Origin of the sequence: Nocardia vulneris, assembly GCF_001613425.1 — a bacterium.
Taxonomy (GTDB): domain Bacteria; phylum Actinomycetota; class Actinomycetes; order Mycobacteriales; family Mycobacteriaceae; genus Nocardia; species Nocardia vulneris.
Genome location: NZ_BDCI01000001.1, coordinates 57,672 through 115,342, shown reverse-complemented (window position 1 = coordinate 115,342; position 57,671 = coordinate 57,672). Strand labels below are relative to the sequence as shown.

Annotated in this window: 51 protein-coding genes (2 of these 51 cut by a window edge); 24 read left to right on the top strand and 27 right to left on the bottom strand. The window is 69.4% G+C overall.

Annotated elements, in window-relative coordinates; translation table 11 throughout:
- Positions 1–585, bottom strand: the 5' portion of a protein-coding gene (locus NVU01S_RS00465; protein ID WP_043681353.1) for an alpha/beta fold hydrolase. Its footprint begins 468 nt before the window's first position; 585 of the gene's 1,053 nt are visible here — the first part of the coding sequence; its start codon is at positions 583–585; its stop codon lies off the left edge, out of view.
- 128 nt (positions 586–713) lie between these two features.
- Positions 714–3,425 carry an AAA family ATPase gene (locus NVU01S_RS00460; protein WP_043681351.1) on the bottom strand — a complete coding sequence of 904 codons (2,712 nt, stop codon included), beginning with the start codon at positions 3,423–3,425 and terminating at the stop codon, positions 714–716.
- 131 nt (positions 3,426–3,556) lie between these two features.
- Here NVU01S_RS00460 and NVU01S_RS45195 point away from each other — a divergent pair, with 131 nt between their 5' ends.
- The 16 genes from NVU01S_RS45195 (at position 3,557) to NVU01S_RS00385 (ending at position 21,392) form a co-directional block, all read left to right on the top strand.
- On the top strand, positions 3,557–3,679 hold the full coding sequence (locus NVU01S_RS45195; RefSeq protein ID WP_280140890.1) for a hypothetical protein: 123 nt from the start codon (positions 3,557–3,559) through the stop codon (positions 3,677–3,679).
- A 55-nt stretch (positions 3,680–3,734) separates the two neighbouring features.
- Positions 3,735–4,931 (top strand): PucR family transcriptional regulator, encoded by a 1,197-nt coding sequence (locus NVU01S_RS00455; RefSeq protein WP_043681348.1) that lies wholly within the window; start codon positions 3,735–3,737, stop codon positions 4,929–4,931.
- Between the two features lie 155 nt (positions 4,932–5,086).
- Positions 5,087–6,535, top strand: coding sequence for a dihydrolipoyl dehydrogenase (gene lpdA / locus NVU01S_RS00450; protein ID WP_063048027.1), 1,449 nt, complete (start codon positions 5,087–5,089; stop codon positions 6,533–6,535).
- 9 nt (positions 6,536–6,544) lie between these two features.
- The gene (gene pdhA, locus NVU01S_RS00445) at positions 6,545–7,636 is read left to right on the top strand and encodes a pyruvate dehydrogenase (acetyl-transferring) E1 component subunit alpha (RefSeq protein WP_043675214.1); all 1,092 of its coding nucleotides are present in this window, start codon (positions 6,545–6,547) and stop codon (positions 7,634–7,636) included.
- Positions 7,637–7,705: 69 nt separating this feature from the next.
- Entirely contained in the window at positions 7,706–8,689 is a 984-nt protein-coding gene (locus tag NVU01S_RS00440; protein ID WP_043675217.1) for an alpha-ketoacid dehydrogenase subunit beta, read from the top strand.
- A gap of 2 nt (positions 8,690–8,691) precedes the next feature.
- On the top strand, positions 8,692–10,065 hold the full coding sequence (locus NVU01S_RS00435; protein WP_175068854.1) for a dihydrolipoamide acetyltransferase family protein: 1,374 nt from the start codon (positions 8,692–8,694) through the stop codon (positions 10,063–10,065).
- A gap of 163 nt (positions 10,066–10,228) precedes the next feature.
- Complete coding sequence (locus tag NVU01S_RS00430; RefSeq protein ID WP_052280899.1) at positions 10,229–10,852, top strand: TetR/AcrR family transcriptional regulator; 624 nt, start codon at positions 10,229–10,231, stop codon at positions 10,850–10,852.
- On the top strand, positions 10,815–11,564 hold the full coding sequence (locus tag NVU01S_RS00425; protein ID WP_052280900.1) for an ABC transporter ATP-binding protein: 750 nt from the start codon (positions 10,815–10,817) through the stop codon (positions 11,562–11,564). Before NVU01S_RS00430 ends, NVU01S_RS00425 begins: the two co-directional genes overlap by 38 nt.
- Before the next feature lie 5 nt (positions 11,565–11,569).
- The gene (locus tag NVU01S_RS00420) at positions 11,570–13,927 is read left to right on the top strand and encodes an FtsX-like permease family protein (RefSeq protein WP_043675219.1); all 2,358 of its coding nucleotides are present in this window, start codon (positions 11,570–11,572) and stop codon (positions 13,925–13,927) included.
- Between the two features lie 283 nt (positions 13,928–14,210).
- A complete protein-coding gene (locus tag NVU01S_RS00415) occupies positions 14,211–15,551 on the top strand; it encodes a DegT/DnrJ/EryC1/StrS family aminotransferase (protein WP_043675222.1) in 1,341 nt (446 codons plus the stop codon).
- Positions 15,548–16,708 carry an MFS transporter gene (locus tag NVU01S_RS00410; RefSeq protein ID WP_043675225.1) on the top strand — a complete coding sequence of 387 codons (1,161 nt, stop codon included), beginning with the start codon at positions 15,548–15,550 and terminating at the stop codon, positions 16,706–16,708. Before NVU01S_RS00415 ends, NVU01S_RS00410 begins: the two co-directional genes overlap by 4 nt.
- Complete coding sequence (locus NVU01S_RS00405; RefSeq protein WP_043675229.1) at positions 16,705–17,640, top strand: sulfotransferase; 936 nt, start codon at positions 16,705–16,707, stop codon at positions 17,638–17,640. The genes NVU01S_RS00410 and NVU01S_RS00405 overlap by 4 nt, the downstream gene beginning before the upstream one ends.
- Before the next feature lie 2 nt (positions 17,641–17,642).
- A complete protein-coding gene (locus NVU01S_RS00400) occupies positions 17,643–18,449 on the top strand; it encodes an SDR family NAD(P)-dependent oxidoreductase (protein WP_043675232.1) in 807 nt (268 codons plus the stop codon).
- A 37-nt stretch (positions 18,450–18,486) separates the two neighbouring features.
- Entirely contained in the window at positions 18,487–19,362 is an 876-nt protein-coding gene (locus tag NVU01S_RS00395) for a family 3 encapsulin nanocompartment shell protein (RefSeq protein WP_043675235.1), read from the top strand.
- 9 nt (positions 19,363–19,371) lie between these two features.
- The gene (locus NVU01S_RS00390) at positions 19,372–20,670 is read left to right on the top strand and encodes an NAD(P)/FAD-dependent oxidoreductase (protein WP_043675238.1); all 1,299 of its coding nucleotides are present in this window, start codon (positions 19,372–19,374) and stop codon (positions 20,668–20,670) included.
- Positions 20,667–21,392, top strand: coding sequence for an aspartate/glutamate racemase family protein (locus NVU01S_RS00385; protein WP_043675241.1), 726 nt, complete (start codon positions 20,667–20,669; stop codon positions 21,390–21,392). Before NVU01S_RS00390 ends, NVU01S_RS00385 begins: the two co-directional genes overlap by 4 nt.
- Positions 21,393–21,420: 28 nt before the next feature.
- Here NVU01S_RS00385 and NVU01S_RS00380 read toward each other — a convergent pair whose 3' ends face one another.
- Positions 21,421–22,416, bottom strand: a complete 996-nt coding sequence (locus NVU01S_RS00380) for an alpha/beta hydrolase (protein ID WP_043675244.1) — start codon at positions 22,414–22,416, stop codon at positions 21,421–21,423.
- A gap of 186 nt (positions 22,417–22,602) precedes the next feature.
- Entirely contained in the window at positions 22,603–24,033 is a 1,431-nt protein-coding gene (locus NVU01S_RS00375; protein WP_043675247.1) for a CYTH and CHAD domain-containing protein, read from the bottom strand.
- A gap of 131 nt (positions 24,034–24,164) precedes the next feature.
- On the opposite strand from NVU01S_RS00375, the gene NVU01S_RS00370 reads away from it, so the two are divergent.
- Both NVU01S_RS00370 and NVU01S_RS00365 read left to right on the top strand, forming a co-directional pair.
- Positions 24,165–25,175, top strand: coding sequence for a DNA topoisomerase IB (locus tag NVU01S_RS00370; RefSeq protein WP_043675250.1), 1,011 nt, complete (start codon positions 24,165–24,167; stop codon positions 25,173–25,175).
- A gap of 9 nt (positions 25,176–25,184) precedes the next feature.
- The gene (locus tag NVU01S_RS00365) at positions 25,185–26,291 is read left to right on the top strand and encodes a glutamate--cysteine ligase 2 (protein ID WP_043675253.1); all 1,107 of its coding nucleotides are present in this window, start codon (positions 25,185–25,187) and stop codon (positions 26,289–26,291) included.
- Positions 26,292–26,319: 28 nt separating this feature from the next.
- On the opposite strand, the gene NVU01S_RS00360 is transcribed toward NVU01S_RS00365, so the two are convergent.
- From NVU01S_RS00360 to NVU01S_RS00320, 9 genes are all read right to left on the bottom strand, one after another.
- On the bottom strand, positions 26,320–26,964 hold the full coding sequence (locus NVU01S_RS00360) for an HhH-GDP family DNA glycosylase (RefSeq protein ID WP_043675255.1): 645 nt from the start codon (positions 26,962–26,964) through the stop codon (positions 26,320–26,322).
- Positions 26,965–26,975: 11 nt separating this feature from the next.
- On the bottom strand, positions 26,976–28,319 hold the full coding sequence (locus NVU01S_RS00355) for an NAD(P)/FAD-dependent oxidoreductase (protein ID WP_175068853.1): 1,344 nt from the start codon (positions 28,317–28,319) through the stop codon (positions 26,976–26,978).
- A gap of 40 nt (positions 28,320–28,359) precedes the next feature.
- Positions 28,360–28,821 carry an SRPBCC family protein gene (locus NVU01S_RS00350; RefSeq protein ID WP_029894903.1) on the bottom strand — a complete coding sequence of 154 codons (462 nt, stop codon included), beginning with the start codon at positions 28,819–28,821 and terminating at the stop codon, positions 28,360–28,362.
- 78 nt (positions 28,822–28,899) lie between these two features.
- Entirely contained in the window at positions 28,900–29,538 is a 639-nt protein-coding gene (locus NVU01S_RS00345) for a UdgX family uracil-DNA binding protein (RefSeq protein ID WP_043675258.1), read from the bottom strand.
- A 12-nt stretch (positions 29,539–29,550) separates the two neighbouring features.
- Positions 29,551–31,008 (bottom strand): aminotransferase class I/II-fold pyridoxal phosphate-dependent enzyme, encoded by a 1,458-nt coding sequence (locus NVU01S_RS00340; RefSeq protein WP_043675261.1) that lies wholly within the window; start codon positions 31,006–31,008, stop codon positions 29,551–29,553.
- A gap of 76 nt (positions 31,009–31,084) precedes the next feature.
- Entirely contained in the window at positions 31,085–31,516 is a 432-nt protein-coding gene (locus NVU01S_RS00335; RefSeq protein WP_156161724.1) for an STAS domain-containing protein, read from the bottom strand.
- A gap of 429 nt (positions 31,517–31,945) precedes the next feature.
- Positions 31,946–33,538 carry an FMN-binding glutamate synthase family protein gene (locus tag NVU01S_RS00330; protein ID WP_043675267.1) on the bottom strand — a complete coding sequence of 531 codons (1,593 nt, stop codon included), beginning with the start codon at positions 33,536–33,538 and terminating at the stop codon, positions 31,946–31,948.
- A gap of 25 nt (positions 33,539–33,563) precedes the next feature.
- Positions 33,564–34,754, bottom strand: coding sequence for an alcohol dehydrogenase catalytic domain-containing protein (locus tag NVU01S_RS00325; RefSeq protein WP_043675270.1), 1,191 nt, complete (start codon positions 34,752–34,754; stop codon positions 33,564–33,566).
- Between the two features lie 98 nt (positions 34,755–34,852).
- Entirely contained in the window at positions 34,853–35,464 is a 612-nt protein-coding gene (locus tag NVU01S_RS00320; protein WP_043675272.1) for a flavodoxin family protein, read from the bottom strand.
- A 189-nt stretch (positions 35,465–35,653) separates the two neighbouring features.
- Between NVU01S_RS00320 and NVU01S_RS00315 the strand changes: the two genes are divergently transcribed.
- The gene (locus tag NVU01S_RS00315) at positions 35,654–36,118 is read left to right on the top strand and encodes a CinA family protein (RefSeq protein WP_043675404.1); all 465 of its coding nucleotides are present in this window, start codon (positions 35,654–35,656) and stop codon (positions 36,116–36,118) included.
- Positions 36,119–36,123: 5 nt separating this feature from the next.
- Here the strand turns inward: NVU01S_RS00315 and NVU01S_RS00310 are convergent, their stop codons facing one another.
- The 3 genes from NVU01S_RS00310 to car form a co-directional block, all read right to left on the bottom strand.
- Entirely contained in the window at positions 36,124–37,056 is a 933-nt protein-coding gene (locus NVU01S_RS00310) for a cytochrome c oxidase assembly protein (RefSeq protein ID WP_043675274.1), read from the bottom strand.
- Between the two features lie 177 nt (positions 37,057–37,233).
- On the bottom strand, positions 37,234–37,581 hold the full coding sequence (locus tag NVU01S_RS43060) for a hypothetical protein (RefSeq protein WP_156522217.1): 348 nt from the start codon (positions 37,579–37,581) through the stop codon (positions 37,234–37,236).
- 199 nt (positions 37,582–37,780) lie between these two features.
- Positions 37,781–41,275 (bottom strand): carboxylic acid reductase, encoded by a 3,495-nt coding sequence (car, locus tag NVU01S_RS00300; protein ID WP_043675280.1) that lies wholly within the window; start codon positions 41,273–41,275, stop codon positions 37,781–37,783.
- A 235-nt stretch (positions 41,276–41,510) separates the two neighbouring features.
- On the opposite strand from car, the gene NVU01S_RS00295 reads away from it, so the two are divergent.
- The gene (locus NVU01S_RS00295) at positions 41,511–42,332 is read left to right on the top strand and encodes an LLM class F420-dependent oxidoreductase (protein ID WP_043675283.1); all 822 of its coding nucleotides are present in this window, start codon (positions 41,511–41,513) and stop codon (positions 42,330–42,332) included.
- An 8-nt stretch (positions 42,333–42,340) separates the two neighbouring features.
- Here the strand turns inward: NVU01S_RS00295 and NVU01S_RS00290 are convergent, their stop codons facing one another.
- Both NVU01S_RS00290 and NVU01S_RS00285 read right to left on the bottom strand, forming a co-directional pair.
- A complete protein-coding gene (locus NVU01S_RS00290) occupies positions 42,341–43,138 on the bottom strand; it encodes an SAM-dependent methyltransferase (RefSeq protein ID WP_014984626.1) in 798 nt (265 codons plus the stop codon).
- A 214-nt stretch (positions 43,139–43,352) separates the two neighbouring features.
- Positions 43,353–44,216, bottom strand: a complete 864-nt coding sequence (locus NVU01S_RS00285) for an alpha/beta fold hydrolase (RefSeq protein WP_052280901.1) — start codon at positions 44,214–44,216, stop codon at positions 43,353–43,355.
- Between the two features lie 101 nt (positions 44,217–44,317).
- Here NVU01S_RS00285 and NVU01S_RS00280 point away from each other — a divergent pair, with 101 nt between their 5' ends.
- On the top strand, positions 44,318–44,812 hold the full coding sequence (locus tag NVU01S_RS00280; protein WP_156161725.1) for a hypothetical protein: 495 nt from the start codon (positions 44,318–44,320) through the stop codon (positions 44,810–44,812).
- Between the two features lie 4 nt (positions 44,813–44,816).
- Here the strand turns inward: NVU01S_RS00280 and NVU01S_RS00275 are convergent, their stop codons facing one another.
- Positions 44,817–45,605 (bottom strand): IclR family transcriptional regulator, encoded by a 789-nt coding sequence (locus NVU01S_RS00275; RefSeq protein WP_043675408.1) that lies wholly within the window; start codon positions 45,603–45,605, stop codon positions 44,817–44,819.
- A 127-nt stretch (positions 45,606–45,732) separates the two neighbouring features.
- Between NVU01S_RS00275 and NVU01S_RS00270 the strand changes: the two genes are divergently transcribed.
- The 3 genes from NVU01S_RS00270 to NVU01S_RS00260 are packed head-to-tail and all read left to right on the top strand — an operon-like array spanning position 45,733 to position 49,500.
- Complete coding sequence (locus NVU01S_RS00270) at positions 45,733–47,295, top strand: bifunctional 3-(3-hydroxy-phenyl)propionate/3-hydroxycinnamic acid hydroxylase (protein WP_043675289.1); 1,563 nt, start codon at positions 45,733–45,735, stop codon at positions 47,293–47,295.
- A complete protein-coding gene (locus NVU01S_RS00265; protein WP_244467369.1) occupies positions 47,292–48,242 on the top strand; it encodes a VOC family protein in 951 nt (316 codons plus the stop codon). Before NVU01S_RS00270 ends, NVU01S_RS00265 begins: the two co-directional genes overlap by 4 nt.
- A 4-nt stretch (positions 48,243–48,246) precedes the next feature.
- Positions 48,247–49,500 (top strand): MFS transporter, encoded by a 1,254-nt coding sequence (locus NVU01S_RS00260; protein WP_156161726.1) that lies wholly within the window; start codon positions 48,247–48,249, stop codon positions 49,498–49,500.
- 262 nt (positions 49,501–49,762) lie between these two features.
- Here the strand turns inward: NVU01S_RS00260 and NVU01S_RS00255 are convergent, their stop codons facing one another.
- From NVU01S_RS00255 to NVU01S_RS00220, 8 genes are all read right to left on the bottom strand, one after another.
- Complete coding sequence (locus NVU01S_RS00255) at positions 49,763–51,478, bottom strand: fatty acyl-AMP ligase (RefSeq protein ID WP_043675292.1); 1,716 nt, start codon at positions 51,476–51,478, stop codon at positions 49,763–49,765.
- Positions 51,475–52,233, bottom strand: a complete 759-nt coding sequence (locus NVU01S_RS00250) for a 4'-phosphopantetheinyl transferase family protein (RefSeq protein WP_167829412.1) — start codon at positions 52,231–52,233, stop codon at positions 51,475–51,477. The genes NVU01S_RS00255 and NVU01S_RS00250 overlap by 4 nt, the downstream gene beginning before the upstream one ends.
- Positions 52,212–52,970 (bottom strand): thioesterase II family protein, encoded by a 759-nt coding sequence (locus NVU01S_RS00245; protein WP_052280903.1) that lies wholly within the window; start codon positions 52,968–52,970, stop codon positions 52,212–52,214. The genes NVU01S_RS00250 and NVU01S_RS00245 overlap by 22 nt, the downstream gene beginning before the upstream one ends.
- Before the next feature lie 64 nt (positions 52,971–53,034).
- The gene (locus NVU01S_RS00240) at positions 53,035–54,102 is read right to left on the bottom strand and encodes an HAD-IIIC family phosphatase (protein WP_043675298.1); all 1,068 of its coding nucleotides are present in this window, start codon (positions 54,100–54,102) and stop codon (positions 53,035–53,037) included.
- Positions 54,103–54,138: 36 nt separating this feature from the next.
- Complete coding sequence (locus NVU01S_RS00235; RefSeq protein ID WP_043675300.1) at positions 54,139–55,263, bottom strand: acyl-CoA dehydrogenase family protein; 1,125 nt, start codon at positions 55,261–55,263, stop codon at positions 54,139–54,141.
- Positions 55,263–55,526 (bottom strand): acyl carrier protein, encoded by a 264-nt coding sequence (locus NVU01S_RS00230; RefSeq protein WP_014984614.1) that lies wholly within the window; start codon positions 55,524–55,526, stop codon positions 55,263–55,265. Before NVU01S_RS00230 ends, NVU01S_RS00235 begins: the two co-directional genes overlap by 1 nt.
- A gap of 46 nt (positions 55,527–55,572) precedes the next feature.
- On the bottom strand, positions 55,573–56,415 hold the full coding sequence (locus NVU01S_RS00225) for a 3-hydroxyacyl-CoA dehydrogenase family protein (RefSeq protein ID WP_043675303.1): 843 nt from the start codon (positions 56,413–56,415) through the stop codon (positions 55,573–55,575).
- Positions 56,412–57,671: the final stretch of a type I polyketide synthase gene (locus tag NVU01S_RS00220; RefSeq protein WP_063048026.1), read on the bottom strand. 3,594 nt of this gene lie beyond the right edge of the window; the window shows 1,260 of its 4,854 coding nt (coding positions 3,595–4,854); its start codon lies off the right edge, out of view; its stop codon occupies positions 56,412–56,414. The genes NVU01S_RS00225 and NVU01S_RS00220 overlap by 4 nt, the downstream gene beginning before the upstream one ends.

The window sequence follows — 57,671 nt, the reverse complement described above, 5'->3', positions numbered from 1 at the left end:
CGGCTGCTGCTGAGCCGCCTGCTGGGTGATGAGGTAACCGCTCACCGCGACGATCGCCTTGCACCGCTGCGGCCACAGCGCGGCGATGATGTCGACCGTCCTTGCGCCCCAATCGAATCCGCCCAGCACCGCCTGGTCGATCCGCAACGCGTCCAGGAAGTCGACGATGTCGCGCGCGATCGCCGACTGCTGCCCGTTGCGCACCGCCTCCGGTGACCGGAATGTCGTCGGGCCGTAGCCCCGCAGGAACGGGACCAGCACCCGATATCCGGACGCGGCCAGCAGCGGTCCGACATCGGCGAAGCTGTACGGGTCGTAGGGCCACCCGTGCAGCAGGACGACGGGTCGACCGGTGCTCGGCCCGAACTCGGCGTAGGCGATGTTCAGGGCGCCTGCTTCGATCTGCTTGATCGGGCCGAGCGTGGTGTGGGCGCCCGAGCCCGCCCGCAGATCCGCGCCGGGCGACGGCGGCGCGGGGGCCGGGTTCGTGGCCGGGTCGGTGGCGCAGGCGCTCAACGTGGCCACGGCCAGGCTCGTCGCGCCCGCGGCCAGCGCCCCACCGAAGAATCGTCTGCTGATATCCATCTGAGCTCCTCGTCCCTGGTCCGGTACGCGGTCGGGACCAGGGCCTACACCCGGGCGCCGTCCGCATCGCCGACGTTAGGCAGGGCGTCGGTGCGGCGGCGAGCGCCAGATGACGTAATCGATGTCGGTCACCGCAGGCGGGGCGTCGTGTCGTTCAGGGCCGGGAGCAGTGCGGCGAGATCACCGCGTGCGCTGATGCCGAGCTTCGGGAAGATGCGATGCAGATGCGTGCTGACCGTGCGATGCGAGAGGAACAGCCGCTGCCCGATCTCCCGGTTGGTCAGCCCCTGCGCCGCCAATTGGGCGATGCTCAGCTCGTGTGGCGTCAGCCGTTCCCGGGCCGCCGGACTGCGGTCCGGACTCGCTTCACCGGCGCCGCGCAGTTCCACCCGCGCCCGTTCGCTCCACGCGGCGAAGCCCAGCGCGTCGAAAATGTCACGGGCCGTCCGCAACTGGGTGCGCGACTCGACGATCCGGCGCTGCCGCCGCAGCCATTCGCCGAACGCCAGATGCACCCGGCCCCGCTCGGCCGGCCAGCCGGTGAGATCCGCCGACAGCGCCGCCGCGAACCGCTCCTCGACCGCCGCGGTGGCGAATACCGCTTGCGCGTAACGCATTCCGATCGCCAACGCAGGCGAGGGCGTCATCGCCGCAACCGGTGCCAGCTCGCGGGTCAGTGCGTGCACCACCTCGGCTTGCCCCGCCCGCACCGCCGCCTCGGCCAGCTCGGTCAGGAAGTACGCGCGCAGGAACGGCGCGTGCGCCGGGTCGCGCGGGTCGTGCAGCCGGAGCAGGTCGGCGCACGCGTCGTCGAATCGGCCCGTGCCGAAAGCGATGAGCCCGCGGGTGAGCTGCACGGTGGCCAGCACGGGACGCGCGCCCGCGGCGAGCCCGATCCGCTCCGCGTCCGCCACCAGTGCCGCCGCCTGCGGATAATCCCCACGCAGGGCGGCGATCTCGGCCTGCACCGCGGTGGCCAGGCCGTGCATGAACGGCTGGCCGGTTTCCCGCGCCAGCTCCACGGCCTCCGCGGCGACCGGGGCCGCCGCCGCGAGATCACCCAGCCGGGTCAGGCTCCAGGACTGCACGGTCAGCGCGCGCGGGAGCAGACCCAACTGCCCCGCGTCCCGCAGGCCGGGTGCGGCGGCCGCCGCGAACCGGGCGGCCAGGTCGAACGCGCCCACCTGCAGCGCGGCACTACCGAGAAACCGGTCCACCTCCGGATCCCGGCCCGCCTGCGCGGCCAGCCGCCGCAGCCGCTCGATGACCGCTGCGCCGCGATCGAACGGCGCCACGTACGCGTTGATCGCGACCATGCGCGGATCCTCGTCCGGAATCGGCAGCGCATCCGCGACCGCGAGCAAGGCGCGGCGGGTCTCGGGGCCCGGCTCGACCCAGAAGCACCGCATCGCCGCGCCCCACAGAATCCGCAAGGCGGCATCGGTGTACCCGTCAGCGGCGACAGCAGCGGCGAGTGCCGCCAATTCGCCGATACGCGCGGGACTTTCGCGTACCCCGTCGTCGAAGCCGCTGAGCAGCCAGGTGGCCGTGACCTGATGGCGCGGCGTCAGCGGCAGCGTGCGGGCCGCCGCGACCAGTCGTTCGGCGGTATCGCGGCGACCGGCATCGACCGCCGCTTCGGCGGCCCGCAACAGCCGGTCCGCCCGCCCTTCGGGGGTATCGCTCAGTGCCGCGGCACGTTCCAGCGCGGCGACCGCGCCGGCGCGGTGCCGGGCCTGCTCGGCGGCGGTCTCCAGCTCGACGGCGAGGCGCTCGTCGGGGCCGAGCGTGCCCGCCGCTCGATGCCATATCCGCCGGTCCGGCGCGGCGTCGAGCACCTCGGCCAGGGCCAGGTGGGCACGGCGGCGTTCCTGCGCCGATGCCCCGGCGGCAACCGCCGACCGTTGCAGCGGATGCCGGAACGTCACCGTGCCGGAATCCATGTCGATGAGTCCGGCGGTCTGCGCGGGCGCGAGGATATCGGGGTCGGCCGGGGCCCCCGCCAGAATGCTTACCGCGGCCAGTATTTCGGCGATCGAGTCGCTGTCGTTGAGCGCCGCGACGAGCAACGCGGACCTGCTCTCGGGCGGCAGCACGGCACTTCGTGCCGAGAACGCCCGCCCGAGGCGTTCCGTCACGGGCATAGGTCCCGTGAGATCCACTGTCGCCGTGGCCAGTTCGCTCAGCGCGAGCGGATTACCCTGTGCCGCGGCCAGGACTCGGCGGCGGACCGGCGCGGCCAGGTCCGGTGCGGCGGTGTCCAGCAGTGCCGCGGCGTCGTCGTCGGCCAAACCACCGAGCCGCAGCGCAGTCAGCCCCGCGTCGGCGAGCGGGGTGCGGCCCTCGCGCGAGGTCACGACGAGGGCGAGCGGCTCGGCCTCGATCCGGCGCGCGAGGAACGCGAGCACCTCGGCGCTGGCCGGATCGAGCCAGTGCACGTCCTCGGCGATGATCAGCAGCGGACGATCGGCGGCCGCATCCGCCAGCAGCGTCAACGCGGCCAGCCCGACCAGATAGCCGTTCGGCGCATCCGCGGCATCCGACATCCCGAGCGCGCTCGCCAGCGCCGCGGACTGCGGTGCCGGTAGTTCACCGAAGCCGCTGCGCAGGGGGTACAGCAGACGTTGCAGCCCGGCGTACGCCGAGTTCACCTCGGCTTCGGCTCCTGCGGTGCGCAGCACCCGCAGCCCCGCCACGGCCGCGGCGGCGACCGCCGCCTCGACCAGGGCCGACTTCCCGATGCCGGGCTCCCCCTCGACCAGGACGCCGGACTGTTCACCGGGCCCGTCCACGAGTGCGCGCAGCGCCTTCAGCTCGGTGTCCCGGCCGAACATCGGCATGCCGCGGTACCCCTTTCGCCAGGTCCGCGTCGATCTACGGCCCGCCCGCGACCTTACCGAACCGGAATTACGTCACCGGCAGCGTCACCCGGCCGATTCGGCGCCACCGCCGCGACAGCCACCGTCGAAGCATGGCTATCGTCCGTTTCCACCGCCTGCCCATCCTCGCGACCGTTTTCACGGGACCGGTCGCCGCGTGGCTCTGGGCCGAGACCGCCCTCTACCACGGCGTGCCGCACCACAGCACCTGGTGACTCGCTGCCGTGCGCCCGGAAAGTACCCATAACCGGCGGCGTAGCGTCTACGCCTATGGCAGCACCCAAGCACACCGGTCCGACGCCGGGCATCCGGCGACTGGCGGCGGTGTGCCGGACCGAGGTTCCGGTGCTGACCCGGCGGCTGATGGCGGCGATCTTCACCGATATCCCCGAATGGACGGATTACTCGCCCGTCAGCCGCGAGGATCTGCGTAATGGCTGCCGCAGCTATCTCACCCGGGTGCTGGACCTGCTCGCCGGCGACGTCACCGTGCCGGACCGCGACGACGTCGCCGCCGCCATCGGCCGCAACCGCGCGGCGCAAGGCGTGCCGCTCGAGGTGATGCTGCGGACGTTCCGGCTCGGCGGCCAGATCGTCTGGGAGGCGCTGCTCGACCGCGCCGGCGACCTGGCGCCGGGCGAGTTCCGCGAGATCGGCGCGGCGACCTGGTCGGTGATCGACGGCATGTCCTCGGCGCTGGTCACCTCCTACCGCAATACCGAACTCGAGCAGGTACGCCGGGACGAGCGCCGCAGGCACGGGCTGATCGAGGATCTGCTGGCCGGGCGCGCGCACGACGCGACCTTCGCCGCGCGCGCCGCCCGCGAACTGAACCTGCCCGCGCACGGCGCGTTTCTTGTGGTGGCGGTGCGCGGCACCCGCCCGGCCGTCCGGCTCGGCACCGAGACTGCGTTGGCGGCGTTGGGTATTCGCTCGGTGTGGCACGATCGAGTGGACGCCACGGTCGGCCTGGTTTCACTCGAACGGCACGACAGTTCCGCTGTGCTGCAACAGATCCGGCCGCGGGTCCGCGGCGGGGCCGCGGCCTCGCCACCGGTGCCGGGGTTAGCCCAGATCGATACCGCGCACGCGCTGGCAATGCTCGCGTTGGAGACATTGCCTACGGACGCAGAAGGTTTGGTACTGCTCGAGGAGCGCTATCCCGAGGCGCTGCTGCTGCGTTCCCCGGACCTCACCGAACTGCTGGTCACGCGCACCCTCGGGCCGGTGCTCGCCCTCCCCGAGCGCGAACGCGCGGTCCTGCTGGAGACCCTGACCACCTGGCTGGCCGAGAACTGTTCCGCCGCCAATGCCGCGCCGCTGCTGCACTGCCACCGCAACACCGTCATCAACCGGCTGCACCGCATCGCCACGCTGCTGGGCCGCCCGCTCGAGGGCCGGCGCGCCTACCTGGAGCTGTCGCTCGCGCTGGCCGCCGTCGAGCTGGGTGCGGCCGGAGCGGACTGAGCGCCCGCGCCGATTGTGCGCAGCGCCCATTTTCACGGCCTGATTTCTGGGCTTGCGGCAAATTGCTTGGGCAATCGCGGCCCACAAGACTCGACAGAACGACCCACGCCACAACCCGGCCGGGTCGCTAATCGTCGAGATGAGGAGCACCACGAGTGCCGGAATTCGATCTACTGGTGATCGGCGGCGGACCGGGCGGCTACGTGGCCGCCATCCGGGGCGCGCAGCGCGGACTCCGGGTCGGCTTGGTGGAGAAGGAACGCCCGGGCGGCGTCTGCCTGAACTGGGGTTGCATCCCGACCAAGGCGATGCTGCGCTCCGCCGAGGTCTTCCACACCCTTACCGCCGCAGCGGAATTCGGCGTCTACGCCGACAATGTGCGCTTCGACTTCGCCGCCGTGCGGCAGCGCAAGGACGGGGTCGTCAAGGAACTCACCGACGGCGTCGCCGGCCTGCTGAAGGCCAACGGCGTCACGGTGATCGAGGGTCACGCCCGGTTCGTCGGGCCGACCACGGTCGAGGTGCACGAGACCGGCGCGTCGCCCATCTTCGAGGGCGGCCCCCGCTACGCCGCCGCGCCGGGTGCGCCGGTACGGCAGGTCAGCGCGCAGGACGTGATCGTCGCGACCGGTTCGGTGCCCGCGCTGCTACCGATTCCCGGCGCCGACCTGCCCGGTGTCGTCACCTCCGACGGCGCGTTCGGGCTCACCGAGGTGCCGCGGCGCCTGGTGGTGATCGGCGGCAGTGCGGTCGGCGCGGAATGGGCCAGCCTGTTCGCCACGTTCGGCAGCCAGGTCACCGTGGTGGAACTGCAGGATCGCCTGGTTCCGTTGGAGGACAAGGAGATCGGCGACGCGCTCGGCCGCTCCTTCCGCAAACGCGGCATCACCGTGCTGACCGGGGCCACCGTCACCGCCATCGCCCAGGACGACGGCCTGCTGGTCTCGGTCGCCGGACCCAAGCCCCAGGACATCCCCGCCGACGTCGTGCTGGTCGGGGTCGGCCGCCGGCCCAACACCGCGGAGCTGGGGCTGGACGTGGCCGGAATCGGCACGGACGCCCGGGGTTTCATCGAGGTCGACGATCAGCTGCGGACCGGGGTCGAGCACGTCTACGCCATCGGCGATGTCACCGGCCGGGCACTGCTCGCCCATGTCGCCTCGCATCAGGGCCTCACCGCGGCCGACGTGATCGCCGGACACGACGCGCACATCGACTACACGGTGATCCCGGCCGCGACCTTCACCCATCCGGAGATCGCGAGCGTCGGGCTGACCGAGGCGGCCGCGCGGGCGGCCGGTCACGAGGTGATCACCGCCAAGTTCCCGTTCGCGGCGCTGGGCCGGGCGAAGACCTTCGGCGAGACCGAGGGCATCATGAAGATCGTTGCCGGGCAACAACATCGGGAAGTGCTCGGCGTGCACATCATCGGCCCGTCGGCCAGCGACCTGATCACCGAGGGCGCGCTGGCCATCTACCTGGAGGCGACGCTCGACGAGCTGGCCGACACCATTCACGCCCACCCCACCCTCGGCGAGATCGGCATGGAGACGGCGCTGGCCGGGCTCGGACTGCCGGTGCACATCGCGCCGCGTAAGCGTTAGGAGCCGCAGATGACCACCACGAGCGCTCCGCGCAAGACCACCCGGCGGGCCACCAAGCCCGCACCGGTCACCGCCGAATCCCCTTTCGCCACCGAGGATCCCGCGGTTCTGCGCGGCCTGTTCCGCGACATGCTGTTCGTGCGGCGCTTCGAAGAGCGCACCGCACAGAGCTACCAGCAAGCCAAGATCGGCGGCTACTGCCACCTGAACCTCGGCGAGGAAGCCACCGTGGTCGGCCTCGGCGCCGCGATGCGGCCCACCGACTACCTGTTCACCAACTATCGCGAGCACGGCTACGCGCTGGCCAAAGGCATCGAGCCGGGCCGGGTGATGGCCGAGCTGTACGGCCGCGCCACCGGCACCTCCAAAGGCTGGGGCGGCTCGATGCACATGTACGACACCGCGACCCGGCTGCTGGGCGGCTACGCCATTGTGGGCGGCCAGGTTCCGCTCGCCATCGGCGCGGCACTGGCCATCGATTACCGCGGCGGGGACGACGTGGTGGTGTGCCAGATGGGTGAGGGCACCACCAATATCGGCGCGTTCCACGAATCGCTGAATATCGCCGCCCTGTGGCGGCTCCCGGTGGTCTTCCTGGTGATCAACAACCAGACCGGCATGGGCACCACGGTCGAGAACTCCTCGGCCGAGCCGGATCTGTGGAAGCGGGCCGCCGCCTACCGCATGCGCGGCGAGCGAGTGGACGGCACCGACGTGCTCGCCGTGCGCGATATGGCGAGCGAACTCATCGAAGCCGCACGGCGCGAAGGGAAACCGGCGCTGCTCGAGGCGGTCAGCTACCGGCTCAAGGGCCACTCGGTGGTCGACCCGGCCAAATACCGCAGCACCGAAGCGGTGGCCACGGCGCGCGAGCACGATCCGATCGCGCTGTGGCAGCACCGATTGCTCGCCGCCGACGTGCTCACGGATCAGTCGCTGGCCGAGATCGAACGGGAGGTGACCGAAAGCGTGGTCGCCGCCGTGGAATTCGCCGACGCCAGCCCGCACCCGGACCCGTCGAGCCTGTTCGACTACAACTACGCCACGCCGGTCCCGAGCGACTCCCGCCGTCTGCCCGCCGACCCGCTCTTCACCGCCTGAGGACCAACTGTGTCTACCCACCCCGCCGGCTCCGCAAGCACCGCCGGCAACCATCCCCCAGCGCCTGTCATGACCTATCGCGAAGCGCTGCGCGAAACCCTGCGTGAGGAGATGCGCCGCGACGACGACGTCTTCCTGATCGGGGAAGAGATCGGCGTCTTCGAAGGCTCCTACAAGATCACCGCCGGACTGCTCGCCGAATTCGGCGAGAAGCGAGTACGCGACACTCCGATCGCCGAGGAAGGTTTCGTCGGCGCCGCGATCGGCGCCGCCATGCTGGGCCTGCGCCCGGTGGTGGAGATCATGACGATCAACTTCTCGCTGCTCGCGCTGGACCAGATCGTCAACCACGCCGCCAAGATCTACGGCATGTTCGGCGGGCAGACCAGCGTGCCGATGGTCATCCGCACGCCGGGCGGCGGCGGCCAGCAGCTCGGCGCGACGCATTCGCAGAACATCGAGCTGTACTACGCCTTCGTGCCCGGCTTGAAAGTGGTGGCGCCCAGCACGCCCGCCGATGCCCGCGCACTGCTCAAGGCCGCGATCGAGGACGACGATCCGGTCCTGTTCCTGGAGAACCTGTCGCTCTACAACACCAAGGGCGAAGTGCCGGTGGACCTCCCGGCCGCGCAGATCGGCAAGGCCGCGATCACCCGGGCAGGCACCGACATCACGCTCATCGGCTACTCCCGGATGGCCACCGTCGCCACCCAGGTCGCCGAACGCCTTGCCGCCGAGGGAGTTTCCGCCGAAGTGATCGACCTGCGCAGCCTGCGCCCGCTGGACCGCGAGACGCTGATCGCGTCCGTGCGCAAGACCGGCTGCGCGGTCGTCGGCGAGGACGACTGGCTCACCTACGGTATCGGCGCCGAGATCGCGGCCTCGATCTCCGACGGCGCGTTCGACTACCTCGATGCCCCGGTTCGTCGCGTCGCGATGGCCGAAGTTCCGCTCCCCTACGCGAAACCGCTGGAGAAGCTCGCCCTGCCGTCCGCGGATTCGCTCTACACCGCCGCGGTGGAAACCCTTGCGGCCGTTGGCCGGAGGTCCTGACCATGCCCGAAATCACCATGCCCCGGCTCTCCGACACGATGGAGGACGGCGTCGTCTCCGCCTGGCTCAAGCAGGTCGGCGAGCCGATCACCCGCGGCGAGGTCGTCGCGGAGATCGAAACCGACAAGGCGCTCATGGAGCTCGAGGCGTACGAGGACGGCGTGCTCGAGCAGATCCTCGCCGCGCCCGGCGTGCGCGTGCCGATCGGCGAGCCCATCGCGATCGTCGGCGACGGGAGCGGCACTACGGCAACCGCTGCGCCAGCGGCGAATTCGGCGGCCGTGGCACCACCGGCGGATTCGGCTGCGGCGGCACAACCAGCCGAGACCGCCGCGGCGCAAACCGGTCCGGCCGACCCGGTCCAGGAAAAGCCTGCGGCGCAGAGTGATCCCGCGGCCGGCCCGGACGAGCGCAAGAAATCCTCTCCCCTGGCTCGCAAGATCGCGCGGGAACTGGGGGTCGATCTCGCCGCGGTCGTCGGCACCGGCCCCGGCGGCCGAGTCACCCGTCAGGACGTCGAAGCCGCGCACCGCCAGATCGCCGCAGCCGGCACCACCGCGGCGCCCAGCCCTGCCGCCGCGCCCAGTCCGGCCGCCGCGCCCAGCCCAGCGGCCGAGGCACCCGCCGCACCGGCCTCTGCCGCATCCGCACCGAGTGTCGTTGCCGCACAGCCCGTCCCGGCGACGGACTACGAAGAGATCCCGCTCACCACCATCCAGCGGGTCTCCGCGGTCCGGCTCGCCGAGAGCAAGCAGCAGGCCCCGCACATCTATCTGACCAGCGCGATCGACGTGACCGACCTGCTCGCGTTCCGCACGCAGCTCAACACGACGCTGGCGGCCGCGGGCGAGGGCAAGGTCAGCCTCAACGACCTGCTGGTCAAGGCGGTCGCCACCACACTGCGCAAGGATCCCGCGGTCAATGTCAGCTTCGCGGGCGACAAGCTGCTGCGCCACAAGGGGATTCATCTCGGTGTCGCGGTGGCGACGCCGGCCGGCCTGCTCGTGCCGGTGCTGCGCGACGCGGATCGCAAGAGCGTCTCCGAGCTGGCGGCCGAAACCCGGGACAAGGCCGTCCGGGCACGCGAGCGCAAGCTCCGCGCGGACGAGATGTCCGGTGGCACGTTCACCATCTCCAATCTCGGCATGTTCGGGATCGAGCAGTTCACCGCCGTCATCAATCCGCCGGAGTCCGCGATCCTCGCGGTCGGCGCGGCGGCCGACGAAGTGCGCCTCGCCGACGCAGCGGTGGTGACCCGCAAGATCCTGCGCGTCACCCTGTCCGCCGATCACCGCGCCATCGACGGCGCGGTCGCCGCCCAGTTCCTCGCCCACCTGAAGGACCTGCTCGAGCAGCCGCTCCGCATCATCGCCTGACGTCCGAACCGCCCGCATCCCGCGCCGACCAACCGGCCGGCACGGGATGCGGGCGTTTTCGTGTCCGGATACTTCTTGCCTCTGGCAACTGTTGCAGTATGCGTCTATCGTTGGTTTGGACGGACGCCCAAGGCGATCGACCAAACAGGATGGGAGCCGAGCTGTGGTCACTGCGGCGGAGCAGGGACAGGAAACCCGCGCCAAGCTCATGACGGCGGCGGTCGAGCTGATCGCCGAGCACGGCTGGGGCGCGGTGACCACCCGGATGGTGGCCGAGCGCGCCGCGGTGCGGCCCGGGTTGGTCCACTACCACTTCCGCTCGCTGACCGACCTGCTGATCGACGCGTCGCTCCAGTTGGCGCGCACGCAATACGACACGGTCATGGCCGGGGTGCTGGCCATGCCCGGCATCGCCGCGATGACCCGGATGCTCAGCGTGATCGGCTCCTACACCGTGGCGGACCAGTCGACGGTCGCCATGAGCGAGATGATGCTGGCCGCGACCCGGCTGCCCCGACTGCGGGCCGGAATCGGCGCCTTGCTCGCCGAAGCACGCGCCGCGACCACCGCGTGGTTCGCCCGGGAGGGCACCGCCGACCCCGAGGCCACCGCGGCCATCGTGCTCGCCCTGGTCGACGGCCTCATCCTGCATCGCATGATCGACCCCGATATGGCCGCCGTGCCACTGACCGGCCCGCTGCTGCGCGCGGCGGGTCTGCCCCAAAATTCCGAGAGCGAAAGACCTTCCGATGATCGAACACAGGAACTCGAACGCAACGGAGAATAACGCCGCACGCGGCGGTGTCCGACTGCGCGGGGTGCGCAAGACCTACGGCAGCGGCGAGGCCGCAGTGCACGCGCTCACCGCTGTCGACCTGGACATCGCACCCGGCGAACTGGTCGCGATACTCGGGGCCAGCGGCTCGGGCAAGACCACGCTGCTCAATATCATCGGCGGCATCGAGTCTGCCGACGACGGATCGATAGTCGTTGCCGAACAAGATATCTCGACCGAGAAGCCGGCCGCTCTCGGCGCGTTCCGGCGCGATCACATCGGGTTCGTCTTCCAGTTCTTCAATCTCGTCGCCGGCCTCACCGCCCGGGAGAATGTCGAGGTCATCGTGGAGTTGACCGGTCGCGGCGATCGCAAAAAGGTGCTGGAACTGCTGTCCGCGGTCGGATTGTCCGATCGCGCAGACCATTTCCCCGCGCAGCTGTCCGGTGGTCAGCAGCAACGGGTGTCCATCGCGCGGGCACTGGCCACCGACCCGGATCTGCTGCTGGCCGACGAGCCCACCGGCGCACTGGATGTCGCCACCGGTCGCGGCGTCCTCGAACTACTGCAACGCACCAGCCGAGCGGGGCGCGGCGTCATCATGGTGACGCACAACGAGGTCGCCGCCGAGATCGCCGATCGGGTGATCCGGATGCGCGACGGCGAGATCGTTTCGGCCGAGGTCAACACGCGACCGGCCGACGCCTCGACGATCAGGTGGTGAGGGCCGTGTTCATCACACCGAACCGGGTGCTGCCCAAGAAGACTCTGCGCGATATGCGCAGGCGCACCGCGCAGGTGGCCGCGATCGCGGCCACAGTCCTACTCGGAGTGCTGCTGTTCATCGCCAGCTACGACTCGTTCCGCAATCTCGAGACGTCGTACCAGAGCACCTACCAGCGCCTGCATTTCGCCGATTTCACCGCTACCGGAGGCGATCCCGCACACCTCGCGGCCGCCGTCGCGGGAGCTCCGGGCGTCGCCCGGGTCGGCACGCGCACCCAGGCCGACGTGCCGTTCTCGATCGGCGACACCAAACTGCTCGGCCGGATCGTCGGGCTGCCGCAGCCGACCACCCCGAGTGTCAACGAGATCCAGCTGACCGCGGGCACCGCACCGGACCCCGCGCGGGCGGACGATATCGTGGTGGAGCAGCACGCCGCCGAGACGTTCGGACTGCGGCCCGGTAGCAGGTTCCAGATCTTCGACGGCAGCACCTGGCAGAGCGTCACCGTGTCCGGCGTCGCCCGCTCCGCCGAATACCTGTGGCCCGCGCGCGATCGGCAAGAGGTGCTGAGCGATCCGCACGCCTTCGCCGTCGCCTTCGCGGCCCAACCTGTCGCCGCGGCGCTGGCCGGACAGCCACGGCCGAACCAGACACTCGTCGAAATGGCCGGCACGGCAACGCAGTCCGACCGCGACGCAGTGGCGGACGCGTTACGTGCCGCGGGGGCGGTGGATCTCGTGCCGCAGGCCGAACAACCGTCCGACGCGACGCTGCACGAGGATCTCGACGGCTTCGCCGACCTCGCGGTGGGCTTTCCCGCGCTCTTCCTCGCGGCCGCCGCGGTGGCCGAGTACGTCTTGATCACGCGGCTGGTGCAGACGGAACGACCGATCATCGGCACGCTGCTGGCCATGGGCGCGCGGCGGCGCACCGTCGTCGGTCACTACGTGAGCTACGGCGTGGGCATCGCCGCGCTCGGCGCCGCGCTCGGTGTGCTCGGCGGTTTCGTCGCCACGTCGGCGGTCACCACCGTGTACACCTCGGCCATCGGTATCCCCGATACCGTGGTCGAGCACCGAATTCCCACTGCCCTGGTCGGATTCGCACTCGGAATACTCACCGGGCTCGTCGCCGGACTGGCACCGGCCGTTGCCGCCGCACGTATCGCACCCGCCGCGGCCATGCGTGGCGACGGCCTGCACCCGGGCACCGCGGGCCCGTTCAGCCGGTGGTCGGCCCGCCGGCATCGACTGCCGGTGGTCGCGCGCATGGCCCTGCGCGCACTGGCACGCGGCAGGCGGCGCACCCTCGCGACCATGACCGGCACGGTGCTGTCACTGGTCCTGATCCTGGCTTCGGTCGGCATGCTCACCAGCATGCGCACCGTACTCGACATCCAGTTCGAGCAGATCGAACGCGCCGACGCCACGGTGTATCTCGCTCCCGGCACTGCCGATCCGGCCGCACACCTGCGCGCGCTGCCCGGCGTCGCCGCCGCCGAGCCGACGACCGCCACACCGGTCACGGTCACCGCGGGCGACCGTTCCTACGCGACGACCCTGACCGGGCTGGCCCCGGACACCACCATGCGCGGCCTGCGCACCCCGGACGGCGGCACCCGGTCCCTGCCCGGCGACGGCGTGCTTGCGGGCGCGCCACTGGCGGACCGACTCGGCGTCGGGGTCGGCGACACCATCACCATCACCGCGGCACTGGGCACCCCGCACCCGCAACGGATCGCGGGCTTCGTCGACGAACCGCTGGGCACCTTCCTCTACGCCGACAATGCCGTAGCGGCACAGATCGGCGGAATCGGCCTGCACGGCTATCTGATTCGGTTCGGCCCCACGGCCGACCGGGATGCCTTGCGCGCCGAAATCACCTCGTTGCCCGGTGTGGTCACCTACACCGACACTGCTGCCCTGCAACACCAGGTCGACAAGTTCCTCGGTCTGTTCTGGGTCTTCGTCCTCGTGATGCTCGTGCTCGGGGCCGTGCTCGCGTGCACGGTCATCTACGTGACGATGACGGTGAACCTCGCCGAGCGCACCACCGAACTGGCCACCCTGCGGGCCGCGGGGGTACCGGTGCGCCGGCTCACCGCGGCGCTGGCGACGGAGAACCTGGCCGCGACACTGCTCGCGGTGCCCCTGGGGCTGCTCGCGGGAGTCTTTGCGGCGTGGGCGTTTCTGCGTTCGTTCAACAGCGACATGTTCAACCTGCGGCTATCGCTGGGGCCGGCGCCGCTGCTGCTCGCCGTCGCCGCGGTGCTGACCGCTGCCGTGCTCTCCCAGCTGCCCGCCGCCCGGCTCGTCGAGCGGATCGATATCGCGCGGGTGGTCCGGGAACGCGCGCGCTGAGCGGTCGGCGGGCACCGAGCCGGAAGCCTTGCCGCCGTGACCCCTTTCGCGCCCTGGCGCATCGGCGTCATATCCGCGCGCTCTCATTTCGCCTGCCAGGGCAAGGCGGTTTCGGTGACGTCTCAACAATAGACCGCATTGCCGGGCAATCGATTTCGGGTATCCGGCGGGAAAGTTCGGTGTACCGTTCCACGGACGTCCTACCATTTCCCCGGGGGAAGCTCGACGGACGATACGGTGGCGGCTCGCCGATGTTTTACTGTTTGTTTGGCAAGGAATTCCGATGGCGGATAATGAGATAGACCATTCGGCATCGACCCGGCAATTGCCGGGCGCATGGATAGCTACCGATTCGCGGCTGGCACTGGACGGCGGTATTCCCGTCCGCTCGGCGCCCTGGCCGACCTATGACCGAGGCGCCGTGTGCGTCTATCCCGAAGACGAGGCGGCGGCGCTGCGCGCCATTCGCAGCCACCTCTACTTCCGCTACGACTACCGGCCCGCGCACGAAACCGAGTGCGCCGGATTCGAAGCCGAACTCTGCCGCTATTTCGGCTGCAAGCACGCACTGGCCACCGCCAGCGGCACCACCGCGCTGGCCCTGGCGATCATGGCCGCGGGCATCCCGCCCGGCAGCCTGATCGCCTGTCCCGGATTCACTTTCGCGGCGACGCCGAGCGCCATTCTGCTCGCCGGATGCACGCCGTTCCTCGTCGATGTCGACGAGAATCTGCACCTGGACGTCGCCGATCTGCGGCGCCGGTGGACCCCGCAGGTGCGCGCGATCATGGTGGTGCACATGCGCGGTTTCGCCGGCGACATGGCGGCCCTGCTCGAATTCGCCGACGAAATGGGCGTGCCTGTGTTCGAGGACGCCGTGCCGGCGCTCGGCGCGGAATTGGCGGGCCGTAAGCTCGGCACCTTCGGTCTGGCGGGCGCGTTCAGCACCCAATCGGACAAGTCGCTCAACAGCGGCGAGGGCGGCTTTCTCGTCACCGACGACAGCGCGCTGTTCGCCCGCGCCACGGTGCTTTCCGGCGCCTACGAAGGTCGATTGCGCCGGCATTTCCCGGACGGCGAGCCACCGATCGCCACCGATTTGGACCTGCCGCTGCTCAGTTTCCGGATGGACGAGATCCGCGCCGCGCTGCTGCGGGCCGAGCTGGCGCGATTGCCGATACGACTGGCCGCGTTCCGGCGCAATTACGATCATGTCGCCGCGGCGCTGGCCGACGTCGACGGAATTCGGATCCGGCAACCGGTCGCGCCGGGCGCGTATCTCGGCGAGGCCTTCATCTTCCAGGTGCCGAGCGGGCGCGCGCAGTGGTTCGCGCGGGCGCTCTGCCACGAGGGCATCGAGGCGCGCAATCTCGGTTCCGACGCCGATCACAACATCCGGGCCTTCTGGAATTGGCGATTCCTGTTCCGCGGCATGACGACTGCCGCCATCCAAGCACTGCTGCCCGCGGCGACCCGCTATCTACAAGGGGCCGTTGATGTTCCGTTGTCCTCGACGCTGACGCCCGCGGATTGCGACGAACTCGTCACGGCGGTGCGCAAAGTCGCCGCCGCCGAACTCGGCACCGAAGAGGGCGCGGGCTCCGCGGCGGCCGGGCAGCGATGAGCGCCGAGGCGGGCGCGCTACCCCGGCTCGCCCTGGCCGGCGTGTTCGGCGGTCTGTTCTGCGGCTATCTCGGCCTGTCCGCGGCGATCCCGGTGCTGCCCGCGCACGTGCGGGATCAGTTCGGGGCGGGCGATCTCGCGGTGGGTCTCGCGGTCACCGCGACCGCGCTCACCGCGCTGCTCACCCGGCCGATCTTCGGTGGACTCGCTGATCGATACGGACATCGGTCCGTCATGCGCTGCGGCGCGCTCGCGATCGCGACGGGCGGCCTGCTGTACTTCCTCCCGGTCGGCCTTGCGGGCCTGATCGTGGTCCGGCTGCTGCTCGGCATCGGCGAGGCCGCCCTGTTCACCGCGGGCGCGGTCTGGACCGTGACGCTCGCCCCGCACCACCGCCGCGGCCAGGTGATCGGCCTGTACGGCATCGCCATGTGGGGCGGCATCTCGCTGGGCACCGCGCTCGGCGCGGTCTTGCGGCACTTCGGCATCGACGCGGTGTGGGCGTTCTGTGCCGCCGCACCGCTGCTCGGCGTGGTCCTGATCAGCACCGTCGCACCGCAGCCGCACGTCGCGGCGTCCAGTGGCCGCGGGCTGCTGCTGCGGCCCGCGGTGCTGCCCGGACTCGGCCTGGCATTGGGCGCCGCGGGTTATGTCGGCCTGGCCGCGTTCGTGATCAGCGGTCTGCAGGAACGCGGCATCGACGCGGGCGTCGTCGTGCTGAGCACCTTCAGCGCCGTGTACGCGGGCACCCGGTTGTTCATCGGGCATCTGCCGGATCAGCTGGGGCCGCGCCGGGTCGCATCCTGGTGTGGCGCAGGCGAAGCCGCGGGGCTGCTGATCATCGCGTGGGCGCCGAACCTGCCGGTCGCGGTGCTCGGCGCCGTGGTGATGGGCGTCGGATTCTCGCTCCTGCACCCCTCTTTGGCGCTGATGGTCATGAACAACACCGACAACACCAAGCAGGGCGCGGCACTCGGCGCCTACACCTCGTTCTGGGATCTGGGCCTGTTCGTCTGGGGGCCGGCGACCGGGGCCGTCGCGACCGGGTTCGGCTATCCCGCCGTCTTCGTGGTCGGCGCGGCCTGCGCGCTCGCGGCCTCGGTCCTGGCCATGACGATCCGGCAAGCGGTCACCACGGAGAAGGCAGTCGGCAGATGACGAACCATACCCCGCTGAAGGTCCTGTGCATCACCGGTTGGTGCCGTAACGGCAGCACCATCATCGGCAACATCCTGAACGAGATCCCCGGCTGCTTTCACGTCGGCGAACTGGCTTTCCTCTGGAAGAACGCAGCCGGGCGCGGCGTGAACCAGGAGTGCGGCTGCGGGCTCGAGCTCGTCGACTGCCCGATCTGGTCCACCGTCCTGCCGATCGGTCAGCCCGCCGATACGCCGTTCGCCGCGCACGCCGACACGGTCATCCGGCGTCAGCTCGGCAGCGTCCGGACCCGGCACACCTGGCAGGTCCTGGGCCGCGGCCTGCGCAGCGCGCCGCTGCGCGCCCACGCCACGCTGATGACCGAGGTCTATCACGCTGTCGCGGCCCGCACGAACGCCCGGGTGATCGTCGATACCAGCAAGATTCCCGGCGAGGCCGCCCTGCTGCCGTATCTCGACGGCATCACGCCGTACTACATCCATCTGGTGCGCGACCCGCGTGCGGTGGCCCAATCCTGGAGCAAGCCGAAGGAATACGTATACGCGATGTCGCCGGGCAAGAGCACCGGCTACTGGACCGGATTCAATCTCGCCACGCACGCGATCACCCGGCGCCATCCACAACGGTCCCTGTTCCTGCGCTACGAGGACTTCATCGCCGCGCCCGAACGGTCGATCGCCACGATGCTGGCGCACTGTGCGTGCGATCCCGCGGCGAACCCGGTCACCGATCGCACGGTCGAGTTGCACACCAATCACACGGTGACCGGGAACCCGGACCGCTTCCGCACCGGGGCCACCGTCATCCGTCCGTCCGACGATTCCTGGCGGTCCGGGTTGCCGAAGTCGGCCCAGCGCACCGTCGCCGCACTGTCCTGGCCGCTCGCGCGCCGCTACGGCTACGAGCTCGGCACCACGAAAGCGAAGGGGTAGTCATGGATCTCGGGCTCGAGCACAAGGTAGCGCTGGTCGCGGGCGGGTCGAGCGGTATCGGGCTGGCCATCGCGCGGGAACTGGCCGCCGAGGGCGCGCACGTCGCCATCGGCGCGCGCGACACCGCCCGGCTGGCCGCGGCGGAGCGAGCGATCAAGGAGGTTTCCCGGGCCCGGGTGCACGCCACCAGCGTGGACATCACCGACAGCGCGGCCACCCACCGCTGGATCGACGAGGTCGCCGCCGAATTCGGTGGGGTGCACGTCGTGGTGGTCAGCGGCGGCAGCCCGCCGACCGGGAACGCGGCGCGCTTCGCGCCGGCGGACTACCGTGCGGCGATCGACGGCGTGCTGATGCCCGCCGTGGACGTGGCACTCGCCGCCCTGCCGTATCTGCGCGACGCCCGTTGGGGCCGCGTGATTTTCGTGACCTCGGAGACCGCGAGCGTGCCGATCGGCGATCTGGCGCTGTCCGGTGTGACCAGGACGGCCATCGCCCGCTTCGCCCAGTCCCTGGCCGTCGAGGTGGGCCGCGACGGCGTGACGGTCAACGTACTGGCACCCAGCGCGACCCGCACGCCCCTGCTGGAACGCGTGGTGGCGCAACGCACCGACCGGATCGAAGCGGAGTTCGACACCCTCGGCAGGCACACCGCGATCGGGCGGATCGCCCTACCGGACGAAATGGCCGCCGTCGCCGCCTTTCTGGCGAGCACGCGGTCGTCCTATCTGACCGGCACGGTCCAACTCGTCGACGGTGGCGCGAGCCTGCTCGGCCCGAGTTGGTCGCACGCCGCCGAATCAGCGTGACCGGCACTGTCGCCGGCGACACCGAAGGAAGTAAGACATGCTGCACACAGATGGCGTGAAATCGACCCTGGCGCAGGTCGTCCGGGATCGCGCGCAGGAACTCTCCCCCGGACGGATGTTCGTGGAGTGCTGCGCCGAGCGGGGTCTGGACGCCGCGGTCGAATACGACGTGACGATCACCGACTCGCTGACCAGCTCGCGGCGCAAGCCGCGCCACCCCGCCCGCAATATGCTCAAAGCCATTGATCTGTCGCGTGATCCACGGCAGTACTACTGGCACGAAAGTCCGCCGGGCGCGGACGACGCCCCGATCGACGGCGCCGACGTCCGCCGGGAGCTGGCCAGCAGGTTCCACAAGTCACCGATCCCGGAACTGCTCCCCACCACCGCCTGGGTCCAGGTGCCGCCGCAGCTGTGGGAGGACCCCGACACGTTCGAATCCTTCATCAACTATCGCCTGATCGTGCGGCTGTGCACAGCGGAGAACTACACGATCATCGCGGGCGCGGGTGGCCTGCTCAACATTGCGGGCATCGAGCGGATGACCTCGGCCGGACCGTTCAGCTCGACGATCCTGCGCGCCTGCAACGAGATCGAGCAGATGGGCGGCACCGCGGACGGCATGATCATCAACCCGGTCGACTACTACCGCGCCATGGGCACCGGGACCCTGATGACCGTTCTGGAACAGAACGGCGTGTTCATCGTGCGCACCCGCTTGGTCGAGCCGGGCAGTGCCCTCGTCGGCGACTTCGGCCACGGCGCACAGCTTTTCGATGCCGGACGCTCGGTGATCCGGTTCGCCGAACCGCCACCGGGCACGTTCACCGAGCCCGGCGCGGCGGTGATGGCGCAGATCTATGAGCGGGTCGTGGTGAATCTGCCGACCAATTTCTTCCTCGTCACCGTGTAGGCGGCGTCGGTGTCCGAAGAGCAAACGCCGCCCGTGCGCGACGACCCGGACGTCGTGGTCGTCGGCGGCGGGGTCGCCGGATTGTTCTGCGCCTATCACCTGCGTCGCGCCGGTGCGGCGGTCACCGTGCTGGAACGCGGCGCGCTCGGCGGCCAGCAGTCGTGTTCCAGCGGCAACACGGGGTTCGTCGGCACGCACGGCGCCGCGCCCTTGGCGGAGCCGGGCATGCGCTCGTGGCGCTCGCTCGCCATGCTGCACCCGGACGCGCCGTTCCACGTGCGTCCGCGGGCGGACCGCGAATTGCTGCGCTGGCTCGGTCATTTCGGGCGAGCCTGCACACCGTCGGCCGCGGCGGCGGGATTTCGGATCCTGGCTGCGATGAAGCGCCGCAGCCTCGAAATCCTGCTCGAACTCTGCGAGTCCGACAGGATCGCAGACACGTTCGCCATGCCCGGCATCGTCTTGACTTACCGTAGCGCCCAGGGCTTTTCCGCCGCGCGGGCGGCCGTAGCCCGCACGGTGGCCAACGGGATCCCGTTGCGCGTCCTCGAACCGGGCGAGCTGGATGAACTGGAGCCGAAGACCCGGTTCACCGTCCGCGGTGCGCTGTACAACCCGGAGGGCGCGTACCTGCGGGTGCCGGAATTCGTGCTCGAGTTCGCTCGCCTGCTGCGCGCGCTCGGCGTCGAGATCCGCGAATACTCCGAGCTCACCGGCTGCACGATCACCGCGGGAAAGATCAGTCGGCTCAGCACAACTCACGGTGACCTCCGTCCCGGTGCGGTGGTCCTCACCGCGGGCGCCTGGTCGACCGAATGCGCGCGAATGGCCGGGGTCGAGCTGCCGCTGCAACCGATCAAGGGCTACAGCGTCACCGTGGACATGCCGCCGAGCGGGCCGAGCCGTCCCGTCCTGTTGAGCGAAGCGCGCGTAGCGCTGGTCCCGCTGGGCGATCGCCTGCGCATCGGCGGCACCCTCGAGCTGACCGGCATGCGCAACACCATCTCCGACCGCCGGGTGGCGCGCATGGTGCGCACCGTTCGCGACTACTTGCCCGACCTCGAACAGACGCACACCCACGAGACCTGGAGTGGTTTGCGCCCCAGCACACCCGACGGCGTGCCGGTCATCGGCCGGGCCGGGCCGGGCAACCTGATCATCGCCGCCGGATACGGCCATATCGGCATGGGGCTCGCGCCGGCCGGTGGTGAGCTGGTCGGGCACCTGCTCGCGGGCGAGACACCGGTCACCGATCCGGTTCCCGTGCGCCCGAGTCGTTTCGGCGGGCGCGATCGGCGGCCGACATGACCGCACACCCGAACACCAAGCGCGACATCACGATCGGCGTGCTGTGCCTCGACACCGCGTTCACCAAACTCCCCGGCCACATCCGCAATCCGTCGACTTTCGATTTCCCCGTCGTCTACCAGGTCGTGCACGGCGCGACACCGCAGCGGGTGGTGGCCGAGGCGGACCCCACGTTGCTCGCGCCGTTCGTCACCGCCGCAAAGGAACTCGAAGCCCGCGGCGTGGCCGCGATCACCAGCGGCTGCGGCTTTCTCGTCCTGTTCCAGCAACAGCTGGCCGATGCCGTGCGCGTCCCCCTGTACAGCTCGAGCCTCATCCAAGTGCCGATGGTGCGTCGCATGATCGCCGCGGACCGCGAGATCGGCGTCCTCGTCGCCAAACGGGACGCGCTGACCTGGCGGCATCTGCGCGCGATCGGCGCCGAGACGCTGCCGATCCGCGTCGCCGGAATGGACGCGCACCCCGAGTTCCGCGAGGTCGTGCTCGAGGGCCGCCGGACCGCGCTCGACGCCGACCGGCTCGGGCGTGAGGTGCTCGACGAGGTCGACCGCCTGGCCGCGGCGCATCCGGCGCTCGGCGCGCTGGTGATCGAATGCACCGACCTGGTGCCGTACGGGCACGCGATCCAGCGTCGTCTCGGCATCCCGGTGTTCGACATCGTCACACTCACCGAAATGGTGCATCGCAGCCTGTGCCACCGTCCTTTTCGCACCGGCCGGTAGTGGCCGGGCGCAGTCGTCGGCAGCGGGCTCAGCCGAGGGTACCCAGCCAGTCGACCACGGCTTCCTGGTGCGCGCGGGCCCCGCGCGCGATCACCAGCGCATGGCCCGCGTCCGGTAGCACGTAGGTCCGAAGTCGCGCCGCGGGTGCGAAATACGGCGCCTCGGCCGCGTACAGCGCCGCCGTGTCGGCACATACCGAACACAGCTTGTCCTCGCTGCCGTTGACGATCATCACCGGCACACCGATCCGGCGAGTCATCGGACCGACGGTGGTGACGAGGCCGGTGACCATCTCGGCGAGGGTGAACGTGTCCTTCACCTCCGCCTCATCGGCGGCCAGGACCGCCGGATCGGTGCCGGGGACCGCGAAACTCGCCGGCCGGGTGCCCGGGGCGGTGGTCAGATAGCCGGGATCGTGGCCGGCGAAGCGCGGGTCCGGGTCGGTGGCCACCGATCGGAACGTGAGCGCGGCGGCCATGGTGCCCAACGGATTCACCGAGTGCGAGTAGCCGGTCAGCAGCAGACCGTCCAGCTCTGCCCCGCCGACCGCCGCGAGCACCCCGATCCCGGAACTCAACGAGACGCCGCCGAACACCACCTTCCGAAACGGCGCGTGTCCCGCCATGCCGTCGCGGCGCAATCCCGCGATGATCCCGGTCACCGCGTCGGCCTCCCGGGGCGAGGTGACGCTGCCGCTCGGCGGGCGCGAGCTCCGGCCGGTGCCGAATCGGTCCACCGAGACGACCGCGTAGCCCGCGGCGTTCAGGGCGCGCCGGAAGCTGTATTTCTCGCCGGCCGCGGGCCAATCCCAGTACCGGGCATTGGTCGCCGCGCCGGGCAGCAAGACCAGCACGGTGTCGGTGGCTTGCGCCGGCAGGCACATTCGGGCACCCAGTTCCCCGTCGGGCACCCGCAGCAGCAAGTCCTGGCAGCGGCCCGGATCGGCCGGTGCAGCCTGTGCGATACCGGTCGAGGCCAGCACGGCGGCCACCGCTATCGCGACGGTTCCTCGCACGAAATTCATACTCGCGCACGCTATCCCACACCTCGGTCGCAGGGAAGCGGAAGAGTCGTCGTAATGACGCGAATGTCCTTGTCACGCCACCACTTTCCGTACTGGAACCGGTGACGGGTCAACTTTGGAACCCGGATATGGTTCCGAATTCCTTTGTCCGATAAAGCCACTCGCAGAGTTCCACCGGGACCACAACTAGCGGGCGATCTCGGCCACCAGGCGCCGCGCCCGCTCGGCCGCGTGCTGCTCGTTCGCGTAGAGCAGTCCGTAGGTGAAGCCGTTCTCACCGCCGGTCGTGCCCGCCGCCGTCGCGAGGCGCCACAGCAGTCCGGCCGAGACCACGCCGTCGTTGTGGTCGCCGAGCACGCGTTGGAGCTTCTTGTAGTACTTGATGTTCGACTTCGCGGCGGCGCGCCGATGCACCGGTGCGTGCACCTCGGCGGCATACCGAGCGCGCTTGGCGGCCTTGCGCGCCCGGTGCAGCGATTCGTCGCGCTGGTCGTCCAGCGCCACCGCGAGCCGCTGGTCGGCTTTGCGTGCTGCCCGGCCCGCGCGCCGCACCAGTTCGCCCTTGCGCACCCGAACCGCGAACGGCGGCTGCGACTTCCACGCCTGCAGCGCCGAGAGCAGCGCCAGATAGCGCGGGGAATCCAACGCCGCCGCGAGGGCGGCCCGGCGGGTCAGCTGCCGTTCGAGCAGGGTGGCATCGATCCGGCCGGCCACCGGGCCGAGCACGAGTTCCGGTGGCAGCTCCTCGATCTCGGCGGCCAGACGGGCCCGTTGCACCTGGCAGTCCCGCACCTCGCCGAGCAGTCCGGCATACCACTTCAATTCGTCGGCGATACCCTCGATCACCGGGCGGTTCAGCAGCTTTCCGAAGACGCGCAGCGTGCTACGCAGGCGCCGGGTCGCGACGCGGGTGTCGTGGATCGGATCGTCGCCACGGCGCAGCGCGAGGTCTCCGGCGAAGACGACATCGATCTGAGCGTTCAGGTACTCGTGGATCGCTCGCTCCGCTTTCGAACGTGCCCCGGTGGGTTCGTCCCGAGGTGGCACCACACGCGACAGTTTGGACGGATACTTCGACCGCGACGCGCCCGCCGCGGCCAGCCGGTCCAGCAGTGCGGCGGGCGCGGCGGCGGTACGCGGGCCGAGTTCGACCTCGATCTCCCGCCAGGCCAGGGCAGCCGCGGACCCGTCGCCCGGTGCGGTCCGCACGGTGTCGTCATCGACCTCGACGACGAGGTCGCCGTCCGGCCCGAACACCCGGTGCCGGTTGCGCAGAGTGTGAATCGTGGTGACCTCGTGCAGCCGCCGGCCGAGGGCGGCGCCGGTCACCACGTCGGCGAGTTCGTCCGGCAGCTCGTCGGACCACGCGGCGACCAGCTCCAGCCTGCCATCGTCGCGCGGGATCTTCAGTTGCCAGCCGGATTCGTCGGTGCCGGCCCGGCGCCGCAGCACCAGATCGTGGGCGAGCAGATCGCGGGCAGTGGTGTCGAAATAGGTACTGGTGAGCTCCACCGCCGTCGACTCGACCCGCCCGCCGGGCACCAGATCGTCGAGCGGTGGAAGGGCGAAGGCCCGGTCGACCTCCCATTTCGTTTCACGTTCGAGAGAGTCCTTCATCCTTGTGGCGTTCCCGGCGCACTGCGCGCCAAACGGACATCCGGCTCTGCGTGGGCGCCCTGTTTGTCTCCCTCCTCCCGGGGAACGTCCAGCTAGCCACCCATGACGGACGACCGAGGAGGTGCGCGGACATGCGGCTGCGACGCAGCACGCCGTACGGCCCCGGCATGCGCCGAGTGGCGCGCGGCCGTGGTTTCTCCTACGTGAGCACCGAGGGCGCCCGGGTCGTGGACGAGGCGGCACTGGAGCGCATTCGTGGCCTGGTCATACCGCCCGCCTGGCGCAAGGTGTGGATCTGCGCGCACGACAACGGGCACATCCAGGCGGTCGGGGTCGACGCCGCGGGCCGACGCCAGTACCTCTATCACGAGCAGTGGCGCAAGGAACGTGACGAAGAGAAGTTCGATCGCGTCCTCGACCTCGCCGCCGGACTACCGGAACTCCGCAGGCGCATCCACGCCGAACTGACCGAGCCGGGCCTGGGGCTGCGACGGGTGGCCGCGCTCGCGGTGACGCTGGTGGATCAGGGCGTATTCCGGGTCGGCGGTGAGGAATACGCGCAGGAGCACGGGACACGCGGGGTCGCGACCCTGCTGCGTGCGCAGGTTCGGCTCTCCGGTGCCGAGATGTCGTTCGACTATCCGGCGAAGGGCGGTATCCAGCGCCGGGTGCGGATTCGCGACGCCGACTCCGCGCGCGTCGTGCGATCGCTGCGCCGCTGCCGGCACGACTCGCCACGGCTGCTCGTCTACCGGAAAGGGTCGCGGTACTGCGAGCTGCATGCCGACGATATCAATGACCTGTTCCGGGAGTGGTCCGAAAGCGACTGCAGCGTAAAGGATCTGCGCACGTGGCACGGCACGGTACTGGCCGCGGCGGGCTTCGGCGCGGTCGAGCGGCCGGACTCGCAGCGCCGACGCAAAGCGGTGGAGCGCACGGTGATCGCCGATGTCGCTGCGGCGCTGGGCAATACCCCGGCCGTCGCCCGGGCGTCCTATGTGGATCCCCGCGTGCTGACCGCCTTCGAGCGCGGCGCGACGATCTCGGCCGCCTTACGCCGCGCGGCCCGCGGCGGTTCCGATGAGCAACGCCAGAACACGGTCGAGCGCGCGGTGATCCGCCTGCTGCGCACCACGAACTGAGGAGCTGGAATGCTGGACGCAACCACGATCACCGTCGGTGTCGAGGAGGAGTTCCTGCTCGTCGACCCGGTTACCGGTGCCCCCGTCGCGAAGAACACCGAGGTGGCCGCCGCGGCCGAGCAACGCGGCGTCGACCTGCAACTCGAACTGACCTCGTGCCAGGTCGAGACCAGCACCGGCGTGCACAGCGAAACACCCGCGCTGCTGGGCGAACTCGCCGAGTTGCGCCGCAAGGTCGCCGAATGCGCGGAACAGGCGGGCACCCGTCTGCTGGCCGTCGCGGTGCCGCCGACCGTGCCCGAGCGGTTCCCGGTCACCGACACCGAGCGCTATCAGCGCATCGCCGACACGTTCGGGATGATCGCGCACGAGCAGGGCCTGTGCGGTTGTCACGTGCACGTCGCGGTGCCCGATCGCGAGACGGCGATCCAGGTGAGCAATTATCTGCGGCCGTGGCTACCGGTGTATCTGGCGCTCACCGCGAACTCGTCGATCTATCGCGCGGCCGAGACCGGCTACGCGAGCTGGCGCAGCATCCTGTGGCGGCGCTGGCCGAGCGCCGGTCCGCCGCCCTATTTCGACTCCGCCGCCGACTACGCGGCGATGGTGGAGATGATGATCGCCGGCGGCAACATTCTCGATACCAAGATGGTCTATTGGGACGTCCGGCCTTCCGAATCGTTTCCCACCGTCGAGGTCCGGGTCAGCGACGTGCCCGCCACCGTCACCGAGACCGCCCTGCTGGCCACGCTGGTGCGCGCCACCGCGATGATGGCGCGGGCGGCGCTGGAGCGCGGCGAACGCGCGCCGCAAGTCCCCGGCGAGGTGCTGCGCGCGGCCTATTGGAACGCCGCCCGCTTCGGACTCGACGGCAACGGTCTCGATCCGGTGTCCCGGCGCGTCGAGCCGGCCCCGGCACGACTGTCCGCGCTGCTCGAGCATGTCGCGCCCGCCCTCGACGAACTGGGGGATCGCGCCTTTGTGACGGATGCGGTGGCGACGGTGCTGGAGCGCGGCAACGGCGCCCGGCGGCAGCTCGCGGCCTTCCGGAACAACGGTCGAGTGACCGACGTGGTGGCAGAACTCGCCGACGCCACGTTGGAGAAGTGCCGCTAGCCGGGCGCAGTGCCGCTGGCCGGGCGGCTCAGCGCGCGTCCGCGCGGATCTGCTCGGCGAATTCGTCGTCCAGTGCGACGCGGACGAGCGCCGCGGCCAACGCGCCGACTCGGCCGTCCGGCGCGAGCGCGGCGAGTTGACCGGAATCGGTCGGCAGGTCGACCCGCTGCGCGCCCTTCTTGGCGCGTTCGTCGAAATACGGCCGCGCCCACGTCCATACGTCCTGGACCTCACGCAGGAAGATATCGCTGCCGGTGGGCCCGATCCCCTGGAACTCCTGGAGCAGCTGCGCCGCACGTGCCCGGTCCTGTTCGGCGGCCTCAGCCAGTTTGCGTAGATCACCGCCGTACTTGTCGAGCACCATGTTCGCGTTCGCACCGAGGCGCGTCGCGGTGCTCTCGTCGTAGCGCCGGTAGTGCCCGCGGCCCAGCGCGTCCACGAGTTCTTGCCATTGCGCGTCCGCGATCCGTTGCGGGGTGCGGTATCCGGTGGAGATCAGCTCCTTCGCCGCGGCGACCGCGATATCCGCCGAGATCCGGGCGCTCAGCAGCTCGGCGAGCACGAGCAGTTGGAACAGTGGCGCGGGTTTGTCGGCCAGGTCGATACCGGCCTGCGCCGCGTAGCCGTCGCCCGCTCGCTCGAGCAACGCGTGCACGACATTTCGCTTGCGCATGGCGCCTCCTCCTATTTCGATGCCGGTTGCGTCTTCGGAATCCCTTCGCTGCCACCGAAACTGGCTTCCTCCGGGCTGACCAGGCCGAGCAGGGCCAGCGGGCGTGGCGTCACCGCGTCGGTGGCATACGCCAACGAGATCGCCCACCGATTCACGCCTCTGGGCACCGCATAGGTGTGATAGGCCCGGGTCACGACCTTGGCGAGCCGCCCCGACAGGTGGATACCCAGCGGGTTGGCGACGGCGAAGCCCGGACCCAGATCGACGACCAAGCCCATGTCGCGGTGCTTGTACGGTGCGGCGGTGCTGAGGCCGAGGCTCGCGGCCACATTGCGCGCCAAGGTTTTTCCCTGACGCGTCGCATGCTGCGCGGTCGGCGGGGTGATCTCGCCGGGTTTGGTCAGGTCCGGGACCGCCGCCGCATCGCCGCCCGCGAACACGTCGGGATGACCGGGCACGCCCAGCTTCGAGTCGACCACCAGGCGGCCGCGTTCCAGGGGCAGATCCAGGGTGCGCAACAGCGGTGCACCGGTCACGCCGGTCACCCAGGCCACGGTGTGGGTCGGGATCACGCTGTCGTCGGTGAGCACGACGTGGCCTTCGGTCAGCTCACGCAGCGAGGTCTGCAATCGGATGTCGATTCCCCTCCCCCGCAACACCGCCAGGACCTTGTCCCCGAGTCGTTGGCCCACTTCGGGCATCACCCGGTCGGCCATGTCCAGCAGCACGAAACGCACCTCGGCGGGATCGAAACCGCGGCGGTGGGCGTAGGCGTCGGCGAGCGCGCGCAACTGTGCGATCAGTTCGGTGCCCGCGTACGAAGCGCCGACCACCACCACGGTGCGGCGGGCCCGCCGTAGCTCGGGATCGTCTTCGTGGTCGGCCAATTCGAGTTGGCGGAGCAGTTGCTCCCGCAGATACAGGGCCTCGGCAATGGTTTTCAGGCCGCGCCCGTGCTCGGCCAGACCCGGCACATCGAAGAGCCGGGTCACCGAGCCGGGCGTGAGCACCAGCCGATCCCACGAGAGTTCCCGCGGCGGGTAGTACTCGCTGCGCACGGTGATCGACTTGCGTTGCAGGTCAACGGATTCGGCTTTGCCGACGACGAGCCGCACCCGCGGCAGCGCGTCGGCGAGCGAGATCACCACGAATCGGGGATCGATCAGTCCGCCCGCCACGTCCGGCAGCAACGGCGTATAGAGCATGTAGTCGTCGGGCGTGACGAGCACGACCTCGATGTCGCTGCCCGCCTTCGCCAGTCGGTGGCACAGTTTCGCGGCACAGGTGAAGCCGGCGAAGCCGCTGCCGACGATCACCACCCGCTGCGGGCTCTCGGTCTCGGCTACCGGCACCACCGGCTACCTCCTCTGTCTCTGGTCGGGCCTCGAACGGCGATCAGGCGTCGGGACGCTCGATATCCCCGCGCCACGCGCCGGTCTCGTGCTGCCTGCTCTCGATGAACTTCTTGAACCGCTGCATATCGCCGTTCACCCGGTGCTTCAGCACGCCGAGCCGGTCGGCGGCCGTCTCCACGAAGCCGTCCGGGTCGACGTCCATCTGCGCGGTGATCCGGGTGTGCGTGTCGTCGAGCCGGTGGAAGGTGATCACCCCCGCGTGCTGAGGGCCGGAATCGGACTTCCACGCCACCCGTTCGTCCGGGTGCTGCTCGGTGATGGTGGCATCGAACTCACGGGTCGAGGGCCCGACGTGGATGCGCCAGTGGGTGTGCCGGTCGTCGAGCTGCTGCACCGCCTCCACACCCTCCATGAACTCGGGGAACGACTCGAACTGCGTCCACTGGTTGTAGGCGGTGCGGACCGGTACCTCGACATCCACGGTGGCGGCCAACGTACTCATGTGAACCCCTTTCGTTGCTGTCGCGTTGCGCGACTCGGTCAGGGGCGGCATACCCGGGCAACCGGAGCAGAAACAGGCTCAGCCGGGCCGGAAACCGGCTTGCCTGGCAATGATTCCGAGATCGTCGACGAACGCCCGGTAGGCCGCGGTCCGGTCCGGCGCGCGCAGCACCGCGGCGGGGTGCACGGTGGTGATCACGTCGTAGTCGCCGTGCGCGATCACCTCGCCGCGACGCTCGCTGACCTTGAAAGCGTTGCCCAGCAACGCTTTGGCGGCGATCGCGCCCAACCCCACCACCAGCTTCGGGCGCACGAGGGACAGCTCCGCGCCGAGCCACGCGGAGCAGGCGACGATCTCGGTGCGACCGGGCTGTCGGTGAATTCGCCGCTTCCCGCGCTCGGTGAACTTGAAATGCTTCACCGCGTTGGTGAGGTAGACCTGATCGCGCGGTATGCCCGCCTCGGCCAGCGCACGGTCCAGCAGACCACCCGCCGGGCCGACGAAGGGATGCCCCTGCACGTCCTCTTGGTCGCCGGGCTGCTCCCCCACCATCACAAGGGCGGCCGCGGCCGGTCCCTCGCCGAACACCGTCTGAGTGGCATCCCGGTACAGATCACAACCGTGACACCCTTGCGCGGCCGCCCGCAGGGTACGCAGCGAGGGCCGCCCGCTCGGGACGAATTCGGCGGCTCCTGGTGCTGCATCACGACCGGGCACAACGACTTCCGTTCACTCGGTGACCACGCGGATGGTATGGAGTTCGGGATCGGCGGGATCGGGCACGTTCATGCCGGAATCCAGCCCCGTGCGCAGGTATTCGACGACCGCCTCGTCGATCCGCTCACCGGGGACGATGACCGGAATACCCGGCGGGTACGGCGTGACCTGTTCGGCCGCGATCCGTCCCGGCGCCTCCGCCAGCGGCACCGCCTGCCCCCGGCCGAAGAAGGCATCGCGCGGCAGCATGACGGTCTCCAGTTCCAGCTCCTCCGGGGACAGCAGCCGGATATGGTGCGGCGCAGGCTCTTTCAACTGCTCCCGCCAAGCGGTGAGCGCCGCGACGAGCCGGTCCGCGGTCTCGTCGTCGTCGGCGAAGGACAGCGTGGCCAGAACGCGTCGATGGTCGCTGAGCCCGATGTCGACGTGCCGTTCCGCACGCAACCAGTCGGCGACCTCGTAACCCGTTGCCCCCGTACCGGATACGTCCATCAGCACCTGCATTCGATCCAAGTCGTGCGACGCTTCGACGCCGAGCAGCTCCTTCTCCATCACCTGAATGCCCGGTATCCGCGCCAGCTCGGTGCGCAGCCGATCCGACAAACCCAACGCGGCACCGAGCAACCGGTGACCGTCCTGCACCATCTGGCGGCGCCAACCGTCGATCGCGGCGTATATCAAGACGTTCGGGCTGGTGGTCATCAGCAGGTCGGCGCACGCGCTCAACCGCGCCCGATCGATCAGATCGCCTTGCACGTGGAAGACCGAGCCTTGCTCGAACCCGGCGCCCATCTTGTGCACGCTCACCACGCAGACATCGGCGCCCGCGTCCATCGCCCAGGTCGGCAGCTCCTCGTGGAACGGCAGATGCGCGCCCCACGCCTCGTCGACGATCAGCGGCTTGCCGCGGCGGTGGCACACCGCGGCGATGCCGGCGATATCCGCGCAGGTCCCGTACGGGCTCGGACTGACGATCAACGCACCAGAGGCGTCCGGATGGCGCTGCCACGCGTCCTCGATCTGCTCGACCGAGGGCGGATGGGAGAAATGCCGCTCGGCGTCCCAGCGCGGGGTCACCCAGCGGGGCAGCAGGCCGGCGAAGATCAGTCCGGCGACGATCGATTTGTGGCTGTCCCGCCCGAGGATCAGCCCGCCGTCGCCACCACCCGCCACGGCGAGCATCGCGGCCTTCACCGACAGCGAGCTGCCGCAGGTGGAGAAGAACGCCATCTCGGCGCCGACGGCATCGGCCATCAGCTCTTCGGCGTCCGACAGGTACTCGTTTCGGGTGCGCCGATCATCGAGCCCGCCGGCGGCGAGCACGTCGCTACGGAAAGCGTCGCCGAGTACCTGCCGTACCCGGTCGTCCACGCCGCGTCCCTGGCGATGGCCGGGCGGCGTGAAGCCGTACCGGCCACGCCGCCGGTAGTCGTCCAGTGCGTCCAGAATCGGTGCTCGTAGTTGGTCCATCCATGATCGGCTACCCACCGGCACGCGGATCATGCACCAGCGTGTCGTCCGAGGTCAGCAGCTTGTTCAGGCTTGCTCAGGCTTGCGAGAATGCGTCCAGCGCGCTGCCCAAGCGGGGATAGCACCTGATCCAGGCGGCCGCGCCGGACAGGTCGAACGCCCGCTGGGTGGGCCGCGACGACACCACCGCAGCGAATTTCCGGTCGCCGCCTTCGGCCCGTTCGGCGGCGAGGATGAGCACGTCCACTCCGGCGAGGCCGAGGAAGGCGATCCGGCTGGTATCCACCACCGTCGCGGGGAAGTGCTCACCGGCCCGCACGACCTCGTGCAGCAGGGGTGCGGTGGCGAGATCGAGGTCGCCGACGACGGCCAGCACCCGGATCCCGGGCAGGGCGTCCACCCGGATGCGCAACTTGCCGCGCGCGTAATCGCGCGTTCTGGAATGCTGCGGGTGCGACAACAGTCGACGAGACATGCGGGGTTGGCGCGGACTTACCTGATTGGTCATGCTCAACGCTCCGGTTCACCGCCGAACGGACATATCGCCCAGCTTGATTCGGTGATAGGCCGGGCCGAATGCGGCGACACCGAAGGGAGCCGTCTCGAGCGGGGACTACCGTCGGCTCCTGTCTGAACCTCCTCGAAACCTACTCCACCCCGGCGAGCAGCGCCATTCCCCCTGCTCGCCACGGCGCGGCGACCGGCGCCGGCGTCGGTACCGGCGCACAACAAGGACCACCGCGCGGTTGTGCAAGTTCGCAATTTCGGCTGCGAGCGCCCACCTGTCCGCGCGGGCACCGAACTCGACTACCGGATCTGGTTCGACACGGCGTTCCCGCTGCCGAGCGCGCCTGCTCGCCCGGGCACTCGATCTGATCTGGCACCGGTGGCGTTCGCCTCGGCTGATCGCCCGATGCGAGCGCTACGACATTGCGCGCTAGCGCACGCGGGGACGGAACGAGTCCGGGTCGGCGGCGGCCCAGTCCGCGGCCCAGGCGGGTGGCGGTTCACCGGTCAGTTGGCCCGGCGCCAGCCAGTCGTAGAGTTCGGCGTAGGACAGCTGCTCGGTGGTCGAGATGCGCTTGCGCAGCAGGTGGGGCGTGAGCTGGGCCGGGTGGTCCACCCCGAGGGACGCCATGATCTGCACGGCCTGCGCGACCGTGGCCTCCTGATAGCGCCGGACCCGCTCGGTCTTGTCGGCCACGTCGAGCGCGCGAGCGCGCCGCGGATCCTGGGTGGCCACGCCGACCGGGCAGTGGTTGGTGTGGCAGCGCTGCGCCTGGATACAGCCGATGGCCATCATCATGGCGCGCGCCGCGTTGGTGTAGTCGGCCCCTTGGATCAGCCGTTTGACGATGTCGTTGCCGACGGCCACCTTGCCGCTCGCCCCGATCTTGATCCGGTCGCGCAGTCCGGTGCCGACGAGCGCGTTGTGCACGGTGATCAGCCCGTCGGTCAGCGGCAGCCCGACGTGGTCCTCGTACTCCAAAGGTGCTGCGGCCGTGCCGCCTTCGGCCCCGTCGACCAGGATGAAATCGGGCGTGAGGCGCTCGGCCAGCATCGCTTTGCAGATCGCGAGGAACTCGCTGCGGGAACCGAGACAGAGCTTGAATCCGATCGGTTTACCGTCCGAAAGTTCGCGCAGCCGGGCGAGGAACGCCACCAGTTCGCGCGGGGTCCGGAACGCGGAATGCGCTGCCGGACTGACACATTTCTCGTGCGCGGGCACGCCGCGGAACTCGGCGATCTCCGCGCTCACCTTCGCGGCGGGCAGCACACCGCCCAGGCCCGGCTTGGCGCCCTGGCTGAGTTTGATCGAGATCGCTTTGATCTGCTCGTGCGCGGCCTGCTCGGCGAACCGGGCCGGATCGAACGCTCCGTCGCGGGTGCGGGTGCCGAAGTAGCCCGAGCCGATCTCCCACACCAGGTCGCCGCCGCCGTCGAGGTGGTACGGCGTGAGCCCGCCCTCACCGGTGTCGTGCGCGAAACCGCCTAGCGCCGCACCGCGATTCAGCGCCCGCAGCGCGTTCGCCGACAGCGCGCCGAAGCTCATCGACGACACGTTGAACAGCGACATCGAGTACGGCCGGGTGCAGTCCGGGCCGCCGATCAGTACCCGCGGCGCGCTGGCGGGCTCGGGCACCGGCGCGTTCGAGTGGACCAGGTACTCGTAACCCACGCTCTCGATGTCCCGCTCGGTACCGAACGACAGTTCGCCGTGAATGCCTTTGGCACGCTCGTAGATCATCGTCCGGATATCGCGGTCGTACGGGCGCCCGTCGACGTTGCGTTCGATGAAATACTGCTGCAATTCCGGTCGCAGGCTTTCCAGCAGGTACCGCATGTGCCCGAGGATCGGATAGTTGCGCAGCACGGCGTGGCGCCGCTGCGCCAGATCGTAGCTACCGACCCCGAGCAGCGCGGCCAGGGCCACGGCCAGTACCCACCACGCCCACGAGCCGATCGAGGCGGCGACACCCACCGCGATCGTCGCGGCGAGCAGGAACCCGACGACGAAGAACCGGAGCATAGGCCGCTTTACCCTCCTCGCACGCTCACTCTCGGCCGGGAGTCAACACCACCTTCACCATACCGTCGGACTTCTGCTGGAACTGCGCATAGGCCTCCGGCGCGCCGGACAGCGGGAGGTGATGCGTCGCAAAGGAATCCACGCCCAGCGGGTCGCCATCGTGCAGCAGCGGGAGGATATCGTCCACCCACCGCTTCACGTTGGCCTGGCCCATCCGCAGCTGGATCTGCTTGTCGAACAGCACCCGCATGGGCAGCGGATCCACCATGCCGCCGTACACGCCGACCAGCGAGATGGTGCCGCCGCGGCGCACGAGGTCGATCGCGCTGTACAGGGCCGCCAGCCGATCGACGCCCGCGGTGTCGTTGACCTTCTCGGCGACCGCGTCCGGCAGCAGCGCGGCGACCTTCTGCGCCATCGAGGTGACCGGCGACCCGTGCGCTTCCATGCCGACGGCGTCGATCACCGAATCGGTGCCGCGCCCCGCGGTCTTCTCGCGCACCATATCGGCGAGGTGCCGCCCGGCCACCTGGAGATCGATGGTCTCGATGCCACGCCGCGCGACCCGATCCAGGCGCTCCGGCACCAGCTCGACGCCGATCACCCGGAATCCGCGTTGCGCCGCGATCCGGCAGGCCATGTCGCCGATCGGGCCCAGCCCGAGCACGGTCACCGACCCGCCCGCCGGGATCGCGGCGTACTCGACCGCCTGCCAGGCGGTCGGCAGCACATCCGACAGGTACAGGAAGCGATCGTCGGCCGGGCCGATCGGGACCTTGACGTGGGTGAAGTCGGCGTGCGGCACCCGCAGGTACTCGGCCTGCCCGCCGGGCACCTGACCGTACAGCTTCGAATAGCCGAAAAGCGCGGCGCCGCTGCCACGTTCACGCACCTGGGTGGTCTCGCACTGGGTCGTCAAGCCTTGGTCGCACATGAAGCAGTGGCCGCAGCTGATCTGGAACGGCACCACCACGCGGTCGCCCTTCGCCAGGTTCGTGACCGCCGCGCCGGTCTCCTCCACGATGCCGATCGGCTCGTGCCCCAGCACATCTCCCGCACTCATGTACGCGCCGAGGACTTCATAGAGGTGCAGGTCCGAGCCGCAGATCCCGGACGATGTCACCCGGATGATCGCGTCGGTCGGTTGCTCGATCCGCGGGTCGGGTACCTCCTCCACCCCGACCTTGCGCTTGCCCTGCCACGTCACTGCCTTCATCACTGCTCCTTCATCGAGTGCTCGCCCGCACCAGCACTACTCGCGATATCCCGTCGAAACTTGAACCGTCGCAGCGCCTTCGGGGCACGAGCGCTGACCTATTCGTATGCCGGGTAGCGCTCGGCGTTCAGCACCCGCGCGAGGTGGGCAGCGTTGCGCGCCATGGCTTTCGTGGCCGAGGCGGTCGAGTCCGGGACGCCGTCGAGATCTTGATAGTCGGTGCCGCCCATGGCTTCGCCGTTCCAGTACGTGCAACCCTGCGCCGGGACGGAGAAGCCGATGTCGTTGAGCCCCTGGAACAGATCGGCCACGATCTTGTGCGCGCCGTCCTCGTTGCCCACCACGGCGGCGACGGCGACCTTGCCCACCATGGACGGCCGTCCGGCATCGTCGGTTTCGGACAGTTCCGCGTCCAGGCGCTCGAGCACGCGCTGCGCGACCGAGGACATGTGGCCCACCCACGTCGGTGTCGAAACCAGCAGGATGTCCGCCGCCGCGATGCGGGCGCGGATCGTCGGCCACTGATCGCCGGATCCTTCGTCGGCACGCACACCGGGATGCACGTCGTAATCCACCACCCGCAGGATCTCGCCTTTGACGTCGTGCTCGGCCAGCGCGTCGAGCGCGTGCCGGGCGATGAGTTCGCTGCTGGACTCGGCGGGCGATTTCTGCAACGTGCAGACCAAGGCGACGGCGGTGGGTGCGGTCATGATGTTCGTCCTCCTGTGCGGGTCGGGAATCCTGTGCGGGTCGGGAATCGAACTGCCGGGACGGCGGGCGGCGCACGGACGCCTGTGCACCGCATACCCGAGGACGACGGCGCAAACATCGCCGAACTCTGCGGTCCGGCCGCGTCCGCGAACGACCGCCGCCGCACGGGAGACTGGTATGAAGAAGCGATGGGTATCAGCAACCTCGCCGAGCAGATCGCCGCGGCGGCGCAGCGGACCGGCCGCACCGTCGCGGTTGCGGAATCGCTGACCGCCGGTCGCCTCGCCGCGGCGCTGGGTGCGGCTCCCGACGCGGGCAGTTGGTTCCAGGGCGGTGTGGTCGCGTACTCGCGCTTCGTCAAGCACCGCGTGCTCGATGTGCCCGAGGGACCGGTGGTGTCGCAGGTCGCCGCCGAGTCGATGGCACGCACGGTGCGCAAACTGACCGGCGCGACGATCGCCTGTGCGGTCACCGGCGCGGGCGGGCCCGACCCGCAGGACGACCAACCCCCGGGCACGGTCTGGTTCGCCGTCTCGACCGAGGATTCGACCGCGACCGAGCGCCGGCATTTTCCGGGCGATCCCGCCGCGGTGCTCGAACAGACGATCTCGCACGCCCTCGAACTCGTGCTCGACGCGCTACCCGCGCGGTAGCCGTCCTACTTCCGCAGCTGGGCCAGATAGTCGTTGTAGGCCTGCAGCTCGGTGTCCGCACTGCGGTTCGCGCGCTCCCGCGCGGCCGCCGAGCGTTCCTCGTCGCGCCGCCAGCGGATCGCGAACACCACGACGATCAGGAAGGCGACAGGTTCGCCATAGGACCAGGCCAAGGCCCCGGCGAGCTGCTGGTCCGACATCGGGTCCACCCGCCACGACTCGGGTGGATGCGCGAACCGCTCGATCATCGGCGTGGTCGCCATCATGATGATCACGCCGAAGAAGGCGTGCAGCGGCATCTCCAGAAAGAGGTCGAAGAAGCGGCCGATGTTCGTCTGCCGCACCGGCAACGGGCCGACGGACAGCACCGGCACGATGAACAGGATGCCCGACGCGAGGAAGAACACCTCGAGTCCCAGATGCCCCGCCGTCGTCCCGCCGACGGTGTCGACCAGGGAAGTCAGGTACACGCCGTAGTAGCTGAACAGGAACAACGCGATCGTGCACGCGTGGCTGAGCAGAATGCGCGCGGCCCGGCTGCGCAGACCGGCGAGCGCCACCCGCACGACGATCCGGCCGATGCCGTGGTGCGGGGTCGCGCGCAACAGCAACACACCGGGCGAGCCGAGCACGAGCAGCGGCGGGATCGCGATCGAGAGCGTGAGGTGCTGGAACATCCATGCGCTGAACAGCCGATATCCGTACCCTTCCACCGCGAGTCCGGTCACGCCGAGCAGCAGCACGCAGCCGCCGACGAAGCACGCCGTCCGCCACCACGGCCAAGCCCGGCCGATCCGGCGGAGCTGCCGCACGCCGAGCAGATAGACCACCGCGGCCAGGACGGCGACCGCGGGCAACAGCGGTACCGGCTGCGGCGCCCACCCCAGCATGGCGCCGATCGACGGCGGCGCCTCGGGCACATTCGCCACGAAACTCATTGCTGCCCGGAGCGTCTCGTACCCACCATCGGACCGGCGACCATGCAGTGCGCTTCACATTCACACATAGGCATCAGACGATATATAACGGGGCGCTGCCATGGCAGCCCCACCGTCGCCGATAGTGACGTGGATCGCATCGGAGCCCGGCGACATGTGCCGATTCTCCGGCGGGCATCACGCGCGGTCGGACTCGCGGGCCGGAAGTGGCTTCAGGACCCGGGGGCGCGAGTACGGGATATCGAGTTCGGCCAACGAAACGAAATAGGCGTCGATTTCGCGTGCATAGTCGCCGATGCCGTCCTGGCCGTCACAGAAAAAGCCGCCGCCCGGCGTCAGAGATCCGTCGGCGGCCAATCGGCTTATCCGAATTCGTATCTCGTGCAGCAGGGCCGCGGTATCCGGTCCGATCTCGCGCTCGAACAGGGAATGCTCGACACGGGGCGGCGGCCGGTCGAACCGGGCCAGTAATCTTCGCAGGCCAGAGGTAAGACCCGACCGAAACGGCCGTCGTCGTGCATCCATCGGTACCTCACGCGTCCCGGCACCGACCCGGCTGAGGAACTTTCGCCGAGTCGGGCTGGAACTCACCGTAACCGCACGAGCCCTGCCCGGAATATCGGTTGATCGATGGACTCGGATCAACCAATTTAGTTCGGCGAGCGAAGAATACGAGTGGGGCGCGGCCGCCGACCGCACCGCACTCGCGCTTCTTGTCGCTCGGTCAGAGCAGGCCGAGGTGCTCCAGGTTGGTGATGTATTTCAGAATGGTCGAGTCGGTCAGGTGCGGGATGTCTTTGTCCGGGCCGATATTCGCGTCCTGCACCGCGGTGCGGAAGCGGTCGGCCGGGGCGACGCTGCCCTCGACCGGCGGCTGCGGATGCGCGTAGCTGTGCAGCAGCGGCAGCAAGGAATGCTTGCGCTGTTGTTCGGGTAGCGCACGCAGTTTCGTGCCGAACTGCTCGAGCCACGTCTGATAATCCGCGACCCGGGCGATCGGATAGCCGGCCGCGACCAGCCAGTCGACGAATTCGTCGAGCCCGATGCCGTCATGGTGCGGGTTCATCACGTGGTAGGTCGAGAAGCCCTCGTGCACACCGAGTTCGGTGACCGCCTCGGCGATGAAATCGACCGGTAGCCCGTCGTAGTGCGCGCGCCGGCGCTGCCCGGCCGCATCGGTCTGGTAGAACGAGGCGGGCGCGACGCCGGTGGCCACCAGGCTGAGCATCAAACGGGTGAACATGTCGGGCACGTTCAACTGGCCGACATAGCTGCCGTCCACCATGATCATGTCGCACCGGAACACACTGACCGGCAGCCCGTAGCGCTCGTTGGCCTCGCGCAGCAACACCTCCCCCGCCCACTTGCTGTTGCCGTAGCCGTTGGCGTAACGCTCGTCGACCGAGCGGGTCGCGCTGATCGTGCGGATATCGGCGTCCTCGACGAACTGCCCGGCCGCGATCTGATCGCCGACGCCGACGGTGGAGATGTAGTCGAAGATCTTCTGTTTTCCGGTGAGCGCCAACCGGATCAGCTCGGCCGTGCCCACCACGTTCGGACCGAACAGCTGACTGTAGGGCAGCACGTGGTTGACCAGCGCGGCGCAGTCCACGATCAGGTCCACGCGCTCGGCCAGCTGCTGCCAGGTGGCGCGGTCCAGCCCGAGATCGAGGTCGCCCTTGTCACCCGCCACCACCTCCAGGTGCCGCTCGGCCAGCCGCCGGTAGTGCGTCAGCAACTCCGGGTCCCCGCTGTCGAACACCTCGTCCAGGCGCTGCCGGGCGGCCGCGTCGTCGGTCGCGCGGACCAGGCAGATCAGCGTGCCGTCCACCGGACCGAGCCGTTCCAGCAAGGCCAGCGCGAGGAATCGGCCGAGGAAGCCGGTGGCGCCGGTGAGCAGCACGGTGCGCACGACATAGTTCGGCGCGGGCAGAGCGGCGGCTCCGTCGAGCGTGGCCGCGTCCAAGAACCGCTCCAGGGTGAGGTCGGCGGCACGCACCTCGGTGGCATCCGGTCCGTGCACACTCGCGAACGTCGGCCGCGTCGCCTGCGCGCCGGACTCCAGGAAGGCGGCCAGGGCGCGCAGATCGGTGGCCGGACTGACGATCACGCCGACCGGCACCTCGACGCCGAGGATGTCGTGCAGTGCGTTGCCGAAGGTCAACGCGGACAACGAGTCTCCGCCGAGCTCGGTGAAATGCGCCGCCGGGTGCACGTCGGCGGCGGCGATACCGAGCAGCGCGGCGGCCACCCGGCTGACGGTCTCGAGCACCGGCCGGTCGGCCGCGCCCGCACGCAGCGCGCGCAACTCCTCGGCCTGTCCATCGGACAACCGCTGATACAGCTGCTCGAGCAACTCGCCGTAGCGTTGCCGCAGCTTCGGCCGCGCGAGTTTGCGGATGCCGGTGAGCAGGCCGTTCTCGACAGTGAACGGCGTTGTCTCGACCAGGAAGTCGCGCGGGATCTCGTACGACTGCAAACCGGCATCGGCGGCGACCGCCCGCAGGGCCTCGGTGAGCAGCGGGCCGACCGCACCGACGTCACCGGAAACCCGTTCCAGTACTGCGTCGTCCGGGACGATCACCGCCAAAAGGTAAGGGCGGGCGCTGTTGCCGTAGATGTAGATCTGCTGGATCAGCGGACTGGCCCCGAAGGCCGCCTCCAGCTTCGACACCGTGACGAATTCGCCCTGCGACAGTTTGAGCACATTGTTGCGGCGGTCGAGATAGCGCAACTCGTCGGGCTGTACCTCGGCGACGATATCGCCGGTCCGGTAGTAGCCGTCCGGGTCGAACACCTCCGCCGTCACCTCGGGCCGGCGGTAGTAGCCGGGAAAGATGTTCTGGGTCTTCACGAGCAGCTCACCGCGCGGGTGGGGGCGGTCGGTGCGGTAGTAGCCGAGTTCGGGCACGTCGGCCAGCTTGTAGTCGAGCACCGGCGGACGCACCACCTTGCCGTCGACCGTGATACCACCGGCCTCGGTGGAGCCGTACCCGTCCGGTAGGTGGAAACCCAGTAGGGCGTCCACGAATTCGCGCACCTCGACCGAGATCGGCGCAGACCCGGTCACCGCGCCGAGCGCGCGCCCGCCGAGCAGATCCCGCCGCAGCTCCGCGAGCAGTTCGGGGGCCCGCTCGGACCGCTCGGCGGGACCGACGCCGTCGAGGGCCCGCTGGTATTCCTGGTAGAGCAGATCCCACACCCGCGGCACGAATTGCAGCTGCGTCGGCCGGACCAGCGAGAGATCCTCCAGGAAGGTCGAAAGGTCGCTGCTGGCAGTGAAATACGCGATACCGCCACGGGCCAGCGTGCCGTACAGCGTGTACCGGCCCATGAGATGGCTCATCGGCATGAAGTTCAGCGTGATCCACGGTCCGGCCGCGTGCGGGCCCTCCCCCAGACCGAATTTGCCCTGCCACAGGTTGGCGACCAACCGCTCCGAATACATGGCGCCCTTGGGCGTTCCGGTGCTGCCCGAGGTATAGATCAGCAACACGATTCGCTCGCTGTCCGCCGCTGCCAGCGCAACCTCGCCGGCTTTGCCGCTATCGGCAAGTTCCGCAAGCGTTTTCAGTGCCACGCCGGTCCCGGCGAGACGCGCGGCGGCCGCCTCGTACGCTTCGCGATGGGCGTCCACCTCCGCCCGGTGGTCCAGCACCACGATCAGCCCCGGCCGATGCTCGCCGTCCGCGAGATCGAGCGCCTCAGCGAGCTGGTCGACACCCGCCGCGAGGACGCGCGGCTGCGTCTCGGCCAGGATCGGGCGCAGTTGCGCCGCAGGCGCATTCGACTGCATCGGCACGGCGACCACACCCGCCAGCGTCGAGGCGAGGTCGAACACGGTGTATTCGACACTGGTGAAACCGAGCATCGCCACGTGCTCGCCGGGGCGCACCCAGCCGCCGTCCGCCGCGCCGCGCAATCCGGCGGCCACGGCGGCCACCTGCTGCCCGAGTGCGGCGTAGGTCATCGTTTCGTATTCCGGCAGCACATGCAGCGTCGTGCGGCCGGTCACCGGATCGGCGACCAGCCGGGTGGCGCGGGCGCCGACGGCCGGGCGGTCACCATAGGCGGCGAACACGATGCGGATCAGTTCCGCGAGCCCTACCGCAGGATCTTGAATTCGAGCGTTGACTGCCGGATCGGGCAGTGCACCCGCGAGCACCTCGTCCGTGGCGGACAGGTCGTTGATTCGTCGAGCTACCTCTACATCTGTCATCACATGTCTCCCTGACCAGCGGTTTGGCAAAGCAGCAATGTCTTTAGTTCTGGTAACTATCTACCTGGGACAGGTTACTCCCCCGCTGCCCAACTGAGAAGACGCTCGTCGCGCCGTGTGCGACTGCTCGCACCGCGAACGCACCTCCGACCGAATCGATCAAGGGTTGAACTCGAGCAGCGCCGAAGTTGTTCGCGCCGGAATTTCTGCCGGAGCCCGGGAGTTGCATGCGGGCATGCAGATTGGGATCATCACTTTTCTCACCGACGAAGGCATCAGTGGTAAGGCACTAGGTCCCGCGCTGGAGGATCGCGGCTTCGAATCGCTGTTCCTGGCCGAGCATTCGCACATCCCGGCGAGCAGAAAGTCGCCGTATCCGATGGGCGGCGACCTGCCCCGCCGCTACTACCGCACGCTCGATCCGTTCGTCGCGCTCAGCGCCGTCGCCGCGGTGACCGAGCGATTGATCCTGGGCACCAGCGTCACCCTGCTGATCCAGCGCGACGTCATCCACACGGCCAAAGAGGTGGCGAGCCTGGACCTGATCTCCGGCGGGCGCGTCGTATTCGGCGTCGGCGTCGGCTGGAATCGCGAGGAGATGGCCGACCACGGCACCGACCCGCGCACCCGCGGCGCATTGCTGGACGAGCAACTCGAGGCGATCCGCGTGATCTGGACCGAGGAACTCGCCGAATACCACGGCCGTTTCCTCGATTTCGATCCGATGTACTCGTGGCCCAAGCCCGTGCAGCGGCCGCACCCGCCGATCTTCGTCGGCGGCGAGACGGCCGCGATCAAACGCGCCATCCGGCACGGCGTGGGCTGGGTGCCCAATGGCGCGGCCACGGCGGCCGAGGTCCCGGCGCAGCTGGCGCCGTTCGCCGGCAACGACCTGCCCGTGATGGTCGCGCCGGTGCTCCCCGACCCGGCGATCCTCGATGCCTACGCCGAGGCCGGGGTGCAACGGGTGGCGCTGTCGCTGGCGCCGCTGCCGGAAGCGGACGCGCTACGCAAACTGGACACCCTGGTCCCGTTGGTCGAGCGCTATCACGCCTGACCCGCCGTTCAGGGCTTGCGCGCCACCGCGCCGTACGCGGAAATGGGCCGGGTTTCGCCGACCTGCGTATCGCCGGAGCGCCATTCGGTGATCGAGACGAAACCCGGCTCGACCAGCTCCAGATCGTCGAAGACCGCGCGGATCTGGGCTTGCGGCCGAGGCACGTAGGGCACGCCGCCGCTGTTGGTGTAGTTCTCGCACAGCGTGACATAGGCCTTGCTGTCGTCGGTCCCGTCCCACAGGATCAGGTAGCTGCCCGACGGGACCGCGTCCACCACGGTGCGCACGATGCGCAGCATGTCCTCGTAGGTCTTGGCATGGCCGAGCACACCCATGAACATGACGCCGATCGGCTTGTCGAAATTCAGCACGTTGCGGGCGTCGGCGATGATCTGCTCGGGGTCGTGGTAATCGCAGTCGACGTAGGTGGTGACACCCTCGTTGGTGGTGCTGTTGAGCAACGCCCTGGCATAGGTCAGCACCAGTGGATCGTTGTCCACGTACACGATTTTCGATTCGGGGGCGATCCCCTGCGCCACCTCGTGGGTGTTCTGCATCGTCGGCAGGCCGGTGCCGATATCGAGGAACTGACGCACCCCCGCTTCCTGCGCGAGATAGGTCACCGCGCGAATCAGGAACTGGCGCGACTGCACCGCCATGGTGCTGATGTCCGGATCGACCTGCAGGCTGGCTTCACCCACGACTCTGTCGACTTCGTAATTGTCCTTGCCGCCCATCCAGTAGTTCCAGATGCGCGCGGAATGCGGGATGTCGGTCCGGATCTGCGGGGTAAGGTTCTCGGACATGGTTTTTCGGCTCCTCAGCGAACGCGAACAGCGGGGCACCGCCGGCCAGCGACGGTAGGGTATTGACAGGTTGCATCCGATCTGCCTGTGACAGTACAAGCTTCAACCTCGCCAAGGGCCAAGTTAGCGAAGAGCTGTCCGAGATCGTAACCGGCCGTCCATATACGGCGTACGGTCGCACTGATCCCGCGCACCCGGCCAAGTCGTCCGACCGTCAGGTTTGTCCGGGATGTCGGGAAAGAAACTCCCCGACAAGGGTATTCACCGCATCGGGGACTTCGGCGGCAGCCAGGTGCGCGGCGTTGTCGAGGACGACCAGTTCGGCGGCCGGGATCGCGCGAGCCATGGTCTCGAGCTCGGCAAGTGGAAAGGTGTTGTCTTCCCGGCCGGCCACGACAAGCGCGGGACAGGCGATGGCAGCGAACAGTTTTCGCTGATCAGGCCTGCGTAGCACCACCGAACGGACCGCATACGAAGCGGCGGCCACATCGTTGTCCTGGGCGGTGTCGAGCACCTGCCGCACCACATCGGGTCGCGTCGCGCGGCTCGTCGGACCGAGGAAGGCGCGTAGCACCCCGCGGGTCAGCGGCGGCCTGATCCCCCGCAGCAGTCGCGCGAGCACCAGCAGCGCACTGAATTCCAGCCGCTGCCGCAGCGGCGCCACGGAGGCGGTGCCGTTCATCAATACGACGCTGTGCACCCGATCGGGATAGATCGCGGAGAATGTGCCGCCGACCATCGCACCCCACGAATTCCCGACGAAATGCGCCCGCGCCACACCGAGCCGGTCGAGCACCGCCACCACGCACCGCGCACATTCGTCGAAGGTGAACACCCGAGTCAACGGCGCCGACCGCCCGTGCCCCGGCGGATCGATCGCAATGGTCCGATACTCCGCAGCGAAATGCGCGACCTGCGGCTCCCACAACGTCGCGTCCATCAACAGACTCGGCCAGAACACAATCCCCTCCCCCTCCCCCGCAACCGAAACATGCAGCTCCCCCAACGCGGTGGGCACGAAGACATGAGTGGGGTCCACGAAATTCACCGTATCGACGGCGTACCCGATGTACGCCATTCGAAGGACACCGGCCGGACTCGAACCTCGGTACGGTCGGGCAAAGCAGCGACGGTCCCGGCGGGGCCACCTCGCCTGGGCCACTGCCGGAGGGCGCGTACATGGCAGATTCTGTTGAACATCAATTCCTTTCCCAGCGGGTGGTCGACGTGCTGAGCGACATGGCAAAATCCCGCCTCTATTCCTACACCGAGGCCGAACGACGCAAGTTCGACTTCGCCTGCGAGCTCCAACGGGATTGGTCCCGCCCGACTTCGATGCCGACTCAGGCGACGCTGAAAGGCCGGGTCTTTCTCGACCTGTGCGCCCAACTCTGGCGGCAGCATCAGACCGGCACTCTGAATGCCGAGATGACGCACATCCTCCGGCTGCTCGACCTGCGGTACGACCCCGAGGCGATCGAAGAATCAGCGCGCACACTGCATTTGGCCGGCCCGCTGCTCACCGAGGTCCCGAAGATGGCCGCCGGCCGGCTGATCGCCACGATCGCGGCGGCGGTCGCGCGCTGGGGCATCGACTTCGAAACGATCGAACACGTGGTGCCGCAGCACAGTGTGAAGTTGCCCGCGTGGTGGCCGGACAATCCGGCCGAATAACCCGTCAGCCGTTGAGGTTTGCGGTGATTTCGGCTGCGGCGGCGAGGACGGCGACGGCCAGGTCGGGGACGCGGGTGTCGGGGACGCGGGTGGAGAGGGCGGCGATGCTCACCGCGGCGACGACGTCGCCGTCGGCGCCGTGCACGGGGGCGGCGATACCGAGCACGTCGGGGTCCAGTTCGCCGCGGCTCACGGCGTAGCCCTGCTCGCGGGTCTGTTGCAGGCGGGCCAGCAGCGCGCGCTTGGTCACCGGGGTGCGCGCGGTGAAGCCTTCCAGGTGGGTGGTGTCGAGAATGTCGTCGACCGCGGCGTCGGAAAGCCAGCTCAGCAGGCTGAACGCGGACGCTCCCGCATTGATGGGCAGGATCTCGCCGCGCTCGTAGGTGATCCGCACGGCCCGGCTACCACTGTCTTCGCGTTCCAGGCAGATGACCCGATCGCCGGTGAGCCGGGTGAGCAGCACGGTTTCCCCCACGGTGGTCGCGAGGCGGCGCATGATCGGCCGGGCGATCTCGGAGAGGCCGAAACCGCGGCGAGCCAGCCGCGCCAGCTCCATCACCCGCGCCCCTAGCCGGTAGCCGCTGCCGTCGGCGTCCTCCAGGAACCCGGTCTGGGTGAGGCTCTGCAGATACCGGTAGGCGGTGGAGCGTCCCACCGCGAGATGGGCGGCCACCTCGGCCGCGGTCAGCACCAGATGTCGCTCGTCGAACATCAGCAGGATGTCGAGCGCGCGGTCCGCGGTGGTATTGCGTTCGCGGTACCCACTGTTCGGTCCAGAAATATGTCCTGCCATGTAGGACATTCTAGGGTTCCAGTCTGGAACCTTGGCCAATTTCGTCCCGTTTATCAGGACTTCGGTCCCTATATCCGGGACGCGCACTTAGAGTGGACTCGAGCAGCCTTCCGGAAGGAGCGTTCGAGTGCAGGGTGGGGTGATCGAAAGCGATGTCGTGATCGTCGGCGCGGGCCCGGTGGGCATGACCGCGGCGGCACTGCTCGCGGCCCGCGGCGTACGGGTACAGGTGCTCGAGCGGAACACCGAGACCAGTGACGAGCCGAAGGCGATCAGCATCGACGACGAGGCGTTGCGCGCCTACCAGTGGGCCGGCCTGGCCGAGCGACTGCTGCGAATCATGGTGCCCGGCACCGGCACTCGCTATTACGACAGCCAGGGCAGCCCGCTGTTCCACGCCCGCGCCGAGCAACCCCGCCGCTTCGGCTACCCGTTCAAGAATCCGTTCGCCCAGCCCGACCTGGAACGCGAACTGGCACAGCACCTGCGACAGCAACCGACCGTGCGGCTGCGCATGGGCACCGAGCTGACCGACCTGGTGCCGGACGACGACGGCGTCACGATCCGTTGCGGCACACTGCGACTGCGGGCCCGCTACGTCCTCGGCTGCGACGGCGGCCGCTCGACGGTGCGCGACCGGCTCGGCATCGGCATGCGCGGTCACAGCCATCCGGAGACCTGGCTGGTCGCCGATGTGCTCGGCGATCGGCACGACCAGCGGTACGGGATGCATCACGCCGATCCCGCGCGCCCGCACGTGATCATCCCGGGCAGCGGCGGGCGCTGCCGGTACGAATTCCTGCTGCACCCCGGCGAAGGCGAACTGCCGGAGCTGGAACTGGTGCACCGCCTGCTCGCACCGTATCGCGAGATCACCGACGACCAGGTGGAGCGCGTGGTGACCTACCGGTTCCACAGCCTGGTCGCGGAGCGGTGGCGCACCGGGCGGGTGTTCCTGCTCGGCGACGCCGCGCACATGATGCCGCCGTTCGCGGGCCAGGGCTTGAATTCGGGCATCCGGGACGCGGCGAATCTCACCTGGAAGATCGCCGATGTGCTGGCCGGCCGGCTGACCGACGCCGCGCTGGATTCCTATGAGAGCGAACGGAAACCGCACGCCCTCGCCACCGTCGCCCTTTCGGAGCGGATGCGGCGGGTGGTGATGACGACCGATGCCAGGCTGGCCCGGCGGCGCGACGACTACCTGCGCCGGGCGGTCTCGACACCGCATGGCAAAGCGTATTTCGAAGGGATGCGGTACCGGCCCGCCCAGGTCTATTCGACCGGGTTGATCGCGACCGCGACCGCGCCCGTCGGCATCGCGATCGGGCAGCCGGTGGTCTTCGAGGCGGGCACCGGCCGGATGCGGCTGCTCGACGAAATCCTCGGTCTCGGTTGGGCGTTGCTCGGCGTCGGCGGCGACGCGGCGGTCCTCGCGGCCGAGCTGCGCCACGCACAATCGTTCGCGCCGGTGGTGCTGCACGTCCCGATCGATGACCGGATGCCTTCGTGCGCACCGGGTATCGGCTCGATCATCGACCTCGACGGCCGGCTCGCCGCCGACCTGGCCGCGTACCGGGGGCACAGTGTGCTGTTGCGCCCGGACCGGTTCGTCGCCGCCGCCTGGCAGCCGGGCCACGCCCCCGCCCTCACCACGGCGCTGTGCGCCGCCGACCCCGTTCCCGCATGAGTACGGAAGTGAAGGACCGCATGGACTCCCCGCAGCCGTTGTTGCACAACGCGTCTCGGCACAGCGGTGCGCTACGCCGTACCGCGGCGTCCCACCTCGGGTTGCGAGTTCCCGAGGTCGGCCCGGTGGCCGAGTTCTACGGGCGCGTATTCGGTTTGGTGCCGCACAGCGAACTGTCCGGCGGCGGGCTGCGGCTGGGCTGGGGCCGCGGCCATCACGTGCTGGATCTGCTGCCCGGCGCGCCCGCGCTGGACCATCTGGGTTTCGAGGTGGCCGACCCCGATGGACTCGGCCTGCTGGACAAGCGACTGCGGGCGGCGGGCTACTCGGTCGACGCGCTGGACGAGCGGTTCCTGGACGAATCGGTCGGCACCGCAACCGGTCTGGGCACCACCGACCCTGAAGGCAATATCGTGCATTTCCACGCACCGGTGCACCGCACCGGGGAGCGCGGCGCCGATACCGGGCAGCGGCCGATCCGCTTCCAGCATCTCGCCCTGGGCAGCACCGATGTCCCGCAGATGATCGACTTCTATTGCCATACAGTCGGTTTCCAGATCTCTGATCAGTTGTCCGACGGCTCCTTCGCCTGGTTGCGCAGCAACCGCGATCATCACACCCTCGCGCTCGTCGCCGCCGAGCGGGCCTGCCTGGACCACTACTCGTTCGACCTCGCCGAATGGAACGATTTCAAGCGCTGGTGCGACCGCCTCACCGAGCAGGAGGTGGATGTCGTCTGGGGTCCGGGCCGGCACGGACCCGGCAACAACCTGTTCGTCTTCGCGGACGATCCCGCGGGCAACCATGTCGAACTGTCTGCGGAGATGGAGAAGTTCCACGACGATCGCGCCACCTACACCCCACGGCGCTGGGATCCGGTGCCGCGCAGCGTGAATCTGTGGGGCGGGCAGCTCGCGAGCTGGCGGCGCACCGGGGAAGGGAGCTGAGATCGTGCGGAAAGCAGCCGTGACCGCGCACAGCGCGGCCGCCCGCGACCGTCTCCCGGCGACCGGCGTCATCGGGCTGTGTGCGCTCATCGTCATCGCCGAGGGCTACGACCTCATCATGTACGGCGCGATGCTGCCCGCGCTGCTCGACGAAACCGGTTGGGGGATGACCAAATCCACCGCGGGCACGGTCGGCAGCATGGTCTACGTCGGGATGACCGCCGGGGCGCTGACCGGCGGCCGGCTGGCCGATCGGTTCGGGCGGCGGCGCCCCCTGCTGGTCGCCGTCGGCTGGTTCACCGGTTGGACCGCGGCCTGCGCGCTGGCCGGCTCCGCGGCGCAGTTGGGCGCGTTCCGCCTGCTGGCCGGGATCGGTATGGGTGCCGCGGCCGCCGTCGCGTTGGCGCTGGCCAAGGAGTACACCGCGCCCGGCCGCACCAGCCTGACCGTCACCGTGCTCATGGCCGGTATCCCGATCGGCGGCATCACCTCCGCCCTCGCCGGCTTGGTCCTGCTGTCCGAGCACGGCTGGCGGCCGCTGTGCTGGATCGGCGCGATCGGCTCCGCGCTGGTCCTGCTCGTCGCGATCGTGTTGCTGCCCGAGTCCAGGGAATTCGCACGCACCCGCAGCCCGAGCCGGGTACGCGAACTGTTCGCCGCGCCCCGCGGATCGATGACGATCCTGTTCGCGGTGGCGGCCTTCGCCGAATTGCTCACCTGGTACGGGCTGAACACCTGGATCACCACGCTGATGCGGGAGCTGCGCTATCCGATGACCTCGGCTCTGCAGTTCTCGCTGACCCTCAACAGCGGTGCGGTCATCGGATCGTTCGCACTCGCCGCGGCGGCCGTGCGGTGGGGCGCGCGTCCCGTGGCGAGCGTGAGCGCGTGCATCGCCGCGACCATGATCGTGGCCTGTGCCACGGGGCTGTCGGATCGGCTGCTGCTGCTCGCCGTCATCGCGGTGCTCGGCGCGGCCGCGCATTCCACCTTGAATCTCATCAATGCCGCTGTGGCGGACGCCTATCCGGCCGACCTGCGCGGTAGCGCGCTCGGTTGGTCCAACGGCGTCGGCAGGCTCGGCGCGGTGGCCGCGCCCACCCTCGGTGGCTGGGTATTGGCGGCGACCGGTCCGCTGCAGGTCTTCCAGACCTTCATCCTGACCTCGGTCTGCGCCGCCCTTGTGCTGGCGGCGCTGACCCGCACCGGCCGCGCGGGCCGACCGGCCCCGGTCGATCGAACGCGGGTGGCCGGATGAACACGACACCGCATCCCGGGTGGGTCGGACCGCGGAGGGGGCGGCCCGACCTGCACTCCCAGCGCGCCCCACCGCTCACGCGTCGCCGGCTCCGTCGCCGCATCGAGGGGTTGCGGTGCGAGTGGCCGGCACCGAGCCGGCGTCGGGCGACCGGCGGCGCGCGGACAGCGGAGGGAGGACCGCTGCCGCCCCGCCCGGCTCGACGTCCCAACCAGCCGACATCCCTTGCCCAGCAGGGGATGTCGGTGTGTAGTCGACCGGCTCAGGACAGCGGGGACAGCGCGTTGTCGCGGTATTGCTCGCGGACCGCGTAGCGGCGGACTTTGCCGCTCGAGGTGAGCGGGATGGAGCCGGGGGTGATCAGGACCACGTCGGTCAGGCGCAGGCCGTGGTGCTCGCCGATCGCGGTGCGCACGGCGGTGGCTATCTCGGCTCTGGTGGCGGCGTCGGCCGGGTGATCGCGGTTCAGTTCGGCCACCAGCACCAGCTCGGGGTCGTCGTGATCGAGCACCTGGAAGGCGGCACAGCGGTCGGGCCGCAGGGCCGGGTGGCTGTCCATCGCGGTGGCTTCGAGGTCGGAGGGGTAGTGGTTGTAGCCATCGATGATGATGAGGTCCTTACGACGACCGGTGACGTAGAGCTGTCCCTCGTGCACGAACCCGAGATCGCCGGTGCGCAGGAAGTTTCCGGCGTGGCCGGGGACGCGCGCACCGAAGGTCTCGGCCGAGGCTTGCGGCGCGTCCCAGTACCGGGCGCCGACACTGTCTCCGCGCAAACAGATTTCGCCGACCTGCCCGGCCGGTAGCGGGGTGAGCGTCTCGGGGTCGGCGAGCACGAACTCGTAGGCGTCGTTGAGTTCACCGCTGGCCACCAACCTGCGGCCACCGCTCGGCACCGGTTCCACCCGCCCCTTGGCCAGCGCGGTCGGGTCGACCTCGACGGTGGTGAGGCCGCTGCCGCGCGGGCCGCCGGTCACCAGCAGAGTCGCCTCGGCGAGGCCGTAGCACGGGAACAGGCTGGCGGCGTCGAAACCCGCGTCGCCGAAATGCTCGGCGAAGGCGAGCATCGTGTCCACCCGGACGGGTTCCGCGCCGCAGAGCGCCACCCGCAGGGGCGACAGGTCGTACTTCCCGACCTGCGGGGCGGCTACCCGTCGCACGGCGAGCGCGAAGGAGAAATTGGGGGCGACCGTGTGGGTGGCGCCGAAACGCGACATCGCCGCGATCCAGCGCGCCGGGCGTTGCACGAATGCCAAGGGGGACATGCTGATCACGGAGGAGTCGCTGTACACCGGGTAGGTCACCATGCTGAGCAGACCCATGTCGTGAAAGGTCGGCAGCCACGCCACGCCTACTCCGGCACCGATCTTCCCGGTGACCAGTCGCAGATTGGCGAGCACGTTGCCGTGGGTGAGCACGACACCTTTGGGTTCCCCGGTCGAACCGGACGAATACTGCAGGTGCGCAATGGTTTCGGCGGTGATGCCCGGATCGCGGTACCGCTCGGCCGTCGCCGGGTCGACCTGATCGGTGACCACGGTGCGCAGCTGGGTGAATCCCTTGCTGTGCGCCAGCACCGGTGTCAGCAGCGGTTCGATATCGGCACTGGTGAGCAGCAGCCGCGCCCCGGAGTTGGCGGTGATGGACGCCAGCCGCGCCAGCGAGTCGGCCAGCTTGTTCGGCTGCGGCGGCGCCACCGGCACCGCGACCACACCGGCATACAGGCAGCCGTAGAAGGCGACGACGAATTCCAGCCCGGGCGCGTAGAGCAGCAGCGCTCGCTCCCCCGGCCGGGTGACCTCGGCCAGCCGCACGGCCACCGCGCGGGCCGCCCGGTCCAGATCCGCGAAAGTCATTGCAGCACTGACTTCGTCACCGTCGCCGAGATGCCGGAACCGCACCTCGTCGGGTCTGGCGGCGGCCCGCATGGTCAGCATCTGCACGAGGGTGACCGGCTCTATCGGGAAGAAGGTTGTCATGCTTGCACTCCTGCGCTACGACGACCGAAATGTGTTCTTGCCCCGGCTGATTCAGCGGGACGCAGGGGAAAGCGCCGGGCAGGCCGGTGACTGACGAAGGCGCCGACGTGGCGCGGGCTCAGCCCGAAGCGATGGACGTACCCGACGGGCAGAGCCACGCCGTCGACGCCCGTGACCACTGTGCGCCCGGACGCGTCCGCCCCGAGCTCGAGGGTGTCGGGGGCGATCGTCAGCCCGCTGCCCAGCCATTTCAGGTAGCTCTCCTTGGCCACCCAGTGGTGCAGGAACCGGCGGCGGTCGGCCCGGACCAGGTCCGCCTCGCCGGGGGTGAGCACTCGGGTGGCGAGCGCCACCTGGTCGAAGTCGGTGTCCAGCGATTCGATATCGACGCCGACCGCGCCGGATCCGGCTATCGCGATGACAGCGCAGTCGGTCGTGTGCGTGAGATTGAATGGCAGTGCGTGGCCGGGCAATTCCAGCTTGCCGTGCACACCCGCGGTGAATTCCACTGCTTCGGGGGCGATTCCGACATACGCGGCGAGCACGCGCCGCAACGTGGCCCGGGTCCGGATGAAGTCGTTCGCGAACCCCGCCGTGCCGAAGCGGCTGCTGCGGCCGAGTTCCGCGGCGGAGAGCACGCGGCGATCTTCCGGCGCGCACTCCCCCGTCAGCGCCGTCCACCACAGATCGACGTCGTCCGGCGCGATCGTCCGGCGCGGGGCCGTGCCGCCGATCACGGTGACCCCATCAGGCACTCGCGAACCCGCCGCAGCACGGCGTCGCGGTGGGTCACCGGGAAGAAATGCCCACCGGGCACGAGCCGGATATCGACTCCGGCCGAACCACATTCGGCCCACGGCTCGAGTTCGGCCATGGTGACGTGCGAATCGGCGCTCCCGCTCAGCACGGTGATCGGCACGTCGAGCCGCGGGTGCGGCCGATAGTGGTAGGTCTGATCCACCCCCAGATCGGCGCGCATCAGCGCGAGCACCTGGGCGCGCATCTGCTCGTCCGCGAGTACCTCGTCGGGGGTGCCGCCGAGCCGGTACACGATCTCGAGCAACGTCGCGTCGGAGGCCATGCGAACCCAGGGCAACCGCGAAGGATGGTGTGGCGCACGACGTCCGGACACGATCAGGTGCGCAGGCCGCGGCCCCGCCCCCGCGGCGAGCCGACGGGCCAACTCGTAGGCGACGAGCGCGCCCAGGCTGTGCCCGAACAGCGCGAACGGCTCCTGCCACGCGCCGTCCATTACCGCGAGCAGATCGTCGAGCAGCGCCCCGAGGTCCTCGAACGGCCGGTCCCGCATCCGCAGTTCCCGGCCGGGCGGCTGCAACGGGACCACATCGACCTCCGGACGCAACTGCTTGCGCCACGGCAGGTAGGTCGAGGCGCCCGCGCCCGCGTGCGGCAGGCAGTACAGCGTGGCGGCCGCGCCACCGGCCCCGGGATACGGCATCCATTTGCCCGCGGCGATCGTCGGCGCACTCATGACTGCACCTCGCTCGCGCTCGGTTCCGTCACGCGCGAGGCACGCTGTGGCACAGTACGTTCGCTCACCGGCGGGCCCCCGCTTCGGGCGTCTCGACCGTGAGGTACGCCGGTGGCGGCGGGGGCGGCTCGGCCGGCGCGGCGAGCAGCGTGACACCGTCGTGTTCGCCCGCCTCGGTGAAACCGGCGAATCGATAGGTGATGTACATGATGCGATTCCGTTCCGTGGCAACGTATTCGGCGAGCAGTCGGGCACCGTGGTGCTGCGCGAGCCGGAGCACATGGTGCAGCAGCACCGTGCCGACACCGCGGGAGATCACGCGACACGACATCAGCAGCAGTTTCAGCCGCCAGTCCCGGTCTCCTCGTTCCACCAGCGCGAGACCGACCTGTCCATAGCTGCCGTAGCGGTCCTCCAGCTCGGCCATCAGCAGCAGATACTGGTCGGAGGCGGCACAGGCGGCGAGTTCCGCGGCGGAGTACATGATTCCGGTGGAGTTCAGCTGATTGGTCCGCACGACGAGTTCCTCGGCCCGGCCGAGGTCCGCGGCGGCGGCCGGGCTGATCCGGAACCGCATGCCGAGGGTGGCGAGGAATTCCTCGTTGGTGCCGGGGAAGCGCTGTTCGGCCGCACTGCGTTCGATGCTCGCCCGGTACATGTGCCGCCGTGCGCGCGCGTCCGCGGTCACGTGCCGCGGCCGGAACTCCGGCCGATCCGCCAGGGACGCACTCTCTTCGGCGTCGAGACAGAGCACCTCGGGGTGGGCGAACGCGACCTCGTCGCGTTCCATCGCCTGGTCGTCGACGAAGGCGAGGGTATCGATCCCGATATCGAGCCGCTGAGCGATGGCGGCCACCGACGCCGACTTGTCGGCCCAGCCGATCTGCGGGTGCAGGAAGTAGTCGGCGATCCCGAGTTCGGCGAGTTTCGCGAGCGCGAGTTCGGGATCGTTGCGACTGGCGATCGAATGCAGTATTCCGCGTTCGTCCAGCGTGCTGATGGTCTCCCGGATGCCGGGCTTGAGGTCGGTGACGGTGGCCTGCTCGAGCAGTACGCCGTCCCAGAGTGTGTGGTCGAGATCCCAGACCACACATTTGATCTGACGGGGGCGCTGGCGCACCTCGGCGTTCATCGAATTCCCCTTCCCGCTGCGCAGATCCGGCCGGCATCAATCAATGGCGACGACTCGCGCCCGATTCAGGCACGCGTCGGTGGCGATCAGGACGTGTTGCAGCTGGGTGCTGCCTTCGATGATCTCCATGACCTTGGCGTCGCGCAGGTACCGCGCGACGGGATACTCGTCGCTGCAGCCACGCGCGCCGTGCAGCTGCACCGCGTCGTTGGCGGCCGCCACCGCCGCGGTCGCGGCGAACTGCTTGGCCATGCAGGTCGCCATGATGGTGTCGGGGCTGCCCGCGTCCTTCAGCCGGGCGGCCTGCCACACCAGCAACCGCGCCGCCCTGGTGTTGGTGGCGATGGTGGAGATCATCTGTTGCACCAGTTGGTGTTCGCGCAACAGCACGCCGCCCTGACGGCGGGTGCTCGCGTAGCGCACGCAGGCCTCCAGGCAGGCCTGCAGGAGACCGACACAGCCGGCGGCCACACTGAACCGGCCGATATCGAGGACACCGGTGGCGATGGCGAGCCCCATCCCCTCGGGTCCGATCATCGCGTCCGGCCCCACCCGGCACTGCTCGAAGACGATCTCGGCGACCTGACTGCCGCGCGTCCCGGTGACGTGCTCGACCGGACTGCGCCGCACGCCGGGTTCTGCGGCGTCCACCAGGAAAGCCGCCGGGCCTTTCGCGGTGCGGGCGAAAACGAGCAGCACATCGGCGAGTTTGCCGCCGGTGACCCAGAGCTTGTGCCCGTTCAGCACCCACTCGTCACCCGCGCGCACGGCCGTGGCTTGCAGCGCGGCGAAGTCGCTGCCCGCGGCCGGTTCGGTGAGACAGAATGCGCCGAGCGCGGCCCCCGCCACCAGATCGGCCCGCCATCGGCGCCGCATCGTCTCGCTGCCCCAGCGATCCAGTGCGTAGAGCACCATCGAGTGCACGGTCAGCAGGCTGCGCATGGCCGCGCAGCCGCGCCCGATCTCCTCGTGCAGTTCGGCCAGCGCCGTCATGCCCGCACCGGTGCCCCCGTCGGCTTCCGGCAACACCGCGCCCCACAGACCACGAGCGGCGAACTCCCCCACCATCTTCCCGTCGATCCGGCCCGCGCGATCGAACTCGGCGGCCCGCGGCGCCACCACCTCGTCGACGAAAGCCGTGATCTCCGCCCGCGGCCTCATCACGCCACCTCGGTCGCCGCATCCCGGCCGCCGAGCCGGCCGACCAGCGCCAGCATCCGGTCCACCGTGCGGAAATTGTCCAGCATCAGTTCGTCGTTCGGAATCCGTTCGCCCAGTTGCTGTTCGATGAACATGACCAGCTCCATCGCGAACAGCGAGTTGACGAAGCCGCTTTCGAAGATGTCGCGGTCGTCCTGGAGTTCACCGGCCGGAAAGCGCTTGGCGACGAATGCACGGAGTTCGGAACGGGCATCGGAGAACATGTCTGCGGTCCTGTCGGTTGCGGGGGCAAGGAGTCGGAGGCTGCGCTCAGGAGTACGAGAAGAAGCCCTGACCGGTTTTACGGCCGTGCAGTCCGGCGTCGACCATCTTCTTCAGCAGCGGACAGGGCCGATACTTGCTGTCGCCGTAGAACTCTTGGAGTCCTTCGATGCTGTAGAGGATGGTGTCGAGCCCGATGAGGTCCGCGGTCTCCAGCGGACCCGAGGCGTGCCCGAAGCAGGAGCGGAAGATCTCGTCGACCTCGGCCGCGCCCGCCACGCCGTCCTGCACCAGGAAGATCGCCTCGTTGACCATCAGCATCAACACCCGATTGGACACGAAACCCGGCATGTCGTTCACGACGATGCCGCGCTTGCCGAGACCGGCGAGCAGGTCCTGCGCCGTGGCGATGGTGGATTCCGAGGTGTGCCAGCCGCGGATCACCTCCACCGTGGACTTCATCGGCACGGGATTCATGAAGTGCATGCCCAGCACCCGGTCGGGCCGGGTGGTCGCCGCGGCGATCTTGGTGATCGGAATGCACGAGGTATTCGCCGCGAACACCGTTTCGGGCGGGCAGATCCGGTCCAACCGCGGATAGATCTCCGACTTCAACGCCCAGTTCTCGGTGATGTTCTCGATGATGAACTCCGCCGCCCCGACATCGGCGAGATCGGTCGTGTAGGTCACCCGTTGGGTCAGGTCACCGTACTTCTCGGTGTCGTGGCCGAACAGGCGGCCGGTGCGGTAATACCGCAGCACCTCCGCCGCCGCACGGTCGAGCTGTTCCGCCGACCGATCCACGAGCACTACCGAAAAGCCGTGTGCCGCAAGGTCTTGCGCGAGGCCACTGCCCATCACGCCCGCACCGATGACTCCGAGCGATTTCATGTCCGTGACTTCCTTTCCGGCGCGGTCGCGGTGAGCAGATAGTCGGCCATCTCGGCGACCGTGGGGGCCTCGAACAACGCGACCGTCGGGACGACGACGCGGAATTGCTTCTTGATCGCGTTGATCAATTGCAGGCCGACCAGCGAATTGCCCCCGGATTCGAAGAAGTTCTCGTACAGGCCCACGTGGTCGACCCCGAGTGCCGCCTGCCACAACCCGGCGAGTTCGCGTCGATAGTCCTCGACCGTGTGGTCCGGTGCCGCCGCCGGCCCAACGCCGCTGTCGAACGGATCGCCCGCACGCACCCACGCCTCGAGGCGTTCGTGCAGGCTTCCCGCGGCGACGACCGCGCGCCGCGGTCCGCCCGCGATCAGCCGGTCGAACACCGCGAGCGCGTCCGCGGGGGTGAACGAATAGGTGTCCAACGATGCTGCGACGCCGGGCCTTTCACCGTGCCGCACGGTCGCCTGCCAGGTGTCCCAGCACGCGGTGCGCCAGGCGGACCCGCCCGGCAGGCCGCGCAGCGCGACGAACTGATCCTGGAAGGCGTTGGCCGCCGCGTAGGCGGTGAAGCCGATGCCGCCGAGCACCGCCGACATCGAGGACAGCAGGACGACGAAGTCGGGCCGCTCGTCGCGCAGCGCGTGGGCCAGCGCGAGCGTGCCGTCCACCTTGGCCCGGAAATGCGCTGCGGTGAGTTCCGGGGTCGTCTCCTCGATGGTGGTGAAGGCGTCGGGCGTCAGCACGCCCGCGGCGTGGATCACGCCGTCGATCGGACCGAACCGCTTGCGGGCGTGCGCGATCGCGGCGGCCGCCGCCGCGCGGTCGCCGATATCGCAGGGCTGCACCAGTACTTGCGCGCCCGCGCGAACCAGCTCGCGCACCGCGACGGCACGCTCGTGTGCCGTCGCACTCGCCTGCGCGCGCGACGCCGGGTCGTCGAGATCCGGCAGCGGAGTCCGGGCGAGCAGCACGAATTTGAGCCCGGACCCCGCCGTCGCCAGATGGGCGGCCATCTGGAGACCGATACTTCCCGTTCCACCCGTGATCACGTAGACCCCGCCGTCGCGTAGGTATGGCTCGGGCTCGCCGAGCGTGCGCGGGTGGAAACGTTGCACGAGCCGGCGCCGCCCCCGCCGGGCCACGACCGCGGCCGAGCCGCGCCAATCCAGCTCGGCGACCACCGATTCCGCGAGTTCGCTCCAGGCGGCGGACACGTCCTCGACCGGGGTGAGGACGTCGAACGTGCGCACCGC

Coding starts and splice junctions, on each gene's coding strand:
- NVU01S_RS00460 (WP_043681351.1), bottom strand. CDS start 3,425: ATGCCGATGTTCGGCCGGGACACCGAGCTGAAGGCGCTGCGCGCACTC.
- NVU01S_RS45195 (WP_280140890.1), top strand. CDS start 3,557: ATGGCTATCGTCCGTTTCCACCGCCTGCCCATCCTCGCGACCGTTTTC.
- NVU01S_RS00455 (WP_043681348.1), top strand. CDS start 3,735: ATGGCAGCACCCAAGCACACCGGTCCGACGCCGGGCATCCGGCGACTG.
- pdhA (WP_043675214.1), top strand. CDS start 6,545: ATGACCACCACGAGCGCTCCGCGCAAGACCACCCGGCGGGCCACCAAG.
- NVU01S_RS00440 (WP_043675217.1), top strand. CDS start 7,706: ATGACCTATCGCGAAGCGCTGCGCGAAACCCTGCGTGAGGAGATGCGC.
- NVU01S_RS00435 (WP_175068854.1), top strand. CDS start 8,692: ATGCCCGAAATCACCATGCCCCGGCTCTCCGACACGATGGAGGACGGC.
- NVU01S_RS00425 (WP_052280900.1), top strand. CDS start 10,815: ATGATCGAACACAGGAACTCGAACGCAACGGAGAATAACGCCGCACGC.
- NVU01S_RS00415 (WP_043675222.1), top strand. CDS start 14,211: ATGGCGGATAATGAGATAGACCATTCGGCATCGACCCGGCAATTGCCG.
- NVU01S_RS00410 (WP_043675225.1), top strand. CDS start 15,548: ATGAGCGCCGAGGCGGGCGCGCTACCCCGGCTCGCCCTGGCCGGCGTG.
- NVU01S_RS00405 (WP_043675229.1), top strand. CDS start 16,705: ATGACGAACCATACCCCGCTGAAGGTCCTGTGCATCACCGGTTGGTGC.
- NVU01S_RS00400 (WP_043675232.1), top strand. CDS start 17,643: ATGGATCTCGGGCTCGAGCACAAGGTAGCGCTGGTCGCGGGCGGGTCG.
- NVU01S_RS00395 (WP_043675235.1), top strand. CDS start 18,487: ATGCTGCACACAGATGGCGTGAAATCGACCCTGGCGCAGGTCGTCCGG.
- NVU01S_RS00385 (WP_043675241.1), top strand. CDS start 20,667: ATGACCGCACACCCGAACACCAAGCGCGACATCACGATCGGCGTGCTG.
- NVU01S_RS00380 (WP_043675244.1), bottom strand. CDS start 22,416: ATGAATTTCGTGCGAGGAACCGTCGCGATAGCGGTGGCCGCCGTGCTG.
- NVU01S_RS00375 (WP_043675247.1), bottom strand. CDS start 24,033: ATGAAGGACTCTCTCGAACGTGAAACGAAATGGGAGGTCGACCGGGCC.
- NVU01S_RS00370 (WP_043675250.1), top strand. CDS start 24,165: ATGCGGCTGCGACGCAGCACGCCGTACGGCCCCGGCATGCGCCGAGTG.
- NVU01S_RS00365 (WP_043675253.1), top strand. CDS start 25,185: ATGCTGGACGCAACCACGATCACCGTCGGTGTCGAGGAGGAGTTCCTG.
- NVU01S_RS00360 (WP_043675255.1), bottom strand. CDS start 26,964: ATGCGCAAGCGAAATGTCGTGCACGCGTTGCTCGAGCGAGCGGGCGAC.
- NVU01S_RS00350 (WP_029894903.1), bottom strand. CDS start 28,821: ATGAGTACGTTGGCCGCCACCGTGGATGTCGAGGTACCGGTCCGCACC.
- NVU01S_RS00340 (WP_043675261.1), bottom strand. CDS start 31,008: ATGGACCAACTACGAGCACCGATTCTGGACGCACTGGACGACTACCGG.
- NVU01S_RS00335 (WP_156161724.1), bottom strand. CDS start 31,516: ATGACCAATCAGGTAAGTCCGCGCCAACCCCGCATGTCTCGTCGACTG.
- NVU01S_RS00330 (WP_043675267.1), bottom strand. CDS start 33,538: ATGCTCCGGTTCTTCGTCGTCGGGTTCCTGCTCGCCGCGACGATCGCG.
- NVU01S_RS00325 (WP_043675270.1), bottom strand. CDS start 34,754: ATGAAGGCAGTGACGTGGCAGGGCAAGCGCAAGGTCGGGGTGGAGGAG.
- NVU01S_RS00320 (WP_043675272.1), bottom strand. CDS start 35,464: ATGACCGCACCCACCGCCGTCGCCTTGGTCTGCACGTTGCAGAAATCG.
- NVU01S_RS00315 (WP_043675404.1), top strand. CDS start 35,654: ATGGGTATCAGCAACCTCGCCGAGCAGATCGCCGCGGCGGCGCAGCGG.
- NVU01S_RS00310 (WP_043675274.1), bottom strand. CDS start 37,056: ATGAGTTTCGTGGCGAATGTGCCCGAGGCGCCGCCGTCGATCGGCGCC.
- NVU01S_RS43060 (WP_156522217.1), bottom strand. CDS start 37,581: ATGGATGCACGACGACGGCCGTTTCGGTCGGGTCTTACCTCTGGCCTG.
- car (WP_043675280.1), bottom strand. CDS start 41,275: ATGACAGATGTAGAGGTAGCTCGACGAATCAACGACCTGTCCGCCACG.
- NVU01S_RS00295 (WP_043675283.1), top strand. CDS start 41,511: ATGCAGATTGGGATCATCACTTTTCTCACCGACGAAGGCATCAGTGGT.
- NVU01S_RS00290 (WP_014984626.1), bottom strand. CDS start 43,138: ATGTCCGAGAACCTTACCCCGCAGATCCGGACCGACATCCCGCATTCC.
- NVU01S_RS00285 (WP_052280901.1), bottom strand. CDS start 44,216: ATGGCGTACATCGGGTACGCCGTCGATACGGTGAATTTCGTGGACCCC.
- NVU01S_RS00280 (WP_156161725.1), top strand. CDS start 44,318: ATGGCAGATTCTGTTGAACATCAATTCCTTTCCCAGCGGGTGGTCGAC.
- NVU01S_RS00275 (WP_043675408.1), bottom strand. CDS start 45,605: ATGGCAGGACATATTTCTGGACCGAACAGTGGGTACCGCGAACGCAAT.
- NVU01S_RS00265 (WP_244467369.1), top strand. CDS start 47,292: ATGAGTACGGAAGTGAAGGACCGCATGGACTCCCCGCAGCCGTTGTTG.
- NVU01S_RS00255 (WP_043675292.1), bottom strand. CDS start 51,478: ATGACAACCTTCTTCCCGATAGAGCCGGTCACCCTCGTGCAGATGCTG.
- NVU01S_RS00245 (WP_052280903.1), bottom strand. CDS start 52,970: ATGAGTGCGCCGACGATCGCCGCGGGCAAATGGATGCCGTATCCCGGG.
- NVU01S_RS00240 (WP_043675298.1), bottom strand. CDS start 54,102: ATGAACGCCGAGGTGCGCCAGCGCCCCCGTCAGATCAAATGTGTGGTC.
- NVU01S_RS00235 (WP_043675300.1), bottom strand. CDS start 55,263: ATGAGGCCGCGGGCGGAGATCACGGCTTTCGTCGACGAGGTGGTGGCG.
- NVU01S_RS00230 (WP_014984614.1), bottom strand. CDS start 55,526: ATGTTCTCCGATGCCCGTTCCGAACTCCGTGCATTCGTCGCCAAGCGC.
- NVU01S_RS00225 (WP_043675303.1), bottom strand. CDS start 56,415: ATGAAATCGCTCGGAGTCATCGGTGCGGGCGTGATGGGCAGTGGCCTC.